Consider the following 52,434-nt stretch of genomic DNA (forward strand, 5'->3'; position numbering starts at 1 on the left):
CCATTCCGAACCCGGAAGCTAAGGCCACCTGCGCCGATGGTACTGCACTCGACAGGGTGTGGGAGAGTAGGACACCGCCGGAACATCCTTCGCGAAGGCCCCCAGCTTATTAGCTGGGGGCCTTCTGCGTATTCTGGTGTTTCCCGGGTATCCCGGGTATGTACCCACAGAGAGTTCCCAGCCGAAAACCAGTCCCGGCTGGATGAGAAAGACAATGATCGACAGCATGGTCCTCGCGCCCGCGTCTCAGCGGCCCGTCACCGCCCGCCGCTTCCGGTGGTCGGCCCTCTGGCTCCCCGCCACCTACAGCTACGTGGGTGTGCTGATGGCGGTGGCTGTCGCCCTGACCATGGTGAGCGCTCCCCGTGAGACGCGAATCCTGCTGCACGCCAGCACCAACCTGCACAACCTCACCAACGGCCGCTTCGGCACGTTGTTCTCCAGCGCCTTCCTGGTCGGTGAGGGTGCGGCCACGGTCTTCTTCATCGTCCCCATGCTGGCCTGCCTGCTGGCGTTGGCGGAGCGCAGGCTGGGGGCTGTGAGGCTTGTGCACACCTTCTTCGTCGGCCATATCGGTGCGACCGTCCTGGTCGCGCTGGGCCTGTGGGTAGCTGTGCAGTCGCAGCTGATCCCCGGCAGCATCGCCATGGCCCAGGACGTGGGCGTCAGTTATGGCTCGATGACCGTCGTGGGCGCCCTGGTGGCCGTGCTGCCGCCGCATCGCCGGTGGGTGTGGGCGGGTACCTGGCTGTCGTTCGCGCTGGGCGGGGTGGTTTTGTGGCACACCTTCACCAATGTCGGTCACTTCCTGGCGCTGTGCCTGGGGCTGGGAATCGGGCGGTTGACGATTCGCCGGCAGGGCGGTGCGGTGCGGCCGTTGAACGTTCCGGAGTACCTGTTGCTGGCGGGCGGGTCGCTGTTCGCCTGCCTGATGCTGCTGGGCTGAATCCGACGCCGCCTGGGTCGAGGCCGCGTCACCGCGGCCGCCGCCCGGTCACTAGACTCGACCGGTGCGCCTTGTGATTGCTCGTTGCCAGGTCGATTACGTTGGCCGTCTGACCGCCCATCTGCCCATGGCTCGTCGTCTGCTGATGATGAAGGCCGACGGTTCGGTGCTGGTCCATTCCGACGGTGGTTCCTACAAGCCGCTCAACTGGATGAGCCCGCCGTGCTGGCTGGAGGAGCGGGAAACCGATTCCGAGACAACCCAACTGTGGGTGGTGGCCAACAAGGCCGGTGAGGAACTCCGGATCACGGTCGAGGACATCGAGCTGGATTCCAAGCACGAGCTGGGAGTGGACCCGGGTCTGGTGAAGGACGGCGTCGAGGCGCACCTGCAGGAGCTGCTGGCCGAGCACATCGAAACCCTCGGCCCCGGTTACACCTTGATCCGCCGCGAGTACATGACGGCCATCGGACCGGTCGACATCCTGTGCCGGGACGCGGACGGCGCCACGGTGGCAGTGGAGATCAAGCGCCGCGGCGAGATCGACGGTGTGGAACAGCTGACCCGCTACCTCGAGCTGCTCAATCGCGACCCCCTGCTGGCCCCCGTGGCGGGCGTGTTCGCGGCCCAGCAGATCAAGCCGCAGGCGAAGACCCTGGCCGCCGATCGCGGCATCCGTTGCCTCACGCTGGATTACGACGCCCTGCGCGGCACCGACTCCAGCGAATTCCGTCTTTTCTGACCCATGCCCCGCCGTAAGCCCCGCCCCCAGGACTCGGCGCGATCCCGCCAGGATCCGCGCCCCCTGGGCGACGTCTTCGGCCGCACCGAATCCGGTCCCGGCACCGACGAGACCTTCATCGTCCGCACCGTCCCCGGTACCCGCGCCACCAAGCCCTACCGCTGCCCCGGCTGCGATCAGGTGATCCCGCCCGGCACCCCGCACATAGTGGCCTGGGCCGCCCACGACGGCGAGGACGACCGCCGGCACTGGCACACGGGCTGCTGGAAGGGCCGCAACACCCGCACCATCACCCGCCGCTGGTCCTGACCACCCCCGAGTCCTGACGCTCTGGAAATCCGGGTTTGAGCCTCCCTCGGCCCCTTGGAGCCGCGACGACTGTCGGCATGCGTCACACCGTTGCGGCACAGCACAACTCGGCGGATCGGTTCCCGATCGCCATGGGGCGCATAAGGAAGGCCGCCTCCCGGTAGGGAGGCGGCCTTGGTACGGAACGGGTTGTCGCCCGGGATGGTGGAATTAGCCGGAGATGTCGGCGTTTTCGCGCTCGTCGACGATTTCGTCGTCGTCCTGCGCCTCGGAGATGGCCTTGCGGCCGCCCTTGGCGAGGGAACGCTGTTCCGGTGCGCCGTCGAGGAGTTCGCTTTCGCGGTTGACGGCGGCGAGCATGGCCGGGACCGAGTCGAGCTGGCCGCGGATGCCGAGCAGCTGGGCCAGGACGCGGCCGCGGAGGACACGCATTTCCTCGGCGAGTTCCTTGGCGTGCGCGATCTTCCGATCGGCGGTGTTGGTCGCCGAGGTGATGAGGCGGTTGGCCTCGTCGGTGGCGTCCTTGATGCGCTGGGCGGCCTCGGCGCGGGAGGTGGCCTCGAGCTCCTCCATGGCGCGGGTCAGCTTGGTGCGCCGCTCCGCCATGGTGACCTCGAAGTCCTGCTGCGTCGCCTTGCGCTTGGCGTCGGACTCCTTGGTGAGGCGATCGGCCTCGGCGTTGGCCGCCTCGACGATCTTGGCGGATTCGGAGCGGGCGTTGGCGAGAGTCTGCTCGAATTCGATTTCGAGAGCTTCGCGCTTCTCCTTGGTCTCGGAGAGGAGCGATTCGTACTTCCCACGCATTTCGGTGGCCTGCTGCTCGGCGATCGAGATCATCTCGGCGGCCTCGGCCTGAGCCTGGGCGCGGACCTCGGAGGCCTCGTCGGAGGCCAGGCGCAGCATGCGGGAGATGCGATCGGACATGCCTTCGGCGGTCGTCGGCGGCACGGACAGCCGGTCGACTTCCTTACGGAGCTCGTCGATCTCGTCCCGGGCATCCTCGAGCTGTGCGGCCAGGTTGCGGGCCTGGGCGGCGGCGGCATCGCGGTCGGTGGCGGTGACCCTCAGCTCGGCATCGAAACGGTCGAAGTAGTTACGCACCTCGTCACGGTCATAACCCTTCCGCACAACGGTAAAGGGCAGCGCGACGAAGCGATTGCGATCGGGCTCAGTGGACGACATGCCCCACAAACTACAGCCTGACCGTCGCGGATGGTGAGCCGACCGCGAATGTTGTTACGCCCTCTTTAGGAGGGCGGAACACGGTACTAGTGAGTAGTTTTCGCGGCCGGTTCGACGAGTTCGACCAGCACACCGCCAGCATCCTTGGGGTGGATGAAATTGATGCGGGAACCAGCGGTTCCCCCGCGCGGCTCTGCGTACAGCAAACGCAAGCCCCGTTCACGCAGTTGCGCGGAAACCGCCTCGACATCGGTGACGCGGTAGGCGAGCTGCTGCAGGCCAGGACCGTTTCGGTCGATGAACTTGGCGATGGTGGACTCCTCGTTGAGCGGAGCCAGCAACTGGAGAGCGACCGAGCCCTCGGGCGTGCCGGGGACCGACAGCATGGCCTCGTGGACGCCCTGCGACTCGTTGATCTCGCGGTGGGTCTCCACCATGCCCAGATTGTCGCGGTACCAGGCGACCGCGGAATCCAGGTCCGGCACGGCGATTCCCACGTGATCGACGGCCACGACATACTCCGACGGGATGAATGCGGTGTTCTCGGTAGTGCTCACAGCAGTGACGGTAGCGCGCACCCGCATACCCCCGCCGAAGTGCCTGGAGTTACCGTGGAGTACGGCTCCGATGGTTGGCGGAGCCGTGACGACACACAGTAAGTGAGGCCCCACGTGACGACTACCTCCGTGATCGTGTCCGGTGCGCGCACCCCGGTGGGTCGCCTGCTCGGGTCGCTGAAGGATTTCAGTGGCTCCGACCTGGGCGGCATCGCCATCAAGGCGGCGCTGGAGAAGGGCGGGGTAGCGCCCGAGCAGGTCGACTACGTGATCATGGGCCAGGTGCTCACCGCCGGCGCGGGCCAGATCCCGGCCCGGCAGGCCGCGGTCGCCGCGGGGATCCCGATGGACGTCCCGGCGCTGACCATCAACAAGGTGTGCCTGTCCGGCATCAACGCAATCGCCATGGCGGATCAGCTGATTCGCGCCGGTGAGTACGAGATCGTGGTGGCCGGCGGCCAGGAGTCCATGACCAACGCCCCGCACCTGCTCGAGAAGAGCCGCGAGGGCTTCAAGTACGGCGATGTGAACCTGCGCGACAGCATGGCCTACGACGGCCTGTACGACATCTTCACCGACCAGGCCATGGGCGCGCTGACCGAGCAGCGCAACGACACCGACAAGATCAGCCGCGAGGAGCAGGACGCCTTCGCCGCCGCCTCGCACCAGAAGGCGGCCGCGGCCTGGAAGAACGGCCTGTTCGCCGACGAGGTCGCGCCGGTCTCCATCCCGCAGCGCAAGGGCGACCCGATCGTGTTCGCCGAGGACGAGGGCATCCGCGCCGACACCACCGCGGAGTCGCTGGGCAAGCTGCGCCCGGCCTTCCGCAAGGACGGCAGCATCACCGCCGGTTCCGCCTCCCAGATCTCCGACGGCGCGGCCGCCGTGATCGTCATGTCGAAGGCCAAGGCCGAGGCGCTGGGCCTGAGCTGGATCGCCGAGATCGGCGCGGCCGGCGTCGTCGCCGGTCCCGACTCCACCCTGCAGGACCAGCCCGCCAACGCCATCGCGAAAGCCTGTGCCAAGGAAGGCATTTCGCCCGCCGAACTGGACCTGGTCGAGATCAACGAGGCCTTCGCCGCGGTCGGCATCGCGTCCACCCGCAAGCTGGGCATCGATCCGGAGAGGGTGAACGTCAATGGCGGCGCCATCTCCATCGGCCACCCGCTGGGCATGTCCGGCGCCCGCATCGTGCTGCACCTGGCCAACGAGCTGAAGCGCCGCGGCGGCGGCGTCGGCGCGGCCGCCCTGTGCGGCGGTGGCGGCCAGGGTGACGCCCTGATCATCCGCGTGAAGTAAGCGCGCTCCGCGCGGACAGCTGCACCGAACATGCCCCGGCTCACGATGAGCCGGGGCATGTTCGTGAACTGGGGTTTGGGGCCTTCAGGAACTGGGGTTCGGGGTCTCGAGGAACTGGGGTTCGGGTCCTGCAAGAACTGGGGGTTCGGGGGCCCAGCCCCCCGAAAATCCTCCCCACACGCTGAAAGCGTGTGACCAGCTCCACTACGGGGCGTCGTAGCCAGTCGGGCAGAATGGGGGCATGGGTGATCTGTTCGACCTGTCCACGGTCGCGAAGCGTGTGCGTTTCTTCGGCCTGCTCGAGGTGCCGTCCTGGGTGCTGCTGTTCATCGGCTCGGCCCTGAAGCGCGCCGACGCGCTGGGCATCGCCGATCAGCCGATCAAGTGGCCGGTGATGGTGTTCGGCATGCTGCACGGCGTCGTGTTCCTGGCGTACGCGATCAACTGCCTGCTGGCCTCGCGTGAGTTCGAATGGCCGGGCAAGACCACGCTTCTCGCGCTGGCGTCCTCGGTGGTGCCGTTCACCTCCGTGCTCTTCGAGCGGTGGGCGATCAAGACGGGTCAGCTGGGTGAACTGAGCGGAGCCCCGGCGCCCGCCGCCGTCGCTTCGTGACAAACTGGATGGCGTGACTCGACCCGCACGCCGTCCTTCCGCCGCCGCAGCCGCCGCCATGTCGGGCGCTGTGGACCTGTCCGCTCTCAAGCAGCCGGCCGCCCCCGCGGGGGAGGTCCCGGGTGACCACGCCGTCACCGAGGCCAATTTCGAGGATCGAGTGCTGCGGCGCTCGACTCAGGTCCCGGTGGTGGTGGCGCTGTACTCGCAGCGCAGCCCGGGCAGCATCGAGCTGGTGAAGCTGCTCGAGCAGCTGGCCGGCCGCAGCGGCGGCGACTGGGATCTGGCCACCGTCGAGGCCGAGGCCAATATGCGCATCGCGCAGGCCTTCGGTGTGCAGGGCATTCCGACCGTGGTCGCGGTGGCCGCGGGCCAGCCGCTCGCCGACTTCACCGGCAATCAGCCCGAGGAGCAGGTGACGCAGTGGCTGGCCGCCGTGGTGGACGCCGTCCGCGGCAAGCTCCCCGGTGTCGGCGAGGGTGACGCCGCCGAGCCCGAAATTCCCGAGGATCCCCGTTTCGTCGCGGCCGAAGAGGCTTTGGAGCGCGGCGAATTCGACAACGCCATCGCCGCCTACCAGGACATCCTGACCGCCGAGCCGAACAATGCCGAGGCCAAGGCCGCGCTGCGGCAGGTCCAGTTCATCTCCCGCGTGCAGGATCTCGACCCGGCCGCGGTGGCCAAGGCCGACGCCGACCCGGCGGATCTGGACGCCGCCATCGCCGCGGCCGACCTCGAGATGTTCAATCAGCAGCCCGACGCCGCGTTCGATCGGCTGATCGCCCAGGTCAAGCGCACCGCCGGGGACGACCGCACCCGGGTCCGCACCCACCTGCTGGAGCTGTTCGAGCTCTTCGACCCGGCCGAGCCGCTGGTCGTGGCCGCCCGCCGCAAGTTGGCCGCTGCCCTGTACTGATTCCGAGATCAGGGAGCTCCCAGCGCGGGGATTCGGACAGAATCCCGCGCTGGGAGCTCCCTGTTCTTTTTCACAGCTTGGGGAGTCCGGCGAGCGCCGCGTCGATCCGGGGCTGGGGCAGTTCGAAATCGGGGATGTCGCCCGCCAGATAGCGTTCGTAGGCGGTCATGTCGAAGTGGCCGTGCCCGCACAGTGCCGTCAGCAGGACCTTCTCCTCCCCGGAGGCGGTGCAGCGGTTGGCTTCCTCGATGACCGCCGCGAGCGCGTGCGAGGGTTCGGGGGCAGGCAGGATGCCCTCGGTCTTGGCGAAAGCGACCGCGGCGGCGAAGCATTCGCGCTGCTGCTTGGACACCGCCTCGAACAGCCCGAGCTCGTACATGTGCGAGAGCAGCGGCGACATGCCGTGGTAGCGCAGGCCGCCTGCGTGTACGGGATCGGGGATGAAGTCGTGGCCCAGGGTATGCATCTTCATCAGCGGCGTGAAGCCGGCGGTGTCGCCGAAGTCGTAGGCGTAGATGCCGCGGGTGAACGACGGGCAGGCGGCCGGTTCGACGGCGCGGATGACGGGATTCCCTCGGCCTGTGAGCTTTTCGCGCAGGAACGGCAGGAACAGCCCCGCGAAGTTGGAGCCGCCGCCGGTGCAGCCGATGATCACGTCGGGGGCGCGCTCGCCCGCCGCGGCGAACTGCTTCAGCGCCTCCTCGCCGATGACGGTCTGATGCAGGAGCACGTGGTTGAGCACGCTGCCCAGCGCGTAGCGGGTGAACGGGTCGCCCGCGGCCACCTCGACCGCCTCGCTGATGGCGATGCCCAGGCTGCCTGGCGAATCCGGGTGGTCAGCAAGGATTTTCGCGCCCGCCGCGGTGACCGGGGAGGGGCTGGCGTGCACGGTGGCGCCCCAGGTCCGCATGAGGGTGCGCCGGTGCGGCTTCTGGTCGTAGGAGGCGCGGACCATCCACACTTCGCAGTCGATGCCGTACTGCGCGCACGCGAACGACAGCGCGCTGCCCCACTGGCCGGCGCCGGTCTCGGTGGTCAGGCGGCGGGTGCCTTCGGCGGCGTTGTAGAAGGCCTGCGGCACAGCGGTGTTCGGCTTGTGTGAGCCCGCGGGGGAGACGCCCTCGTATTTGTAATAGATGCGCGCCGGGGTGCCGAGCGCTTTCTCGAGTCGGCGTGCCCGGAACAGCGGTGTCGGCCGCCAGAGCCGGTACACGTCGATGACCTCGTCCGGGATGTCGAGGTAGCGGTCGCCGCTGACTTCCTGCCGGATCAGTTCCATGGGGAACAGCGGGGCGAGGTCCTCGGGACCGACGGGCTGCCCGGTGCCGGGGTGCAGTGGTGGCGGCGGGGGTTCGGGCAGGTCCGGGATGACGTTGTACCAACGCCGCGGGATCTCGGATTCGTCCAGTGTGATCTTGGTGCGCTCGTCCACGGGGCCCTCCCGGGCTTGATCCGACTGTCCGTCCAGGGTGCGCCCGAAGCGGACCTGCTGGTGTGGAATTCGCCGGATTGTTCCTGGTCTTGATCGACCGAAATTAGTAAGCTTGTGCATATGATAAGCACGTACGAAGAATTGTTGGCCTCGGGAACCGAACTGCTCGCGCTGGACGCCCGCGCGGTGCGGACGAGCATCGACGTGGTGTCGTGGGTGACCTCGGGCGACTTGGACGCGACCACCCCGTGCGAGGGCTGGACACTGCGGGATCTGCTGGAGCACATGATCGTTCAGCACCACGGGTTCGCCGCGGCGGCTCTCGGTGAGAGCGATCTCGGGCTGTGGAAGCCGCAGCCGCTGGGCGCGGACCCGGTCGGCGAATACCGCACGGCGGCCGAGCACGTGCTGGCCACGTTCGCCGAGCCGGGCGTCCTGGAACGGCAGTTCCCCCTGCCGGAGGTCCGCGACGGCATCGTCATCCCGGGGACGCCGGCGGTGAGCTTCCACTTCATCGACTATGTCGTGCACTCGTGGGACGTCGCGCGGGCGCTCGGCCGGACCGTGGAGTTCGACGACGATCTGCTGAGCGCGGCGCTGCCGGTGGCCGAGGCGGTCCCGCGAGGTGCGGAGCGGGAGCGGCCGGGTGCGTCGTTCGCGCCGGAAGTGCCCGGCGAGCAGGCGTCGGGGCTGGATCGGATTCTGGCCGTGCTGGGCCGCTCGCCGAGCTGGCCAGAATAGGGAACCGTCAGTCGCGCGTGGCAGGTGGCGTGGTCGAGAGCCAGATCGCGCTGTGCGGCGGCAGGGTGAGGGCGGCCGACACCGGGCGGCCGTGCCACGACTGCTGTTCGGCCGGGATCGGCCCGCCGGCGCCCGCGCCGCTGCCGCCGTAAGCGACCGCGTCGGTATTGAGCACCTCGTACCACGAAACCTGTTCGCACTCCGGCAATCCGATGCGGTAGCCGCTGAGCTGCCGCCCGGAGAAGTTGTACACGCAGGCGAGGATCGACCCGTCGGTCCCGTACCGCAGGAACGACAGCACATTGTTGTCGCGGTCGTCGGCGTCGATCCAGGCGTACCCGCCCGGCGAGGTGTCCTGACTCCACAGCGCCGGATTCGCGACGTAGAGCCGGTTGAGGTCGCCGACCAGGGCCTGGATGCCGCGGTGCAGCGGGTTCTCCAGCTCCTGCCAGTCCAGTCCGCGGTCGTGGTCCCATTCCCGGAACTGGCCGAAGTCCTGGCCCATGAACAGCAACTGCTTGCCCGGGTGCGCCCACAGGTAGGCGAGCAGCGCCCGCACCCCGCCCGCCTTGGCGTAGTCGTCGCCGGGCATGCGGGTCCACAGCGTGCCCTTGCCGTAGACGACCTCGTCGTGGCTGATCGGCAGCAGGTAGTTCTCGCTCCAGGCGTAGGTGAGGGAGAAGGTGACCTCGTTGTGGTGCCAGCTGCGGTGCACGGGATCGCGGGCCAGGTAGCCGAGGGTGTCGTGCATCCAGCCCATGTTCCATTTCATGGTGAAGCCGAGCCCGCCGACCTCGGTGGGGCGGGTGACGCCGGGCCAGGTGGTGGATTCCTCGGCGATGGTCAGCACGCCCGGATGATGCTTGTGCACGGTGGCGTTCATCTCCTGGAGGAAGGCGACGGCCTCCAGGTTCTCGCGGCCGCCGTGGATGTTCGGTTCCCAGTCCGGGCGCGAATAGTCCAGGTAGAGCATGGCGGCGACGGCGTCCACACGCAGGCCGTCGAGGTGGAATTCCTCGATCCAGTAGAGCGCGTTGGCGACCAGGAAGTTGCGGACCTCGTGGCGGCCGAAGTTGAAAACGTAGGTGCCCCAGTCGAGTTGCTCACCGCGGCGCGGGTCGGCGTGCTCGTAGAGGGCGGTGCCGTCGAAGCGGGCCAGTGCCCACTCGTCGCGCGGGAAATGCGCGGGCACCCAGTCCAGGAGCACGCCGATGCCCTTGCGGTGCAGGTGATCCACGAGGAAACGGAAGTCGTCGGGACAGCCGAAGCGGGCGGTCGGCGCGAAGTAGGACGTGACCTGATAACCCCACGAACCGCCGAAGGGGTGCTCGGCCACGGGTAGCAGTTCCACGTGGGTGAAGCCCTGGGCGAGAACGTATTCGGCGAGCTGCTCGGCGATCTCGCGATAGTCGAGACCCGGCCGCCAGGAGCCGAGGTGCACCTCGTAGATGCTGATCGGCGCACGCAGCGGGTCGGTGCGGGCGCGTTCCCGCAGCCATTCCCCATCGCACCAGGTGAATTCGCTCGCCGTGATCACCGAGGCGGTGGCGGGCGGCACCTCGGTGGCGAAGGCCATGGGGTCGGCGTGATCGACCACGCGCCCATCCGCCCCGTGCACCCGGTACTTGTAGAGCGCCCCGGGCCCGATGCCGGGCAGGAACACCTCCCACACGCCCGAATCGCCGAGTCTGCGCATGGGCGAGGTGTTTCCGCTCCAGCCGTCGAAGTCCCCGATCACGGCGACACCGCGCGCGTTGGGCGCCCACACCGCGAACGCGGTGCCCGTCACCTCGCCGTCGAAGGAGGGATAGGACTGGGGATGCGCGCCGAGCACCTCCCACAGTCGCTCGTGACGGCCCTCCCCGAGCAGGTGCAGGTCGACGTCGCCGAGGGTGGGCAGGAAGCGGTAGCCGTCGGCCTCGACCACGGTGCGCCCGCCCGGATAGGAGGCGACGATGCGGTAGTCCCACAGCTCCGGGAACGGCAGCACGGCCTCGAACACCCCGTGATCCCGGTGTGTCAGTGGATGATCCACCTCGCCGACGCGGGCCGCGACCGCGTCCGCGTGCGGGCGCAGCACCCGGATGACCGTGCCGTCCGGATGCGGGTGGGCCCCCAGCACGGTGTGCGGATCGGGATGCGTGCCCGCCGCCAGCAGCAGGAGGTCACGCCGGTTCATCGGAACGATCTGCGATAGGCGAGTTCGGTGCGCGCGGCGGCTGGGACCGGCGGCAGGGTGAGGATGTGGGCGGCCGCGCGATGCGGGTCCAGACGCACGTAATTGCTCTGGCCCCAGTGGTATTCCTCGCCGGTGATCTCGTCGGTCACCACCGGCCGGTCGTGCCATTCGCGGCCGATGGCGGGCAGGTCCAGCGACACCATGCCGTGTTCGGTCCCGAACGGGTTCAGGTTCACCACGACGAGCACCGCGTCACCGGTGGTCGGATCCATTTTCGAGAACGCCAGGATCGCGTCGTTGTCCACGTGGTGGAAGTGGATGCAGCGCACCTGCCGCAGCGCCGGGTGCGCGCGCCGGATCTCGTTGAGCCGGGTCAGCCACGGTTCCAGGGATTCCCCGCGCGCGGCCGCGGCGGCGAAATGCCGTGGGCGCAGCTGGTATTTCTCGGAGTCGAGATATTCCTCACTGCCGGGCCGCGCCGCCTGGTGCTCGTACAGTTCGAAGCCGGAGTACACGCCCCAGGTCGCGCCGAGGGTGGCGGCCAGCACGGCCCGGATCGCGAACATGCCGGGCCCGCCGTGCTGCAGGCTCTCGTGCAGGATGTCGGGGGTGTTCACGAACAGGTTGGCGCGCGCCTCATCGGCCTTGGCGGCGAGTTCCCGCCCGAACTCCTCGAGCTCGTGTTTGTGGGTGCGCCAGGTGAAATACGTGTAGGACTGGGTGAATCCGCGGCGCGCCAGCCCGTACATGCGGGCAGGTCTGGTGAACGCCTCGGACAGGAAGATGATCTCCGGGTGCTTCTTGTGCACCGCGGCGATCAGCCATTCCCAGAAGTCGGCGGGCTTGGTGTGCGGGTTGTCGACCCGGAAGATGGTGACGCCCAGTCCGATCCAGTGCCGGACCACGCGCAGCACCTCGGCGTAGAGGCCGTCGGGGTCGTCGTCGAAGTTGAGCGGGTAGATGTCCTGGTACTTCTTGGGCGGATTCTCCGCGTAGGCGATGGTGCCGTCGGGCAGGGTGATGAACCATTCCGGATGCGCGGTCACCCACGGGTGATCGGGCGCGCACTGCAACGCCAGGTCGAGCGCCACCTCCAATCCCAGTTCCCGGGCGGCCGTGACGAAGTCGACGAAGTCGGCCTCGGTGCCCAGCCGCGGGTGGATGGCGTCGTGGCCGCCCTCGTCGGAGCCGATGGCCCACGGCGAGCCCACATCCTCGGGGCCCGCGGTCAGGGAATTATTGGGCCCCTTGCGGTTCACCTTGCCGATCGGGTGGATCGGCGGCAGGTACACCACGTCGAACCCCATGGCGGCGATGCGCGGCAGATCCTTGGCGGCGGTGGCGAAGGTGCCGTGCACCGGCGTGCCCGCGGCGTCCCAGCCGCCGGTGGAGCGCGGGAAGAATTCGTACCAGGACCCGTACAGCGCCCGCTGCCGGTCCACCTGCACGGTGTGCAGCGGCCCGTGGGTCACCAACTCCCGCAACGGGGTTGCCCGCAGGATCTCGCCGACCTCGGCGCTGAAGGCGGGCGCCACGCGCGCGGGCAGCTGGGCGTCGCTGCGCAGGGCGGCGGCCGCGGCGCGCAGGATCTGCCACTGCTGCTTCGGCACCGCGAGCGCGGCCCGGTCCAGCAGGCGCGCCCCGAGCTCCAGGTCGTTGGCCAGGTCGACGGCGCTCTGCCCGACGGCCAGCTTGGCCTCGACGCCGGAACGCCAGGTGGCGATGGGATCGCCCCAGCCCTCGACGCGGAAGGTCCAGCGGCCGGGCGTGCTCGGGGTGAACACCGCGTTGAACACGTCCGGCTCGTATTCCGGGCTCATGCGAATGCGTTGCGTGCGTGCCGAACCCGGGCCCTGCACCGCGAGGGTCGCGGCCACGGCCTCGTGTCCCTCGCGCCAGACCACGGCCCGGACCGGGACCACCTCGCCCACCACGGCCTTCGACGGCCGGCCGCCGGGGATCGCGGGGGCGGTGTCATCGATGGCGATGCGGCCGGTCACGCCTTCGAACTTACCGGAGCGACTACTGCTGGCCCGGCTTGAGGAGCAGGAACAGGCCGTGCGCCTCGGCACACAGCCGGTCGCCGTCGTGCAGGGTGGCGCGCACGAACACCTTGCGGCCCTCCTGCCGCTCCACCCAGCCGTGCACCCTCAGCTCGGTGTTCAGCGGCGTGATGGACCGGTAGTCGACGTGCAGGAAAGCGGTGCGGGTGACCGCGCGCGTGTTCAACGCCACGGTCATGCCGAGCAGGTCGTCGAAGCCCAGCGCGATGTGGCCGCCGTGCGCGGCCGCATTGCCGCCCAGGTGGAAGGTGCGGAAGGTGATGCGCGCGTGCACGCCCTCGGCGCTCGCGTCGTCGATCAGGAACGGCGGCAGGGTGATATTGCCGCGCGCCGGCAGGTCGTTGCGGTGCCAGGCGGGCGCGTCCCACTCGTCGCCGACCGCGGAGTCGAGCTTGGCGTTGAGTTCCTTCAGCGTGGCGATGGCCTCGAGGGCGACCTCGTCGGTCGGGGAGGCGAGCCGGACCCGGTCCATCAGCCCGCGCACCTGCTCGATGAACTCCCCGTAGTGCGGCCCACCCCGGCTGGCGTCCCGGCCGAGGGTCTGGATCGGCCGAAACCCGCCCTCATGGTGCTCTTCGGGGGCCAGTTCCTCGACCTGCTGCTCGCTCATTCGAAACACGTTATCGGTTGCTTACCGGATGCCCCCCGCTGGGATGCCGCTGACCAGCATCAGACCCGCCCCTGAGGTTCGCGGCCGTCTCGTTCTGGACTTGCGCTCCGCCTCCCCGCGCTTGGAACGGGGGAGCGAAGCGGAGGAGGGAAGAACGAGACTTCGGGGCCGCGAACCCGCCCGGAGCGAAGCGGAGGGCAGAATAAGCACGGTGAAGGCATTGCGTCGATTCACCGTTCGTGCCCATTTGCCGGAGCGGTTGGCTGCTCTGACGGAGTTGGCGACCAATCTGCGCTGGTCGTGGCATGGGCCCACGCAGGACGTGTTCGCGGAGCTGGATCCCCGGCTGTGGGTCGAGGTCGGGAACGATCCGGTGCGGATGCTGGGGGAGGTGCCCGCCGAACGGCTCGACGATCTGGCCGTGGACGAGGCCTACACGCGGCGTGTGGATGCCGCCGCCGAGGACCTGCGCGACTATCTGGCCCGGCCGCGCTGGTTCCAGAAGCAGCAGAGCGGGCCGCGCGGGATCGCCTACTTCTCGATGGAGTTCGGTGTCACCGAGGTCCTGCCCAACTACTCCGGTGGCCTGGGGATTCTGGCGGGCGATCACCTCAAGGCCGCCTCCGATCTGGGGCTGCCGCTGATCGGTGTCGGATTGCTGTACCGCTCCGGCTATTTCCGGCAGTCGCTGACCGCCGACGGCTGGCAGGCCGAGCACTATCCGGCGCTGGACCCGATGGGCCTGCCGCTGCGGCTGCTCACCGACGGGGACTCCGGCGCGCCCGTGCTCATCCACGTGTCCATGCCGGAGGGCCGGGTGCTGCGTGCCCGGGTGTGGATCGCCCAGGTCGGCCGGATCCCGCTGCTGCTGCTCGACTCCGACATCGCCGAGAACGATCCGGAACTGCGGGCCGTCACCGACCGCCTCTACGGCGGTGACCAGGACCACCGCATCAAACAGGAGATCCTGGCCGGGATCGGCGGCGTGCGCGCGGTGCGCGCCTATACCCGCGCCAACGGCCTGCCCGATCCGGACGTCTTCCACATGAACGAGGGCCACGCCGGTTTCCTCGGCATCGAACGCATCCGCGAATTCATGGTCGCCGGAATGGATTTCGACACCGCGCTGACCGCGGTCCGGGCGGGCACCGTCTTCACCACCCACACCCCGGTGCCCGCGGGCATCGACCGTTTCGCGAGCGCGCTGGTGCGCCGCTACTTCGGCGGCGCGCACGGCGAACGCGAATCCCCGGTGCTGCCGGGTGTTTCGGTGGACCGCATCCTCGCCATGGGCCGCGAGGCCGATCCGTCGGTGTTCAACATGGCCCACCTGGGTCTGCGACTCGCCCAGCGCGCCAACGGCGTGTCGAAGCTGCACGGTGAGGTCAGCCGCGCCATGTTCGCGCCGCTGTGGCCGGGCTTCGATGCCGCCGAGGTGCCGATCGGCTCGATCACCAACGGCGTGCACGCCCCCACCTGGGCCGCGCGCGAGTGGATCGACAAGGCCCGCGAGCTGATCGGCGACGAACTGGTCGAGGAGGCCCGCGGCTGGGAACGGCTCTGCGACGTGGACCTGCGCGAACTGTGGTCCACCCGCAATGCCCTGCGCGGTGTCCTGGTCGACGAGGTGCGCCGCCGGTTGCGCGCCTCCTGGCTCGACCGCGGCGCGGCCCCGGCCGAGCTCGGCTGGGTCGACGAGGTTTTCGACCCGCGCGTGCTGACCGTCGGCTTCGCCCGCCGCGTCCCCACCTACAAGCGGCTCACCCTCATGCTGCGCGACCCGGACCGGCTGCGCGCCCTGCTGCTCGACCCGGAACGCCCGGTGCAGCTGGTGGTGGCGGGCAAGTCCCATCCCGCCGACGAGGGCGGCAAGGCGCTGATCCAGCAGATCGTCCGGTTCGCCGACGATCCGGCGGTGCGGCACCGCATCGTCTTCCTGCCCGACTACGACATCTCCATGGCCCGCTACCTGTACTGGGGCTGCGATGTCTGGCTCAACAATCCGCTGCGCCCGCTCGAGGCGTGCGGCACCTCCGGTATGAAGTCCGCCCTCAACGGCGGCCTCAACCTGTCCATCAAGGACGGCTGGTGGGACGAGATGTGCGACGGCGAGAACGGCTGGTCCATCCCGACCGCCGACGGCGTCCGCGACGAGCACCGCCGCGACGACCTGGAGGCGTCGGCGCTCTACGAACTGCTGGAACGCGCTGTGCTGCCGCGCTTCTACGACCGCGACCACGACGACCTGCCGGTGCGCTGGACGGAGATGGTCCGCCACACCCTGCGAACCCTGGGCCCGAAGGTGCTGGCCTCGCGCATGGTCCGCGACTACGCCGTCGACTACTACGCGCCCGCCGCCGCGGCCTTCGGCGCGGTGTCGGCCGACGACTTCAAGGGCGCGCAGGACCTGTCGGTGTACCGCCGCCGCGTCGAATCCGCCTGGCCCACCGTGAAAGTCCTGCAGGTGGACAGTGCCGGGCTGCCCGACATCCCGGTCATCGGTGCGGAACTGGACCTGCGGGCCCGCATCGACCTCGGCGGCCTGACCCCCGCCGACGTCAGCGTGCAGGCGGTCCTGGGCCGGGTCTCACCCAGCGACGACCTCACCGACGTCCACAGCTTCACCATGCACCACGCCGGAAATGATTCCGGCGCGGACGTTTTCACCATCCGGACGCCGGTGCCGATCTCCGGTGCGGTCGGCTACACCATCCGCATCCTGCCGCACCATCCGCTGCTGGCCTCGGACGCGGAACTGGGCCTGATCGCCTCGCCGAGCCCGTAGTCGCGCTCAGGCGGGCGCGATCAGCGTCCGCTTGAGAATCTTCCCGGTCGTATTGCGCGGCAACGCCTCCAGGAAGGTGACGTCGCGCGGCACCGAGAAGCGGCTCACCCGGTGCCGGATGTAATTGCGCACCATCTCCGAGTCCAGCCCGGAGCCGGGGCGCGGCACCACGAAAGCCGCCAGGCGCTGGCCGAATTCGTGATCCGGCACGCCCACCACCGCCACCTCGCTCACCTGCGGCAGATGCGACAGCGCTTCCTCCACCGCGCGCGGGAAGACGTTCTCGCCGCCGGAGATGATCATCTCGTCGTCGCGGCCGGCCACGAACAGCTTGCCGGAGGCGTCGAGATAGCCGATATCGCCGGTGTCGAGCATGCCGTCGGCCTCGTCGGGCGGGGTGGCGTCGGTGTAGCCGTCGAAGAGCATGTGATTGCCGACGAAGATGCGGCCCGTCGCACCCACCGGCACCGGCCGCCGATCCGGGCCCAGCACGGCCAGTCTCGTGCCCAGCGGCGGACGGCCCGCGGTGGTGGGGGACACCCTCAGATCCGCGGAGTCGGCGATGGACGCCCACGACACCTCGGTGGAGCCGTACACGTTGTAGAGGATCTCGCCGAAGGTGTCGAGGAAGCGCAGCACCGTCGCACCGTCCAGCGGCGCACCGCAACTGGCGACGATGCGCAGGCTCGACAGGTCGTAGCGGGCGCGCACCGCCTCGGGCAGATCCAGGATCCGATTCACCATGATCGGCACCACCACCAGGGCCGTCACCTTGTGCTCGGCCACCCGGCGCAGCGTGTCCTCGGCATCGAAATGATCGCCCAGCAGCACCGTCGCCCGTATCGCCGTCGACATCTGCAGCGCCCCGAGCCCCCAGGTGTGGAACAGCGGGGCCGGGATGAACATGGTCTCGTTGGTGTCGAACGGGATTCGCGACAGCAGCGCGGCCACCGTCCCGAATCCCTTGGGGTGCGGCCGCCGGGCACCCTTGGGCGTCCCGCTGGTGCCGGAGGTGAGCACCACCAGCCGGCCCGGTCGCGGCGCCTTGCGCGGCGGATCCTGACGCATGGCGATCAGGTCCTCGATGCTGGTGCGGCCCGCGTCCGGCGGGGCGTCGTCGGTGGTGAAGCGGGGGACGTCGGCGGGCACGTGGCGCACCAGATCCTCGAACTCGGTGTCGGAGAACAGCGCCGACAGCCGGTGCCGCTGCACGATCTCCTCGATCTGCCGCGCGGGCAGACCGGTATTGAGCAGCACCGCGTCCGCGCCCGACTTGCCCGCCGCGACCATGCACTCGACCATGCCGGTGTGGTTGCGGCACAGCAGCCCGATCGACGTGCCCGGGCCGAAGCCGAGCGAGGTGAACGCGCCCGCGAGTGCGCTACTGCGTGCGTGCAATTGGTCGAAGGTGCTCGAGTACCGGTCGTCGATCACCGCCGCCCGGCGCGGGGAGTGCGCGGCCGCCGCCGCGTATCCGCCGCCCAGGCTGAACCCCCACTTGGCCAGGCCGCCGATCTGCCGCAGGCCCACATCGGGGCGATAGGTGCGCACCACGCCGGAGCTCACCATCTGCCGGACCACCCCGGCCTGCAACTTCATTCGGGAATCCTCGGCATTGACGATGCGGGCCGTCGGCGCGCCCTGGATCAGCTCGGCCACCCGTTTCAGCCCGGCCTGCGTCCAGGCCACCACCGCCGCGTTCGGGAGCTGGGTGAGCAGCGGATGCACGGGCGCGGCCTTGAAATAGGTGACGTAGATCCGGGTGTGCCCGGCGTCGCCGCGCAGCCGGATCGTCGCGAAGCTGCCGTGTTCGGAGTAATGCAGTTCGAAACCCTCGCCCGCGCGGGTGATGTGCATGTGGATGCGCACCACCCGGATCTCGGTGCCCGCGCCGCCTACTCGCAAATTCCACGCGGGGTGTGCATCGACGGTGTCAACGGGCTCGCAGGCGCCGATTCCGGGAAATAGCCGGGGGTAGGTCTGCGGGTCGATCAGGACGTCCCAGAGCGATTGGCGGTCGATCGCGAACTCCGCGACCGCGTCGATGACATCGGTTACCACTGGCGTACAACTTCTGCCTGGCCGGTTCCCCTGATCAACCCCGGCGGATTACGTATTTGTAACGTCCCAGACAATGGCGGTCAAGGATCTCTAATTACCGGCCGGTAATCAGTTTATTTGCGGATCAATTGCGCTGGTCGTCAGTGGAAACCAATGCTCTGGCAGGTGGGATTGCCCACAGTTCGCCTGGGCGGTGAGCGAACCGACCCGTCCGACCAACTAGCGTGGCCACCAGCCTATGTCCTCCGGCCGACTGGAGATCCCCACCTATGACCACCGACGTCCTCACGCGCACCAAGGGGCGCGTCGACCGGTACTTCGGCATCAGCGAACACGGTTCCACCCTCAAGCGCGAGCTGATGGCCGGCACCGTCACCTTCCTGGCCATGTCCTACGTGCTCGCGGTCAACCCGCGCATCCTCGGCGACGGCCCCGGCGGCGATCTCCACGACAAGGGCATGCCGGTCCAGGCCGTGTTCACCGCGACCGCGGTCGCCGCCATCTTCGGCACCCTGGTCATGGGTCTGTGGGCCAAGTACCCGGTCGCGCTCGCGCCGGGCATGGGCCTCAACGCCTTCTTCGCCTACACCGTCGTGCTGCACATGGGCATTCCGTGGCAGGAGGCGCTGTCGGGCACCTTCCTGTCCGGCGTCATCTTCTTCATCCTCGCGGTGACCAAGGTGCGCGAGAAGATCATCGAAGCCATTCCCATGCAGATGAAACTCGCGGTCGGCGCGGGCATCGGCATGTTCGTGGCCTTCCTCGGCCTCAAGAGCGCCGGGATCGTCACCTCCGATCCGAACACCTTCGTGCACCTGGGCAACTTCCACCACGGCACCACGCTGCTGGCGCTGTTCGGCCTGGTCGCGACGGTCGTCTTCCTGGTGCTCGGCTGGCATGGCGCGGTGCTGTACGGCATTCTCGCCACCACCGTGGTCGGCATGGTGACGGGCCTGGTGAAGCTGCCGGATTCGGTGGCGGCGCTGCCCCACGGACTGGATCAGACCTTCGGCCAGGCCATCATCCACCTGCCGGGCGCGTTCACCGGGCAGATGGTGGTGGTCGTGCTGACCATGCTGTTCGTCGACTTCTTCGACGCCTCCGGCACCCTGATCGGCGTCGCCAACCAGGCCGGGCTGCTGGGCAAGGACGGCAAGCTGGAACGCGCCGGGCAGGCGCTGGCCGCCGACTCGGTCGGCACCGCCGCGGGCGCGGTGATCGGCACCTCGAGCACCACCGCCTACGTGGAATCCACCGCGGGCGTCTCGGCGGGCGGGCGCACCGGCCTGACCGCGGTCGCCACCGCGGGCTGGTTCCTGATCGCGCTGTTCTTCTTCCCGATCTTCGCGGTGTTCGCCGACGTCTCGGCGGTGACCGCGCCCGCGCTCATCGTGGTCGGCGTGCTGATGGCCCGGGCCCTGGGTGAGATCGAGTGGAACAAGCTCGAATTCGCGGTGCCCGCCTTCATCACCGTGATCATCATGCCGCTGACCTACTCCATCGCCAACGGCATCGCCATGGGGCTGCTGTTCTATCCGATCGTCATGATCGCGAAACGGCGTGCGCGCGAGGTGCATCCGATCATGTGGGTGCTGATGGCGGTGTTCCTCTACTACTTCTGGTTCCTGGCCGAGTAGGGAAGGCGAGCTCTAGAGCGAGCCGGGTTTCGGGCGCGAGGCGGAATAGCCTCGCGCCCGCTCTCGTTGGGGACCTGCTGTAGCCTCCGAAACGGACCACGGTCCGGATATATGACCGGAGTAATGTAGAGAACCGAAAGACGAGGACCCGTCATGACCGCAACCGTGAACGCCACCACCTCCAAGGCTCCGACCGGTATCGACATCGGCCTCGCCATCGTGCGGGTCAGCGTCGGTGGCCTGCTGGCCGTGCACGGCAGTCAGAAGCTGTTCGGCTGGTTCAACGGCTACGGCCTGGACGCCACCGCGGGCTCGTTCGCGAAAATGGGCTACGACCCGGGCAAGTTCTTCGCCACCCTGGCCGGGCTGAGTGAGATGGTCGGCGGTCTGCTGCTGGCGCTGGGCCTGCTGACACCCCTGGCCGCGGCCATCGTGCTGGGCACCATGATCAATGCGGTGAACGTCACCTGGAGCGGCGGCTTCGCGAGGTGGGAGCTGCCCGCGGTCTACGCCCTCGTGGCGGTCGCCTTCGCGTTCGCGGGCCCGGGCCGGATCTCGCTCGACGCGGGCCGTCCGTGGCAGCGTCAGGGTCTGGCCTGGGGTGCCGGCGCGATCGCGCTCGGCGTGGTGGCCGCGCTCATCACCCTTGCGGTGAAGTAGCGAAACGCGATCGGAGAGTTTCGGGTCCCCGCGCCGCGTGCAGGGCTTGGCGCGGGGACTACGGACACATCCGATGTGGGAATTGGGGGTTCACCGGAGTATCGAAATCCAATTTACTTCTGCCCGGAAGTAGGAGCTACTCCTGTGAGGGTTCTCACAGGTCATTTCAATTGTGCGACACTATTTGTCAGTCGTTCGAGAGCTTTTGTCACAACTTGGGGATCGGATGTTTCCCAATAAGGTGGTAAAGATGCTCGGAGATAACCGCCATAGCGTGCCGTCGCGAGTCGCGAATCGAGAATTGCGATAACACCGCGATCGTCCACACTGCGCAGCAGGCGGCCCGTGCCCTGCGCCAGCAGCAGCGCCGCGTGATTGGCCGCGATCGACAGAAAGCCATTGCCACCTCGGGATTCGACCGCCCGCTGGCGGGCCACCAACAGCGGGTCGTCCGGGCGCGGGAACGGAATGCGGTCCAGGATCACCAGACTCAGCGACGGCCCCGGGACATCCACGCCCTGCCATAGCGAAAGTGTTCCGAACAGTGAGGTTTCCGGGTCGTCGGCGAATTTCCGGACAAGTGCGCCGGTCGCGTCGTCACCTTGGCACAACACGGGCGTATCGAGCCGTTCACGCAGAATCTCGGTGGCCGCCTTGGCCGCTCGCATCGATGAGAAAAGCCCGAGCGTGCGCCCGCCCGCCGCGCGAATGAGACGTTCGATCTCGTCCAGGTAGGACTGCGGCAGCCCGTCCCGGCCCGGCGCGGGCAGATGCTTTGCCACATACAGGATTCCGGACTTGGCATGATCGAACGGCGAACCCACGTCCACCGAATTCCAGCGCAGCGCTTTCTCGTCCGAGGGTGCTTCGGCGCCGTTGGCCAGCGCGGGATCCACCACCGCCGACGACTGCGGCGGCAGGCCCCAGGTCACCGCCAGATTGTCGAAGGAACCACCGATCTGCAGGGTCGCCGAGGCCAGCACCACGGTGGCGGTGCCGAACAGGCGGCTGCGCAGCAGACCGCCCACCGACAGCGGGGCCATCTGCAGCGTCCGGCGCGGCACCCCGCGGATCTCCTCCGAGGACAGCCAGACCACATCGCGGTGCGCGGCCGGATCGGCCTCCTCGAAGGTGATCAACACCCGGACCGCGGCGTCGTGCACCTCCTCCACCGCCGCCAGAGCCTGATTGCGGGCCGCCGCCGACTCCGGATCGGCGGCCTGGCCGCCCTGCGGGGCCAGCGCGGTGCGGGCGTTCCAGGCCGCGTCGCGGATCAGCGCCAGCACCGGGGCCGCGCCGTCGGGCATCCGGTCCCAGCGGCCGGGCTGCAGGTCGTCGAGCAGGCCGTGCCAGGCCTCGGCCGCGCCCTCGAGCCGGTCCACTTCCTGTTCGTCGATGAGCTTGGAACAGCGCTTGGCGGCGGCGCTGATGCCGCCGGTGGACAGTTCGGCGGTGGCCACGCCGGTCACCCGGTCCACCAGTTCGTGCGCCTCGTCCACGACCACCACGTCGTGTTCGGGCAGCACCTGGATGCCGCTGATGGCGTCGATGGCCAGCAGCGCGTGATTGGTCACCACCACATCGGCCTGGGCGGATTCGGCGCGCGCCTTCTCCGCGAAGCAGTCCTGGCCGAACGCGCAGCGGGACTTGCCCACGCATTCGCGGGAGCTGACGCTCACCTGCCGCCACGCGCGATCGGTGACGCCGGGGGTGAGTTCGTCGCGGTCGCCGTTCTCGGTGTCGGAGACCCATTCGTTGAGGCGCTGGACCTCGCGGCCCAGCTTCGAGATGGCGAACGCGTCGAACAGTTCCTGCTCCGGCTCGTCCGGAATCGCGCTGTTGATCTTGTTCAGGCACAGATAGTTGTTGCGTCCCTTGAGAATCGCGAACTGCGGCACGCGACCCAGATCCGACGCCAGCGCGTCGGCCAGGCGCGGGAGGTCGCGATCCACCAGCTGACGCTGCAGCGCGATGGTCGCGGTCGACACCACGACGGTGCGCCCGGTCCGCACCGCATGACGCAGACTCGGCACCAGATAGGCGAGGGACTTTCCGGTACCCGTCCCCGCCTGCACCGCGAGGTGTTCACCGGTGTCGATGGCGTGCGCGACCGCGGCGGCCATCGTCTGCTGCCCCTTGCGTTCCTTACCTCCCAACGCCTGTACAGCGGTGGCCAGGAGCTTGGGAACGGCAGGCAGTTCGGGCACGGCGACGAGATTACTGCGCGCTGCCGACAACCCTCGCGCAAACCTCGGCGGGCCGTCCGGCAGGACCGATTTCCGCCGACGACCGGGCGGGTCACTCCAGCGTTCCGGCCAGTTCCACGCCGGATTCACGCAGCGTCTTCAGCGCGGTGTCCAGGGTGTCGGGGGAGACGGCGGCGGTGAGGCCGAGCAGCACCCGGGTATCGAAGCCCGCCGCGCGGGCGTCCAGGGCCGTCGCGCGGACGCAGTGGTCGGTGGCGATGCCGCAGACGTCGACGGCGTCGATGCCGCGGTCCCGCAGCCAGGCGTCCAGGGCGGTGTCGCCGTCGGTGGCCGTGCCCTCGAAGCCGGAGTAGGCGGCGGTGTAGGCGCCTTTGGAGAAGATCTCCTGGATCGCGGTGGTGTCGAGGGCGGGGTGGAAGTCCGCGCCGGGGGTGCCGACGCGGCAGTGCGGCGGCCAGGTGTCGACGTAGTCGGGTTGCGCGGAGAAGTGGGCGCCCGGGTCGACGTGGAAGTCGCGGGTGGCGACAATCGCGGTGTAGTCGGATACGCCCAGGTATTCGGTGATGCGTTCGGCCACGGCCGCGCCGCCCGCCACGGCCAGCGAGCCGCCCTCGCAGAAGTCGTTCTGGACGTCGACGACGATCAGGGCTCGGCTCATGGACTGCCTCCCGGGGCCAGGGGGAACCACAGCGGTTCGGGTCTCGTATCGCATTGTGCCGCTCGGTCGTCGGCCGGTCCACGCGGCGCGGGCCCGAGTCGGGGGATTCCGGTGAGGCGCGCCGTCGGGTCAGCTCTGGAAGGTCGTCGGGATCGCCGGTTCGCCCGCCGACAGCTTCAGGCCCTCCCACGGAAGACTGATCAGCCCCTTGGCGACCAGTTCGCGGCTCTGGGCCAGGGTCGGCAGGCCGGGGAGCACCTCGCCGTCGCGGACCAGGGAGACCTGGAGGTCGCGGACCTCGAAGCGGTCGGACTCGGGCCGGTCCGAGACGGCCGGGTAGACGATCTCCTCGACCACGGTGCCGGTGTCGCGGGACAGGCGCACGGCGCGCTTGGTGCCGCCGCGAGACTCCTTGTGGGAGCTGCGTTTCGCGACCGGGACGCCCTCCACCTCGACCAGCTTGTAGACCATGCCCGCGGTGGGCGCGCCGGAGCCGGTGACCAGTGAGGTGCCGACGCCGTACACGTCGACCGGTTCGGCGCGCAGCGCGGCGATGGCGTATTCGTCCAGGTCGCCGGACACCACGATGCGGGTGCGGATCGCGCCCAGGGCGTCCAGCTGCTCGCGCACCTGCCGGGCCAGCACGCCCAGATCGCCGGAATCGATACGCACCCCGCCCAATTCGGGTCCGGCCACCTCGATAGCGGTGGCCACGCCGCGGGTGATGTCGAAGGTGTCCACCAGCAGCGTGGTTCCCACGCCCAGGGCCTCGACCTGGCTGCGGAAGGCCGCCGCCTCGTGCGCGCCGTCGCGGCCGCTGTGCAGCAGGGTGAAGGCGTGCGCGCTGGTCCCGGCGCTGGGCACCCCGAAGCTGCGGGCCGCCTCCAGGTTGGAGGTGGCGTCGAAGCCGGCCAGGTAGGCGGCGCGGGCGCTGGCGGGGGCGGCGAGTTCGTGGGTTCGGCGCGAACCCATTTCGATCATGCGGCGGCCCCCGGCCGCGCTGACCATGCGGGCGGCCGCGGCGGCGATGGCGCTGTCGTGGTTGTAGATGGACAGGATCAGGGTTTCCAGCAGTACGCATTCGGCGAAGGTGCCGCGCACGGTGACGATGGGGGAGCCCGGGAAGAACAGCTCGCCCTCGCGATAACCGTCGATCTGTCCGCCGAATCGATAGTCGCGCAACCACTCCAGGGTGCGCTCGTCGAGGAACTTGGCGGCGACCGCGAGTTCGGGCTCCCCGAAACGGAATTCGCCCAGGGCGGCCAGCAAACGCCCGGTCCCCGCGACCACACCGTACCGACGACCATTCGGCAATCGTCTGGCGAACACTTCGAAGGTGCACTGCCGCTGCGCGGAATCGTCGGCCAGCGCCGCCGCCAGCATGGTGAGCTCGTACTGGTCGGTCAGTAGGGCGGTACTGGTCAGTCCGTCAGCGATGATCACGTGGCCAACTCTAAGACGCGGATCGATGGCTGCGACTATCGACAGACCTGCAGTTCGCGGCCCGCCTCGTTCCGGACCGCGGCTCGATCGACCTCCGCCTGGGCGCGGGGGAGCGAAGCGGAGGAGAGAAGAACGAGGTAACAGGGCCGCGAACCGCCCGGAGTGAAGCGAAGGGCATATGGGGCGCTGCTGTGTTTCATTGGGGTCGAGTCGTACCCTGGTTGATATGGGTCTGTGTAGAGAAGACGTTGTCGAGATGACCGCCGGTTCGGTGGGCGTCGGCGCGACACTGTCGTCGGCACAGGCGACACCGGAGGCCATTGAACACTCCGAGATTCTGGAAGCAGAGGATCGGCCCTGGGTCACCGTCGTATGGGACGATCCGGTCAATCTCATGCACTACGTGACCTACATTTTCCAGAAGCTCTTCGGCTACAGCAAAGGTAAGGCAACCGAGCTGATGCTGAAGGTCCACAACGATGGCAAGGCCGTGGTGTCCGCCGGTTCGCGCGACAAGATGGAGCACGACGTCCAACGGCTGCACGCCGCCGGGCTGTGGGCCACCATGCAACGTGACGAGTGAACAAGGCGACTACGGTGAACCCGTGCGGAAGTGGAGCAGAAAGAACTCCCTGGGCGGGCTGAAGCTGCGTTCGGAAATGGACGCCCACGAGGCGGACGTCCTGCGTTCCCTGGTCGGGGCGGTCACCGGACTGCTGATCGACCGGGCCGAATCGGCCCCCGAGGACGATCTCGCGGCGCTGACCGGGCTACAGCTGGGCAACTCGACCCCGCCCGCCGACCCGCGACTGGCCCGGCTGCTGCCGGACTTCCACCGCCCCGAACCCGGTTCCCCCGACGCCGAGCGCGCGGACCTGAACAGCGCTCTGCGCAGCCTGCACGAGCCGGAGATCATCGAATCCAAGGTGGCCGCGGGCCGGATCGTCCTGGACACCCTGCCCCCGGAGGGCGGCCGCATCGTCATCAATCCCGAACAGGCCGACGCCTGGCTCACCGCCCTCAATGACGTCCGCCTGGCCCTGGGTACGGCCCTCGACATCGACGCCGACACGCCCGAGCATTTCCCGGAGGACGACCCGCGCGGCCCGAGCCTCGAGGTCTACCACTGGCTCACCTGGATACAGGACTCGCTGATCCAGGCGCTCGCGCCGTAGCGGGTCCCCGACCTGGCCGGGAGTGGGCAAAGGCAATTGAACACTGCGTGGTTCGGGGCGCGTCTCGTTCTGGACCGAGTGGAGCGGGGGAGCGGAGGGAGGGAAGAACGAGACCTCCAGCGCCCCGAACCCGCCCGGAGCGAAGCGTAGGGCAAATCAGACACAGAGGATGTGCCGTGAACAGTACTGCGGGACCACGTAATTCGATCACCGATGTCGGTGGGGTGCTGGTCGGCCACCACAGCCTGCTGGATCCGGACGCCACCCTGGGTGAGGGCGCGGCCACCGGCTGCACCGTGGTGCGCGTGCCGGGCGGCGCGGTCGCCGCGGTGGACGTGCGGGGCGGCGGCCCCGGCACCCGCGAGACCGACCTGCTGGATCCGGGAAACACTGTGCGGCAGGCGAATGCGATCCTGCTCACCGGCGGCAGCGCCTACGGCCTGGCCGCGGCCGACGGCGTCATGCGCTGGCTGGAGGAGCATCGGGAGGGCATCCCGATGGATCCCGCCGACCCCTCGCGTGTGGTGCCGATCGTGCCCGGAGCGGTCATCTTCGATCTGCCGGTGGGCGCGTGGAACATCCGGCCCGGCGCGGACGCCGGATTCCTCGCCGCCGACGCCGCGGGAGAAGAGTTCGCGCGCGGTTCGGCCGGTGCGGGCGTGGGCGCGCGGGCCGGGTCGATCAAGGGCGGAATCGGCACGGCCAGTGTGCGTTTCGCCGAAGGCCCGGCCGCGGGCATCACGGTGGGTGCGGTGATCGTGGCCAATCCGGTCGGCTCGGTGTTCGATCCGCGCACCGGATTCCCGTGGGGCGCCGGTACCGACGGTCCCGAGTTCTTCGGGCTGCGCGCACCCACCGCCGCGCAGCTGACCGCCGCCAACGCGCTGGCGGTGAAGGGCACCGTGCTCAACACCACGATCGGCGTGGTCGCCACCGACGCGGCGCTGGATCCGGCGGCGTGCCGCCGTCTGGCCACCACCGCGCACGACGGCCTGGCCCGGGCCATCCGGCCGGCGCATTCCCCGCTGGACGGCGACACCCTGTTCGCACTGGCCACCGGGACCGCCGAGCAGCAGCCGAATTTCCCACTGCCCCCGGCCTTTCCCGCGGATCTGCTGATCCTGGACCAGCTGTGCACGGCGGCCGCGGTGTGCGTGGAGCGGGCGATCGTGGACGCGATCCTGTCCGCGACGGCGGTGGCGGGCATCCCGACCTACCGCGACCTGTTCGGCGATTGAGGCGACCCGGGCGCCCCCGGGCGCGAGGGTGACCGGCCGCCTCGGGAATACCCGCATATTCTGACCTGTTGACGGGAGCGTTTCGGCCGTTCGGCCGGGTGCTTCGGGTGCGGACGGAAGGATGCGACGGTGCTGGTGATCAGGGCGGACCTGGTGGAGGCGATGGTCGCGCACGCGCGCGCCGACCACCCCGACGAGGCCTGTGGCATCCTGGCCGGTCCCGAGGGCTCCGATCGCCCCGAGCGGTTCGTGCCGATGATCAATGCCGCCCGCTCGCCCACCTTCTACGAGTTCGATTCCGACGAGCACCTGCGCCTGTGGCGGGAGCTGGACGCGGCCGACGAGGAGCCGGTGGTGATCTACCACTCGCACACCGCGACCGAGGCGTACCCGAGCCGCACCGACGTGTCCTTCGCCTCCGAACCCCATGCCCACTACGTGCTGGTCTCCACCCGGGATCCGCACGAGCACGAGCTGCGCAGCTACCGGATCCTCGACGGTGTCGTCACCGAGGAACCGGTCGAGATCGTCGCCGCCTACCCCGCCTAGCGTCCACCCAGAAACAGAGGAGTCCCCCGATGCCGATCACCGTGTCCATCCCGACCATCATGCGCCCGATCACCAAGGGCGAGAAGCGAGTTCAGGCGCAGGGCGCGACCCTGGCCGCCGTCATCGCGGACCTGGAGGCCAACTACCCGGGCCTGGCGGCGAAGCTGCTCGAAGACGGCAAGCTCAAGCGCTACGTCAATATCTACGTCGACGACGAGGACGTGCGTTTCACCGGCGGCCTGGACGCCGAGGTGCCCGAGGGCGGCTCGATCACCATCCTGCCCGCGGTCGCCGGCGGGGCCCGCTGACCGTGGCCCGCTACGAGTCGCTGATCGCGACCCTCGGCAACACACCGCTGGTGGGTCTGAAGAACCTGTCCCCGCGCTGGGACGGTGACGAGCACGTGCGCCTGTGGGCCAAGCTCGAGGACCGCAATCCGACCGGTTCCATCAAGGACCGTCCGGCGCTGCGCATGATCGAGGCGGCCGAGGCCGACGGGCGGCTCACGCCCGGCTGCACGATCCTCGAGCCGACCAGCGGCAATACCGGTATCTCGCTGGCCATGGCGGCCAAGCTCAAGGGGTACCGGCTGGTGTGCGTGATGCCGGAGAACACCTCGGTGGAGCGGCGGCAGCTGCTCACCATGTTCGGCGCGGAGATCATCGACTCCCCGGCCGCGGGCGGCTCCAATCAGGCCGTGGCGCTGGCCAAGCAGATCGCGGCCGAGAATCCGGACTGGGTGATGCTCTACCAGTACGGCAATCCGGCCAACGCGCTCGCGCACTACGAGGCCACCGGCCCGGAGATCCTGGCCGACCTGCCCGAGATCACGCATTTCGTGGCCGGCCTCGGCACCACCGGCACGCTCATGGGCACCGGGCGCTTCCTGCGCGAGAAGGTGCCGGGCATCGACATCGTCGCCGCCGAGCCTCGCTACGGCGAACTGGTCTACGGCCTGCGCAATCTCGACGAGGGCTTCGTCCCGGAGCTCTACGACGAGTCGGTGCTGACCTCCCGCTTCTCGGTCGGCCCCTACGACGCGGTCCGCCGCACCCGTGAGTTGGTGCTGGAAGAGGGCATTTTCGCGGGCATCTCGACGGGTGCGATCCTGCACGCCGCGCTCGGGGTCGCCAAGAAGGCCGAGAAGGCCGGGCGGCGTGCCGATATCGCGTTCGTGGTCGCCGACGGCGGCTGGAAGTACCTGTCCACCGGCGCCTACGACGGCACGCTGGAGGAGGCGGAGGAGAAGCTCGACGGCCAGCTCTGGGCCTGATCCGGCGGTACGCTCGGGGCAGGGCTAGGAGGTCTTGCCATGAGCGGTGGCGGCGGCATGGGCGCGTCGTTCGATCCGGAGCGGATCGCGCGGCTGCGCAGGGAATTGGCCGAACCGGCGGCGGGGCGCACCCCCGTCCCGACCGGCGACACCGGTTCGTCAGGTCCGGGCGCCCTGAAATCGCTGTGGCAGCGGGCCATTGCGCTGACGCTGGGCTTCACCGCGTTGCTGTATGGCGTGGAAGCGGTCGACAGCCTGTCCGGCGGCCGCCTCGAACAGAACGGGGTGCGGCCGCGTTCCGGCGAGGGTCTGACCGGCATCCTGTTCGCGCCTGTCCTGCATGCCAATTGGGGGCACCTGCTGGCGAACACGCTGCCGGTGCTGGTGCTCGGCCTGCTCACGCTGCTGACCGGGATCGGGCGCGGGCTGGCGGCGACCGCCATCGTCTGGGTGATCGCCGGTGCGGGGGTGTGGCTGACGGCCATGCCGCACACCGTGTCGGTCGGGGCGTCGGGACTGGTGTTCGGCTGGCTCACATATCTGATCTGCTGGGGTTGGTTCTCGCGGAATGTGGTGCAGATCGCGGTCGGATTGGGGGTGCTGGCCGTCTACGGGTCGATTCTGTGGGGCGTGCTGCCGAGCAACCCGGAAATCTCTTGGCAAGGACATCTTTTCGGGGCGGTGGGTGGAGTGGTTGCCGGATGGGTACTCTCTGCTCATGAACGTCGTCATCGTCGCGGGGCTGACGCCGGCCGTCCCGCGTCGTAGGGGTGACGCTGGTCGCGGTCGGCGATTTGGGGGATCCCTCCGTTGAGTGAGAATGCAGCGTGGCAGCATGGGGGAATGCGCCTCACCGTCCTCGGGTGCTCGGGCAGCGTGTCCGGCCCGGATTCCCCGGCGTCGGGTTACCTGCTGACCGGCCCGGATATGACACCGACCGTCATCGATTTCGGACCCGGCGTGCTCGGCGCGCTGCAGCGTCACCTGGATCCGGGCGAGGTCGACATCTTCCTCACCCACCTGCACGCCGATCACTGCCTGGATTTGCCGGGCCTGCTGGTGTGGCGTCGTTACCACCCGAACCCGCCGACCGGTAAGGCCGTCGTCTACGGCCCGGCCGACACCTCGCTGCGGATCGGCAACGCCTCCGCGGAGATCGGCGGCGAGACCGACGACTGGTCCGACGTCATCGACATGCGGCCCTGGCAGGCGAGTGTCCCGGTCCCGTTCGGCACCGGCCACACCGTCGAGGCGCGGCGCATGTTCCACCCGCCGGAGTCCTACGGCCTGCGCGTCACCACCGCGGCCGGCCGCACCCTGGTCTACACCGGCGACACCGCGCTGTGCGACGAGGTCTTCGAGTTGGCCAGCGGCGCAGACGTTCTGCTGTCGGAGGCGTCGTGGACCCACGACCCGGCCAACCGCCCGCCGGGCATCCACCTTTCCGGTCACGAAGCGGGCCTGATCGCGGCTCGTGCGGGCGTCGGCGAGCTGCTGCTCACCCACATCCCGCCGTGGACCTCCCGCGAGGACGTCATCGCCGAGGCGAAGGCCGTGTTCTCGGGCCCGGTCCATGCCGTGTCCCCGGGCGAAGTTTTCGATATCTGACGCGACCACTGATGTCGTGACGGTCGGGGTAACTCCCCTGGTACGCCCAGCAATCGGTTCGGTACCCGGCCGTCGGCACGGGTGCGAGACATGCAACGTCTGTTTGCTGCCCGCTAAAGGCGCGGGGAGGCGGCGGAGCTACGCTGTGCGTCGTGTCGAAACGAGCCGATGGCAGGGCGGATGACCAACTCCGCGACGTAAAGATCACTCGGGGTTTCACTTCGCACCCGGCCGGGTCGGTGCTGGTGGAGTTCGGGCAGACGCGGGTGATGTGCACCGCCAGCGTGAACGACGGCGTCCCGCCGTGGCGGCGTGATTCCGGATTGGGCTGGCTGACGGCCGAATACGCCATGCTGCCCGCCGCCACCCACACCCGCTCGGGCCGAGAGTCGGTGAAGGGCAAGGTCGGTGGCCGCACCCAGGAGATCTCCCGGCTGATCGGCCGTTCGCTGCGCGCGTGCATCGACCTGGCCGCCATCGGCGAGAACACCATCGCCCTGGACTGCGACGTGCTGCAGGCCGACGGCGGCACCCGCACCGCCGCCATCACCGGCGCGTACGTGGCGCTCTCGGACGCCATCACCTACCTGGGCGCGGCCGGGAAACTGGCCGACCCCCAACCGATCTCCTGCGCCATCGCCGCGGTCAGCGTCGGCGTCGTGGACGGCCGGGTGCGCCTGGACCTGCCCTACGAGGAGGACTCGCGCGCCGAGGTCGACATGAACGTGGTCGCCACCGACACCGGCACCCTGGTCGAGATCCAGGGCACCGGCGAGGGCGCCACCTTCCCGCGCTCCACCCTGGACAAGTTGCTCGATTCCGCGCTGGCCGGCTGCGAGCAGCTGTTCGTGGTGCAGAAGGAAGCCCTGGCGCTGCCGTACCCGGGCGTGCTGCCCGAGCCCGAGGAGTCCAAGAAGCGATGACCCGCGTCCTGGTCGCCAGCCGCAATGCCAAGAAGCTCACCGAGCTGCGCCGCATCCTGGACGAGGCCGGTATCGCGGGCATCGAGCTCGTCGGCCTGAACGACGTCGAGCCCTACGACGAGGCCCCCGAAACCGAACCGACCTTCGAGGGCAATGCCCTGCTCAAGGCCCGCGACGGTTTCGCCGCCACCGGAATGCCCTGTGTCGCGGACGATTCCGGTCTCGAGGTGGATGCCCTCAACGGCATGCCCGGGGTGCTCTCGGCCCGCTGGTCGGGCACCCACGGCAAGGACGAGGCCAACAACACCCTGCTGCTGGCCCAGCTCGGCGACGTCCCCGACGAGCGTCGCGGGGCCCGCTTCGTCTCGGCCTGCGCCCTGGTCGGCGCCGGTGTCGAGGAAGTCGTGCGCGGCGAATGGCCGGGCGTCATCGGGCGGAAGCCGGTGGGCGACGGCGGTTTCGGCTACGACCCGTTGTTCTTCCCGGACGGCGGCGAGCTCTCCTCGGCCCAGCTCACCCCGGCCGAGAAGGACGCCGCCTCGCACCGTGGCCGCGCCCTGCGGCAGCTGCTGCCCGCACTGGCCGCCCTCGCCGGTCACTGAATCACGGCAGACGAGAACTGAATCACCGCAGACGCGAAAGGGGTTCGAGGACCTGGTCCTCGAACCCCTTTCGTTCGTCGGTATGTCGGCTGTCAGAGGCCGAAGGCCGCTTTGACCTCGCGGGTCCGGTTGTGCTCGAACACGAAGGACAGGAACGGGATGGTGCCCGCCAGACAGGTCAGGAAGGTGGTCATCGGCTGCCACCGCGCCTTGATGCCCAGGTCGATGGTGAAGACCAGGTACAGCATGTAGAACAACCCGTGGACCTGGCCGATGTAGAACAGCCAGTGCGGGGCGGTGCTGCTGTCGTCGAGGAGCAGGTACTTGTAGACCATCTCGCCGCACAGCACCAGCAGCCAGATGCCGGTGATATAGGCGAGCACGCGGTAGCGGGTCAGCGCGCCGCGGATCTTCTCGGGCGCGGCGGAACCGAGCGGGCGCGCCGGCGCGGTGGTCTCGGTGGCGACGGGGGACGGCGCGGAATTGTCGCTGGCGCTCAACCGGCGCTCCTCTCGGTGTGCTGCAGTCCGGCGTCACGGACCTGGTCGTCCATGTCGCGGGCGTGCAGGTCGGCCAGATACCTGTTGTATTCGGCAAGCTCTGGATCCTCGTCCCGGGCGGCCTGGGGGCGCTCCGGCAGCAGGCCCGCGGGAATCTCCCGCGGTGCGGCCGGTTTCGGGCGACGGGGGCGGGCGGTGGCCTCGGTGCCGGGCTCGACGGGCGGGGTCTCGTCGTCCCCGGCTTCCTTCTCGAGCCGCACGAAGCGGACATAGGCCCAGATCACGAATCCGGCGAAGAGCGGCCACTGCAGCGCGTAGCCGAGATTCTGATAGGTGCCGCCACCCGATTCGAACCGGGTCCACTGCCAGTAGCCCAGACCCAGGCACGCCGAGAACGCCACGACCACGAACACGATCAGGGCCGGGCGGCGTTGGGGAGCGGACACGCACTCCACGGTACCTGCCTACTACGGGTCCCGTAGTAGGCAGGTTGCCGATCAGAACTTGAATGTGACCCCGGTCAAACGCTCGGATTCCGCCCAGAGCCGGCGCAGCAGTTCCGGATCCCGGGAGATCTTGCTGGACGGCGAGGCCTCGACCGGGCCCTGGCTGCCGAAGAAACGGGTCGGACCCCAGTAGGTGGTCGGGTCGGCGTCGGTCTCGGTCGCCGCGAACAGCGACGAGTAGGCCGCGTGGAACGGCGACTGGCCGATGATCCGGATGAACGGCTTGGAGATCTTGTCCAGGGGGGTTTCGGTCCGGGCGAACAGGTCGGTGGCCGAGACGCCGGGGTGCACGGCGTAGGAGCGCTTGGCCGAGCCCGCCGCCGCGAGCCGGTTCTGCAGTTCCCGCGCGAACATCAGGTTGGACAGCTTGGCCTGCGCGTAGGCGAGGTTGCGCTGGTAGCGGCGGTGCTCGTAGTTGAGGTCGTCGATCCACAGCTTGGGGGTCTGCTTGTGGGCGATCGAGGCCAGCGTGACCACCCGGTCGCCGATCTTGTCCAGCAGCAGGCCGGTCAGCGCGAAGTGGCCGAGATGGTTGACGCCCCACTGGGTCTCGAAGCCGTCCTTCGTCCGCGAGAACGGGATGTTCATCAGGCCCGCGTTATTGATCAGGACGTCGATGTCGCCGGTGCTCTCGGCGAACTGCCGGACCGAGTCCAGGCTGGCCAGGTCCAGGCTCGCCACGCGCACGTCGCCGTCGATGCGGTCGGCGACCTGCTGGGCCTTGGCGGCATTGCGGCAGGCCATGATCACGGTCGCGCCCTTGCCCGCGAGTACCTTGGTGGTCTGCTCGCCGAGTCCGCCATTGGCTCCGGTGATGACGACCGTGCGCCCGGTCTGATCGGGGATATCGCTGGGCTTCCATGCCATGGCTGTTGACCTCGCAGGTTCGGCGTTCGCGGTGCGGGTCCGCACTCGGATGACCCGACCTTACTGCAGAGTAAGTTCTAGCGGTAGGCCGAACACGCCGATTGTCTCCGGCAATACCCTGTTTGCCGTGTCGCTGCCGCATCTTGGCTGGTGAGCGCCAGATACTGGGCCGATGACCGGTGCCAGCGCCACCGCCGCCAAGCCTGTCCCACCGCCGCCGCTGAGCCGGGGCCGCAGAAACGTCGTCTTCGGAACCGTCGCGCTCGGCATGCTCATGGCCGCGCTGGACTCCACCATCGTCTCCACCGCGCTGCCCACCATCGTGGCGGATCTCGGCGGGGCCGGGCACATGGCCTGGGTGGTCACCTCCTACCTGGTGGCAGAGGCCATCGCCACCGCCCTGTCCGGCAAGTTCGGGGACCTGTTCGGCCGCAAACTGGTCTTCCAGATCAGCGGGGCCGTGTTCATCCTCGGCTCGATGATCGCCGGGCTCGCGCACGGCATGACGCTGCTGATCGCGGCCCGCGCCATCCAGGGTCTGGGCGCGGGCGGGCTCATGGTCACCTCCATGGCGCTCATCGCCGACGTCATCCCGCTGCGCGAGCGCGGCAAGTTCCAGGGTGCGCTCGGCGCGGTCTTCGGCATCACCACCGTCCTGGGACCCACCCTGGGCGGACTGTTCACCGACCACCTGAGCTGGCGCTGGTGCTTCTACGTGAACGTCCCGCTCGCCGTCGTCATGATCGCGGCCGCGGCCCGCACCATCCCCATGACCCGGGCCGTGGTGAAACCGATCGTGGACTACCTGGGCATCGCGCTGGTCGCCGTCGGCGTCACCTGCCTGATTCTCGGATTGGAGTGGGGCGGACAGGAATACGCGTGGACCTCGCCCACCATCATCGGCCTGTTCGCGGCGGCCGCGGCCCTGCTGGCCACCTTCGTGGCCGCGGAGTTCCGGGCCCGCGAACCCATGCTGCCCATGCACCTGTTCCGCAGCAATGTGTTCACCGTGTGCTCGATCCTGAGCTTCATCGTCGGCTTCGCGCTGCTCGGGGCCATGACCTACCTGCCCGCGTATCTGCAGTACGTGGAAGGCGTTTCGGCCACCGCGTCCGGGCTGCGCACCCTGCCGCTGGTGGTCGGGTTGTTCTTCACCTCCATCCTGTCCGGCAATATCGTCGGGAAGACAGGGCACTACAAGGCCTTTCCGATCATCGGGTGCGCGGTGATGGCGGTCGGCCTGTTCCTCATGTCGTCCATGGGGCCGGGCACCAGCACCTGGTTGATGTCGCTGTACATGCTGATCCTGGGCCTGGGCGTCGGTCTGGCCATGCAGGTGCTGACCATCGCCGTGCAGAACAGCGTCCCGTACTCGGATCTGGGGACCGCCACCTCCGGGGTCACCTTCTTCCGGACCATCGGCAGCGCGTTCGGGACCACCGTGTTCGGCACGCTGTACTCGAATCAGCTGCGGCCGAACCTGGAAGCGGCGCTGATCGAATCGCGGGTGTCGCCGCAGGTCGCGCAGAGTCCGGCGCTGTTGCGGGAGCTGCCGCCGCAGCAGGCCGCGCCGATCATCCACGCCTACGCCGACTCCATCGACTTCGTCTTCCGCTGGGTGGTGCCGGTGGCCGTGCTCGGCTTCGTCGTGGCGTGGTTCCTGAAGCAGGTCACGCTGCGTGACAGCGCTCGCGCCGAGGCCACCGACGTGGGGGAGCAGTTCTCCATGCCGGACTCGGGCGACCGGCTGGTACAGCTGGAGCGTTGTGTGGCGGGAGTGCTGCGCAAGCTCCGTGAGAATACCGTGCCGGATCCGGGAATCCTTGCGGCGGCGGGCAGTTCGCTCGGGCGCGACGAGGCGTGGGCGTTGGGGCAGGTGCGGATGTACAACCGGTTGCGCGGCACCGCCACCCTCGAGGACATCGCCCGAACCCATTGGATCCCGGCGGAATTGATCGATCCGGTGTACGTCAAGGCGGAGCGGGAGGGGTTGTTGCGCCGCGACGGCGGCGAACTCGCCCTCACCGCCAAGGGCGACCAGGAGGTCGATCGGGTCCGGGGTGCGTGGAAGCGCTGGCTCGAAAGTCAGCTCACCGATTGGGATTCCACCGATCCGGCGGATCGGGCGCTGCTGGATCAGGCGATCGACAATATCGCCACCAAACTGCTGGACGAGGCCGACCGGCCCGACGTGCTGCCGGTCGGCCACTGAGCCCTATCAGGCGTTGACGCGTCCGATCAGGCGTTGACGGCGGCGGGCCGCACGGTGGTGTCCCAATCGATCCGGAACCGCTGCTCGCCGCCGAGCATCTTCTCCGGATTCATCCGCTTGAACATGATCGGCATCATCACCTGCATGGCCATCCGGGCGACCGGCCCGGCCGCCTTGGTCTGGTTCATGCGCGCCACCCGCGCCGCGACCCCCTCCACCCGCGGCCGCCGCAGCGCCTCATAGGTGGCGAAAGCCGTTGCCGGGTTGTCGATGTCGCGCAGGCAGCGGGCCAGCTCGATGCCGCTCTCGATGGCCAGCGACGCCCCCTGCCCGGAGGTGTTGCTGGGTGCGTGGATGGCGTCGCCGGTGAGCGCCATGCGTCCCCGGTGCCAGTGCGGCACTCGCGGCATGACGTGCAGCGCGCCGATCACCTGCAGCTGGGCGGCGGTGGTGGCCTCGGCCAGCTGCCGGCCGGGCAGGTCATCGGCGTAGGTCGCGCGCAGGGTGCGCAGCCACTGTTCGGCGGAGACGGCGCGGGCCTCGGTGAGCGAGTAGTACTGCTCGGTAGGAAGATTCGCGCCCCACGCGACCCGGCCGTCGGGCATGGCCCAGTACAGGTAGTAGGCCCGCTTGCCGAAGGCGAAGGTCATGGTCTCCGGCTCCAGGTCGAGGGGTGCGTCGGTGTACGCGCCGAAGCCGAGCATGCGCAGATAGGTGGGTCCGGGCGCGTTCGGGTCGACCAGGGTGCGCACGGTGGAGCGGATGCCGTCCGCGCCGATCAGCACGTCCGCGGTGGCGCTGCTGCCGTCGGCGAAGATGGCGGTGACGCCGCCCGCGTGCTCCTCCACCTCGACCAGCCGCTTGTCGTATTCGAAACGCACCCCGGCCGCGACGGCCGTGTCGTGCAGGATCTCGTGCAGGTCGGAGCGGTCGATCACGCGCAGCGGCTCGATGTCGACCAGCCCGGGCAGCGGGAACTGCTTGCTGTTGACCGACATCGTGGAGTGGCTGACGGGTACGGCCTTGGCGCGCACCGGATCTCCGGCCCCGACCAGGTCGAGGGCGGCGACCCCATTGGGTGCGAGGGCGAGGTTGGCGCCGATCCCGTACGCGGGGCCCGGATACGCCTCGAAGACGGTGGCGTCGATACCGGCCCGGTGCAGGGCGGTCGCGGTGACGGGGCCGGAGATGCCGCCGCCGATGATGATCGCGGAACGAGTGGTTGTGGACATGGGTCTCTCCCGAGAAGTGTTCGAAGGCTTGCCGAAAACCCCGAACCGTCCCGCGCGTGGAGAACCCAGTTATCCTGTAGTTGCCAAACTCGGTGCCGGGTTCGCCTGCACGGACGCGGTTCGAGACGGTGTGTTCCGGGCTCCGGTGGCGGTGTTGCAGCACCCTCGCCGGGGCCCGGTTCCGTTCATGAGTCGTGCTGAGTGTGCGGTGTGTTCGCGCCCCCTTCCAGAGCCGGCTCTGCCAGGTCGGGGGGTGCAACACCGTCGCGATGCCAGGCCCGCCAGCCCTCGGTGTCCGGGAAGCTGCCGTCGGCGAGCGCGTCGCGCAGGCCGCGGGCCCAGTCGGCCTCGGCCGCCAGCATGGTCAGCTCGTAGTCCTCTTCGACCAGGAACAGGCGCGGCACCGCGCCTTCCAGAGCGGCCAGTTGGGCGCGGGTTTCGGCGATGATGGTGTCCAGCTTGGTGATTCGCCGGGTGAGCAGGTCGACGACCTCGTCCGGGGGCAGCACCGAGAGCACGGAGAGCCCGGCCATGAAGCGGCGCTTCTCGGGTTCCGGGTCGGCGATGAGTTCGCGGGTCCAGTCCACCAGTTCGGCGCGGCCCGCGTCGGTGATGCGGTAGATGGTGCGCTCGGGGCGCGCGCCGTCGCGTTCGCTGCCGGTGATCTCCAGGAAGCCGTGCTTGGTGAGGTTGTCCACGACGGTATAGAGCGAGCCCCATTTGATGCCCATGTCGTTGTCCTTGCCCCAGGCCCGCAACCTCGCGGCGATCTCGTACCGGTGCATGGGCTGGAGCACGACGGCGGACAGCACCGCCAGACCCATCAGATTGGCGACCTTGCGCTTGCGGGCCATGGGGCACCCCCTTACTCGTCTACGAATATACGTCTACGAGTAAGGGGTCGCAAGCACTTACTCCCTGGCGAAGCGCGCCCGCAGGAGATCGGAGGTGGCCTGGTCGGCGGGCAGGAACGCCTCCAGGTGCAGTTCCGACAGGGTGATGTCGGTGGCCGTCGCGAACGAGGTGAGGGTGGTGATGAGCCGCAGCTCACCGGCCTCGGAGCGGAGTCGCAGCGGCACCGCGAAACCCAGATGCCCGGGCCCGGGATCCACCGGTGGCAGGTAGCCCTCCAGCTCCGCGATGAGCGCGTCCAGCGCCGGATCGGGGCTGCGGCCCGCCCGATTGCGCAGGCTGTCGGTGATGTGGCGGCCCCACTCCGGCAGGTTCACCACCCGCCGCGCCAGTCCGTCCGGATGCAGGGCCAGGCGCAGCACATTGACCGGCGACGTCAGCAGTTCCGGCGCGCAGCCCTCGGTCAGCAGTTCGAAGGCCGGATTCGCCGCCACCAGCACCCCGAAGGGGCGGGTCACCACCGCCGGATACGGCAGGTGCCCCTGCAGGATGGTGTCGAGCGCGTGCCGGACCGCACCGAGTTCCGGTGCGTCCAAGGAGGATTCGGGAAACACGGGCGCGTACCCGGCGGCCAGCAGCATCGCGTTGCGTTCGCGCAGGGACAGTCCGAGCACCTCGGCCAGCCGCACCACCATGGTCCGCCCGGGATGTGAGCGGCCCTGTTCCAGGAAGCTCAGATACCGCTGGCTGGTCTCGGCCGCGATGGCGAGATCGAGCTGGCTGAGCCGTCGCCGGGTGCGCCAGCCGCGCAGTTCCTGGGCGAAGGGTGTCGTCGTCGCCACGGCCATGGTCGTCATACCTCCACTGTGCGGACGGGGATGCGCGGGCGCGATTCCCTCGAGGGAATGACGTGGGCGGCCACCCGATCATTCCCTCGAGGGAATCGCACGGATTCGCCGGACCGCACAGACTCGCTTCTCGACAACCGGACTCGATCCCACGGAGAAGACCATGAACGGCCCCACGGAGAAGACCATGAACGGCATTGCCTACCAACTGGAATCGCGGCGCGGCCTCGCCGGGCTGACCACCCGGGTGCAGGAGATCCCGGTCCCGGGCCCGCGCCAGGTCGTGGTGCGGGTGCGCGCCACCGCGCTCAACCGGCGCGACATCATGCTGCTGGAGGGCAGCTATGTGCTGCCCGCCCGTCCCGGCGTCGTGCCGTTGGTCGACGGCGTCGGCGACGTGATCGCGCGGGGCGATCAGGTGACCCGCGCCGCGATCGGCGACCGGGTGGCCGGTACCTACTTCGTCTCCTGGACCGACGGCCCGCAGCGGCAAGCGGAGTCCGCTCAGCAGTACGGCGCGAATCACGACGGGTGGCTCGCCACCTACGTACTACTGGAGGAGGATTCGGTGGTCCATGTGCCCGCGCATCTCACCGATGCCGAGGCGGCGTCGCTGACCTGCGCGGGGCTGGTGGCCTGGGCCGCGCTGACCAAGCCGGTCCCGGCGGGGCCGGGGGAGACCGTGCTGACCACCGGCACCGGCACGGTGGCGCTGGCGGCGGTGCAGCACGCCAAAATGCTGGGGGCGCGGGTCATTTCGATCACGTCCTCGGCCGAGAAGGCGGAGCGGTTGCGGAAGCTGGGCGCCGATGAGGTGATCGATCGGGTCCAGGTGCCGGACTGGGAGCGGGCGGTGCTCGAGCTCACCGGCGGCGAGGGCGTTCAGCACGCGGTGGAGGCCGTCGGCATGCCCACGCTGCCGAAATCCGTTGCCGCCGCGGCGTACAACGCGCAGATCACGTTGATCGGGGCGTTCCCGCCGGCGCCGGGGCAGCCGCAGCCGCCCAGCCTGTTCGGGGGCAAGTTCGTGTCGATTCGCCGCATCGCCGTGGGCAGCCGGGCGGATTTCGAGTCGATGAACGCCGCGCTGGCCGAGCATCAGGTCCGGCCGGTCATCGACCGGGTGTACCCGTTCGAGGAAGCCGTCGAGGCGTACCGCTACTTCATGGAAGGTGACCCGTTCGGCAAGGTGGTGATCTCCATGGAGTGACCGCTATCTATTGGCAATCGGTTGGAAAAGAGATCTACCTGGAACGATTTCCTTATCAGTTGGAAGGTTCTGCAATTCCGCAAATCTGTGTAGCGTGCTTGAAGGAGTGGCTTTTCGGATCTACGGCGATCGCTTCGACCGAAGGAGTTCCCGGGTGACGGTGGGTGCGGTGCACGAGAGACCCGAGGTGGCGGACGAAGCGTCCGCCGCGGGCACCCCGGGTCTGAGCGCACCGGGGGCGATGTCGCCGAAGATGCTGGCCTGGCTCGTGGTGCTGTCAGTGGGCATGGTGGTCGCGCTGATCGGCGGCACCCTGCGGGAGGGCTTGAACAGTGGCGGCGGGCCCGAGGCCCCGGCCGGTCCGCCGCCCAGCACCTCGCAGCAGCCCCTCGGCGCCACCACCTCACCGGTCCCGGCCCCCGCTTCGGCCCCGCCGCCCGGCCCCGCCCCGGCCCCTGGTCCCGCCGCGCCGCCGCCTCCGCCCGCCCCGGTGGCGCAGAATCCCTCTCCCGCACCGCAAACCGAGCGCTATGTCCCGCCCCCGCCACCCCCGGTCGAGGTCGCGCCCGAGCCGGCGCCCGCCCCGCTGCCGGCGCCCGCGCCGGAACCCGCGCCCGCCGCGCCGCCTCCGCCACCCTCGCTGCCCGACATCCTGGCCCCGATCCTGCCGTTCCTAGTGCCCCCGCCCCCGCCGCCGCCCGCGCCCTAGCCACGTGACGCGGAATCCGAAGGAGGACAGCCATGCTCGGAACCGCCGACGAAATCCAGCGCGACACCGGCGATCTCGATCCGCGCCGCCTGGGGCAGGTCCTGCTCGCCGCCGTGCTGATGGCGGCGGGTGTCGGGGTGGGCGTGCTGATCACGCACTCGGCCCGGAGTCCGGTCGCCGACACCTCGGTCGTGAATGTGCCGCGGCCGCGCCACGATCCGCACGCTCCCGCGCAGCGTCCGCCGAATATCGCTCCGGCGGGCCAGGTCCCATTCGCGCCCGGCGTGAATCCCGCTGCGCCGAATCCGGTTGCGCCCGCGCCGCCTCCGGCCCCGGCGACGGTGCGGCAGGCTCCGCTGCCGCCCGGGCCGCCGCGGCCGGTGGACGTGCCGGTGGTCATCGCCGGTGAGGCCGGTCCGGTGGAGCTGCCGCCGCCGGCGGCCGCACCCCCGCCGCCCGCCGAGTGACTCGGATCCCCACCCGGCCCACTAGATTCCGGCGACGCCCGCGAGCTGGCCGATTCCGTAGGTGACGGCCATGGCGATCGCGCCGCCGAGCACCACGCGCAGCACCGCGCGGCGCGGGTTGGCGCCGCCCATCCGGGCGCTGACCGATCCGGTCAGGGCCAGCGCCACCAGCACCGCGGCGAAACAGATGGGGATGCGCCACTGGACCGGCGGCACCAGGATGGCGATCAGCGGCAGCAGCGCGCCGATGGTGAAGGAGACGGCCGAGGACAGTGCGGCGTGCCACGGGTTGGTGAGTTCGTGTGGGTTCAAACCCAATTCGGCCTCGGCGTGGGCGGCGAAGGCGTCGTGCGTGGTGAGCTCCTCGGCGACCTGGCGCGCGGTCTCGGCGCTGAGGCCCTTGGCCCGGTAGATGCCGGTGAGTTCGGTCAGTTCGTATTCGGGTTCTTCGGCCAGTTCGCGCTTCTCCTTGGAGAGCAGGGCGCGTTCGGTGTCGCGCTGGGTGCTGACCGAGACGTATTCGCCGACCGCCATGGAGATCGCGCCCGCGGCGAGTCCGGCGACGCCCGCGGTGAGAATGGCGTCGGAGTCGGTGGAGGCGGCCGCGACGCCGACCACCAGACCGGCGGTGGAGACGATGCCGTCATTGGCGCCGAGCACGCCCGCGCGCAGCCAGTTCAATTTGGCCGAGAGGCCGGTGTCGTGCGGCTCGTGCGGGTGCGGCGCAGTTGTGTCGGTGGTGCTGGCTCCGATGTCATCCACCTGATCAGCGTAATTCACCGTTCACGACTCATGCGGCAACGTGATCGGGCGAGGCATGGCTCCCACTTCCGGGGGAAGCGGACCGTTTGCTGGAACTATGGGGGCCATGGTGGGTTTCGGCAAGCGGTATTGGGCGGTCATCCTCCCGTTGGCGGCGGCGCTGGTGTTGACGGTGACGTGGGGCCGGGAGCTGAACTCGACCGTGGCGGTATTGGTCGGGGTCTGGCTGATCGGCGCGGTGCTGTCGTCGGTGCATCACGCGGAGACGGTGGCGCACCGGGTGGGGGAGCCGTTCGGGTCGCTGATCCTGGCGGTGGCGGTGACCATCATCGAGGTCGGCCTGATCGTCACGCTCATGGTGTCCAGCGGTGAGAAGGCCGCCTCGCTGGCCCGCGACACCGTCTTCGCGGCCGTGATGATCACGTGCAATGGCATCTTCGGGCTGTCCCTGCTGGTGGGAGCGTTGCGGCGGCGGGTGGCCGTCTTCAATGCCGAGGGTACGGGCGGGGCGTTGGCCACGGTCGCGACGCTGGCCACGCTGAGTCTGGTGCTGCCGACCTTCACCACCAGTGAGCCGGGTCCGGTCTTCTCGGCCTCGCAGTTGATCTTCGCCGCGGTGGCTTCGCTGGTGCTGTACGGGGTCTTCGTGATGGTGCAGACGGTCCGGCATCCGGACGACTTCCTGCCCGTCGAGGGTTCGTCCGCGTCGGCGGAGGACGAGCACGAGGAGCCGCCGACCCGGCGGGAGTCGCTGCGCAGCCTGGGTTTGCTGCTGGTTGCCCTGATCGGAGTGGTCGGTTTGGCGAAGGTGGAATCGCCCAATATCGAATACGGGATCGCGGCCGTCGGGCTGCCGCCGTCCGCGGTCGGTGTGGTGATCGCGATGCTGGTCCTGTTGCCCGAGACCATCGCGGCCGTGCGGACCGCGCGCCGGGATCGGGTGCAGATCTCGCTGAACCTGGCGCTGGGTTCGGCCATGGCCAGTATCGGCCTGACCATCCCCGCCATCGCGCTGGCCTCGATCTGGATCTCGGGCCCGCTCATGCTCGGCCTGGGCGCGACCCAGATGGTGCTGCTGGCCCTGACCGTGGTGGTCGGCGCGCTGACCGTGGTGCCCGGCCGCGCGACCCTGCTCCAGGGCTGTGTGCACCTGGTGTTGTTCTCCGCCTTCGTCTTTCTCGCGGTCAGCCCGTAGGCGCGGTCACGAGGTCCAACGGTAGATCTGGCCGTCGCGTAGTTCGAAGGACGTCGCCGGTGTGGTGGCGTGGTGCCGGGACAGCAGCGCCATCACCCGGGTGCGCCCGCGGGTGGTGACGCCGTCCTCGGTCCAGTGCACATAGGGGTGCACCAGTTTCGCGAATTCCGCCCAGTCGCCGGCCTCGATAGTGCGCAGGACCGCCGATACCACGTTTTCGGCAGGCACAGTGTCCACACGCGTCAGTGAACACGCAGTGTCCGGGTTATGCGCGGGTTCGCCGGGAGGTCGGGGGTTGCTGAGAGATCACTCGATGCGGCTTCAGGTATGGCCGCGGGCCTCGAAATCGCCTTTCGGGAGGTCTGCTCACAGGGTGCCACGGATCATGGCTATAGCCGTACCGCTCTGATAACACGTTCTAGAATCCCAGGTCACATGGGTCTTCGTCCCGCTGACCGGGACCGACACGGCGGGTACTCATCGGTAACTTAGAGGCTCCGGTCACACTCGAGGCCGATTTGTTGTAACTCCGGGTAACCATTAGCTTTGATGGCAGGCAGTGTTGCCGATCACGGAGAAGAAATTTGAAGCTCGTCACCCCGCGTCGGTTCCGGCGTCTCGAAGAAGTAGTCCCCCGATGACCCGGGCCGTCCAGAGCCGGTCCGCGGTGCGCATCGTGCGGGACAACTTCTCCAGCACCTCGGTGGCGTCGCTGCGCACCTTCGGCCGCGCGGTCGGCATCGCCGAGGAGGCCGTGGCCGGGACCTTCACCGATATCGCGCGTCGCCAGTTCCAGTGGAAAGAGGCGATCCTGCAGGCGTGGCGGCTGATCACGGTCACCGCGATCCCGGCCATCCTCATCGCCATCCCGTTCGGCGTCATCGTCTCGGTCCAGGTGGGCAATCTGATCCACACCCTGGGCGCGGACTCGCTGCTCGGCGCGACCGGCGGCCTGGGCGTCATCAAACAGGGCGCACCGCTGGCCACCGGCTTCCTGCTGGGCGGCGCGGGCGCGGCGGCGCTGGCCGCGGATCTGGGCGCGCGCACCATCCGCGAGGAGATCGACGCCCTGAACACCATGGGCATCAGCCCGATTCACCGTCTGGTGATCCCGCGACTGGTGGCGATGGTCTTCGTGGCGCCGCTGCTCAACGTGCTCATCATCTTCGTCGGCGTGCTCGCCGGATACGGCGTCGCCATCGGCGGGCAGGGCGTCACGCCCGGCTCGTACTGGTCCACCTTCGGGTCCTTCACCACCACCGCCGATGTGTGGGTGTCGCTGTTGAAGGCCGTCATCTTCGGTTTCCTCGTGGTGATCATCGCCTGCCAGCGCGGGCTCGAGGCGAAGGGCGGCCCGCGGGGTGTCGCCGACGCCGTGAACGCCGCGGTGGTGCTGTCGGTGGTGTCGATCGTGACGGTCAATCTGGTCGCCACGCAGATCACCGATCTGTTCCTGCCCACCAGGCTGGCCTGATGTCGGCTACCTACGTGCCCAAGGGATTGGGCTGGGCCGCACGCGCCTATCGCAAGCGTGGCCTGATCCTGCGCCGGGTGGAGAACCTGGGCTTCACGCTGGCCTTCGTCTGGCAGGTGCTGTCGTCGATTCCGTTGACGCTGAAGCGGTATCGCGCGGAGACCATGCGCGCCATCAGCGATATGACCTGGGGCCGCGGCTCGGTCATCGTCGGCGGCGGGACCGTGCCGATGATGATCGTGCTCGGTCTGGTCATGGGCGCTTCGGTGGCGGTGGAGTCCTTCACCACGCTCGACATGCTGGGCATGGGCCCGGTGTCGGGTCTGGTGTCGGCGTACGCCACCACGCGTGAGCTGGCCCCGATCGTGGCGGCCATCGGTTTCGCGGCGCAGGCGGGCTGCCGGATGACCGCGGAGATCGGTTCCATGCGCATCTCCGAGGAGATCGACGCCATCGAATCCCTCGGTCTGCGTTCGGTTCCCTTCGTGGTGACCACTCGCGTGCTGGCGGGCGCGGTGGCGATCGTGCCGACCTTCCTGATCGCGCTGATCCTGTCGTATGCCGCCTGCCGGGGATTGATCACCTTGGTGCACGGGGCCTCGGCCGGTGTGTACGACCACTATTTCTTCCAGTTCGTCTCCGGCTTCGACGTGATCGCGGCGGTGGTGAAGGTGGCCGTGTTCGCGGTGGTGGTGATCCTGATCCACTGCTACTTCGGCTTCTTCGCGACCGGTGGTCCGGAGGGCGTGGGCATCGCCTCGGGTAAGGCGGTCCGCGCGTCGTCGGTGGCCATCGTGGCCATGGACATGGTCATGTCGCTGGCCCTGTGGGGCTTCAACTCGGCGATTACGTTCACGGGGTAGGGGATGCCGAATTACGGAATGCCGGGTGTGGCCGTCGATCGCAAGCGCGCGATGACGGTCGGCACGCTGGCGCTGGCGCTGGTGGTGACGGTGGTCGCCGGATGGGCGCTGTACCGGTCACAGCAGGACGAGCCGGGTATCCCGATCTCGTTGCGCACCGAGCAGATCGGTGACGGCGTGCTCGTCGGCACGGACGTGCGCGCCCATGGCGTGGTGGTCGGCAAGGTCACCGAGATCGCGCCGGACAAGCACGGTACCCAGCAGATCTCGCTGCGCCTGGACGATTCGAAGCTGTTCGGCCTCGACGACAGCCTGCGGGTGGATTACGCGCCCGCCAACCTGTTCGGCATCAGCGAGATCGAATTGCGCCAGGGCGCGGGCGGTTCCCCGCTGCGGTCGGGCACGGTGCTGGATTTCACCGGCCGTCGCGCGAGCGAGGTCTACGACGCCACCATGGGCTCGATCCTGCGCAGCGCCGCGCAGGTGGGCGGTTCGGTGCTGACGCCGCAGATGGCCTCGGTCATCGCGCAGGCCGCGGCCGACACCCAGGCGTTCACGCCGCTGGCCCAGGCGCTGATCACCGCGCAGCGCACCATCACCGACAACCAGAAGATGCCGATGTCGCAGCTGTTCGGCGAGCTCGGCCCGGCCTTCGACGGCGGCGGCCAGTTCGCGGGCGCGACGGTGCAGGTGGTGGATCTGATCCGCAGCATGCAGCGTCTGCAGACCGATCGCGCCACCTATGACAAGGGCGTCGCTACCGTCACCGGTCAGCTGCTGCCCGCGTTGGCGGCCACGTTCTCGCAGGCCGGAACTCAGCTCTCCGGCAGCACCGACATGCTGGTGCTGGTGCTGACCGCGCTCGCGCGGATGGTGCCCCAGCCGCAGCAGTCCTCGGCCGAATTGCGCCTGCTGCTGGAGCGTCTGCGCGCCGCCATGCCCGACAACGGGCAGGGGCCGGTGCTGAACGTGCAGGTCGAATTGAAGGGCATGCCCGGTATCGCGGTGCCGCTGCTGGGAGGTGCGCGATGAACGTGAAGCAGGCGGGCTGGCGGCTGGCCCTGTTCGCGGGCGTGATCGGTGTGGTGCTCCTGTTGGTGCTCACCGCGATTCAGCGTCCGGTGTCCGGGAAGACCGAGACCCACGACGCCGTCTTCACCGACGCCAACGGCCTCAAGGTCGGCGATGACGTGCGCATGTTCGGTGTGCAGGTCGGCAAGGTGAAGCAGATCGGCCTGGAGGGTTCGAAGGCGCGGGTGCGGGTGTCGGTCAAGACCGATTCGCCGGTGTACGACAACTCGAAACTGGCCATCCGCTACCAGAATCTGACCGGGCAGCGGTACATCGACCTGCAGCAGCAGCCGCAGCCGGGCAATCGTATCGCCGCGGGCGCGCGCATCGACGAGGACCACACGGTGCCGTCGTTCGATGTGACGCAGCTGTTCAACGGCCTGAAGCCGGTGTTGCAGACCATCTCTCCGGAGGCGATCAACCAGTTCAGCGCGAGCATGGTGGCATTGATCGAGGGCGACGGCAGCGGGCTGGGCCCGGCCATGGACGCGATCGGGAAACTGGCGTCGTACGTGGACAACCGGCAGCAGGTGATCTCGACGCTGATCCGCAATATGTCGGACCTGTCGGACCGGCTCGGCGGGCGCGTGCACTACCTGGTGCCGCTGCTGAAGCAGCTCTCCGACATCTTCGAGGCGTTGCAGCAGAACATCGGCGGCCTGGCGCAATTCGCGGTCACCGCGCCGTCGGTGCTGCGGCCAATCGACAACCTGCTGCGCACATTGGGCATCGACAGCGGCTCCGACGTGGACGCGCTGATCCGGCAGATCTTCCCCGACGCCAAGGAGGCGGTGGCGGTCCTCGGCCGCCTGCCCGCCGTGCTGAGCGCCGCCGACGCGTCCCTGCCCGTCGGCCCCGGTGGCTGGAAGCCGGTGTGCAGCAAGGGAACCGCGGAACTGCCCTCGGTGGTCAAGGTGCTCGTTTCGGGACAGCAGGTGGCGATATGCAACGGATGAGTCTGCCCCGTGCTCTTCAGGGACTCAGCCTGAAGCGTGACGACCGCGTCGTGGACGACGCGACCAAGCAGAAGCGGCATCTGCGGCAGGGCGTCATCGGCGCGATCGTGGTCGTGCTCGGCCTGACCGCCGCCGGCGCTTTGTACGTGATCCCGTTCGGCAAGCACACCTACACCGCGGAACTGTCCGAGGCGCAGTCGGTGAAGGCGGGTGACGACGTGCGCGTGGCCGGGATCTCGGTCGGTGAGGTCAAGTCCCTGGAACTGAAGCCGGACAAGGTCGTCATGCGCTTCACGGTGAAATCCGATGTGTTCCTGGGGGATCAGACTTCCCTCGACATCCGCATGCTCACCATCGTCGGTGGCCACTACGTGGCGGTGTTCCCGGCGGGCAGCAAGCCACTGGGTTCGGCGGCGATCCCCGCGGACCGGGTACGCCTGCCGTACAGCCTGATCGAGACCTTCCAGGACGCGGCCACCCCGCTGGCCAAGATCGACGGCTCCACGCTGAACCAGAACCTGGCGGCACTGGGCAATTCGATCGACGGTGCGCCCGACACCCTGCGCACCACGCTGCGCACGGTCGGCACCTATGTGGACGCGCTGGAGAAGCAGCGCGGTCAGGTCTCGAACGCGGTGTCGGTGGCCGACGAGTACGTCCGCATGTACGACGGCGCGAAGAAGGACCTGGGCCGGCTGATGGACAATGCCAACCTGCTGGTCACCGTGCTCGACGACAAGCATGCGGAGATGGCGGAGGCGATCCGCCTGCTCAGTGACGTGCTCGGCCGCCTGGGCGGATTACAGCCGACCTGGTCGGATCTGAAGCCGCAGCTGACCGATGCCATCACCCGGCTCGAGCAGCTCGGCCGGAAGTTCGAGCCGACGCTGAACGCCGCGCAGGACTTGCAGAAGAAGCTGTCGGACTTGATGATTCCGGACGGCGGCATCACCGTCGACCACTCGCGGCAGACGGTGACTCTCCCCGCGCAGCCGCAGGTGTGCGTTCCGGTGCCCGGGAAGGACTGCTGATGTTCAAGCGGATGCTCGGCTCGCAGGCGTTCATGTCGGTCGCGGGCGCACTGGCCGTGGTGATGCTGGCAGTGGTCGGCTACTTCGTCTGGTTCGACCCGATGAAGAAGACGGTGGCCTACTGCGCCGTCATGCCCGACGCGGTCGGCCTCTACGCGGGCAACAAGGTGACCATGCGCGGAATCCCGGTCGGCACGGTCGATTCCGTCGACTCCGACGGCACCAAGGTGAAGGTGAAGTTCTCCGTCGACGCGAAGTATCCGGTCTATGCCGACGCCGCGGCCACCACCGTCTCGGATTCCATTGTGGCCGATCGCAATCTGGCGGTTCTCAACGGCGGCAAGAACCTGGCGCATTGGGATTCCTCGAAGTGCATCACCAAATCCCTGACGCCCAAGAGCATTACGGAGACCCTGACCGCGCTGGCCGGCCTGTCCTCGCAGTTGCAGCAGGAGCAGGCCCCGGACGCGCTGGCGCACGGCCTGTCCGGGCTGGACGCGGCCACGCGGGGCGCTGGTCCGCAGATCAACGAGATCGTCAAGAAGCTGGGTTCGGCGCTGGCGCAACCGGATGCCGACATCGGCCACCTGGCGGGTATCTTCGACGCCTTCGCCTCGGTGGGCGAGAAGGTCGAGCAGCACTGGGGCGATCTGCGCTCCATGCTGCTGCGCCTGGGCCCGGCCCTGAACAATGCCAGCACCGAATTGCTCGGTCCCGGTGCGCAACTCATCGATCGGCTGGGTGAGCTGCTGCCCATGCTCAACGATCTGGCCACCATCGCCGGCGACCCGATCATGCGCGCTCTCGACGACACGCTGCCGCTGGTGCGCCTGCTGCGCGCCAATGTCGGCTCGCTCTCGGAGGTGGTGCGCAAGATGCCGGTGCTGACCGATGCCGCCCAGAACGTGATGGGCAACGGCATCACCTACGGTTCGCCGCGGGCGGCGCTCCCGGCCCCGCAGTCCGAGCAGGTCTGCGCCGCGCTCAACGCGGTCACGCCCGGCAGCTGCACCGATGCCGCCAACGGCATGGTGAACGTGCCGCTGGTGCCCCTGGTACTCGGAATGGCAGGTGCGCGATGAGAATCGGACGCTGGAACATCCAGCTCGATACCGCGGCCGCCGGTCGACTCGGGGCCGAGGTGGGGACGGCCCCGGTGCCGCGTCGACTGGTCCGCGCAGGCGCGGCTGTGCTGGCGGCGGGACTGCTCGCCGGGGTCGGTGGCTGTGCCTTCGATCCGGCGGCGGTGCCGGTGCCCGGGACCGGCGTCTCGGGTTCGACCTATCGCATCCACATCGAGTTCGGCAATGTGCTCAACCTGCCCGCCAAGGCGAAGGTCATCGCCAATGGCGCGCAGGTCGGCACGGTCGACGGTGTGCGCGTGGTGGATTCGGCGCACGCGGGCGGACGCGGCGGCTACGTCGTGGTCGACGCCGAGATCTCCGCGAAGGTCCAGTTGCCGACCACCACGGTGGCCGAACTCCGGCAGAACACCGTGCTCGGCGACATCCACCTGGCCCTGAGCACGCCGCCGGACGGTTTCGGCACGCTGCTGAAGGACGGCGGCACCATCACCCAGGACCACACCCGGCCCCCGGTGCAGCTCGAGGACACCATGGCCGCGCTGGCCGCCTTCACCCAGGGCGGGGCGGTGAACCAGTTGCAGGACATCATCGATCACTTCAACGCCGTGCTGCCGCGGGACCCGAACGAGACCAAGCGGATCGCGCAGAACGCCGCCGGGAACGCGGTGGATCTGGCCGCGAACCTGGATCAGGTCGACAAGCTGCTCAACGGTCTGGGCGTGAACGCGCAGGTACTGCACGATCGCGCCGACTTCCTGGACCATCAGCTCAGCCAGGAGTCGGTGGACGCCATGACCGGTGTCACCAATTCCATCAAGGGCGTCACCCAGATCTTCGCGGTGCTCGGGCAACTCGGGCAGTCGCTGGTGTGGCTGGCCCCGCTGGCGACCGCGCTGGATCCGGTGACGCAGTCCTTCGCGCCGCTGGCGCTGTCGGGCAGGCCGCTGGATCTGTCGGTGCCGTCGAACCTGTCGCTGCTGGTCTCGCTGTTGCGCGACAAGCTGATTCCCTTCGTCGAGAACGGCCCGAAGGTGAATGTGACCGGTGTCCAGTCGGATTCGGTGTCCCGCGATGATCAGGTCACCACCGTGCTGGCCGGGCTGCGCATGATCGGAGCGGTGCGATGAAGTGGGGTTCGGTGGCGTCGCTGGGCGGCATCGCGGTGGTCACCGTGGTGGGCGCGAGCTATCTGACCTTCGGGGTGGTGCGGGCGGATCCGTCCGCGCATCACACCGACGCGTCGCTGGTGATGGCGAATTCCGGTGGCCTGAGCGTGGGTTCGCCGATTCTGCTCACCGGCATGCGGGTCGGGAAGATCACCTCGGTGGACTCCACCGCGCGCGGCGTCGAGGTGGGCTTCCGCATCGACGGCGACCGCAAACTCCCGACCGACAGCGACATCACCATCGAGCAGCTCTCCGCGCTGGGCGAGCCGTTCGTGGAGTTCCGGCCCCGCACCGCGGACGGTCCGTACATCAAGGACGGCCAGCGGCTCGACGCGGCGGCGGTGAAGTCACCGTTGTCGATTCCCGAGGTGTCGCGGCTGGTCAACAAGGTCATGAACCAGCTCGATCCCCAGGTGGCCGCCTCGCTGGCGAACACGCTGAGCGCGGCCTTCCATGACACGGATTCGGCCATGCCGAACCTGACGCGCGCGGGCGACCTCCTGGCCGCGGCCATTCTGAGCCGTGAACCCAAGATTGCCCAGCTACTCAACAGCTTCCAGGTCGCGGCCTCGAATATGGAAGGCATGGGTGCGGCGACCGCGGCTGCCGCACCGGCATTCGTGCAGTTCGAGCAGTCGCTCGAGCAGCTCATCACTGCGGTCGGCAGGCTCGTCGAGCGTGCCCCCGGCCCTCAGGCATATGTGGATGGCAACGGTCTGGCACCCTTCCTGGCCGGGCTGACCGAATGGTTGCGGCAAGCCGGGCCCGAATTGAAGACCCTCGCACCCCAATTGCAGCCGCTCGCCGACGTGGCGCGCACGTCGGGGCCGCTCATCAATATCAGCAGCTTGATCTCGCAGGCGCTCGCGTCCACCGGTGACGGTGCCGTGCGTGTGCGGGTCGAGGTGAAGTAGCAGTTCCAGCAAGGAGAATCTCAATGACTAAGTCAAGCCGTTTGCGCGACCGGCGGGGCGGGGGTGAACACTCTGTTGTCGCGCAGCATGGCCCACAAGACATCGA

51 protein-coding genes are annotated in these 52,434 nt (G+C 68.9%); 33 read left to right on the forward strand and 18 right to left on the reverse strand.

The genetic code is table 11. The annotated features are described in order from the left end of the window. The first annotated feature begins 214 nt into the window (after window positions 1–214). The 3 genes from ACFYTS_RS35740 to ACFYTS_RS35750 all read left to right on the forward strand — a co-directional run bounded on the left by ACFYTS_RS35740 (window position 215) and on the right by ACFYTS_RS35750 (window position 1,997). Entirely contained in the window at window positions 215–946 is a 732-nt protein-coding gene (locus ACFYTS_RS35740; protein ID WP_357289351.1) for a rhomboid-like protein, read from the forward strand. A gap of 64 nt (window positions 947–1,010) precedes the next feature. Then, the gene (gene nucS / locus ACFYTS_RS35745; protein ID WP_357289348.1) at window positions 1,011–1,688 is read left to right on the forward strand and encodes an endonuclease NucS; all 678 of its coding nucleotides are present in this window, start codon (window positions 1,011–1,013) and stop codon (window positions 1,686–1,688) included. A 3-nt stretch (window positions 1,689–1,691) separates the two neighbouring features. Next, window positions 1,692–1,997 (forward strand): ATP/GTP-binding protein, encoded by a 306-nt coding sequence (locus ACFYTS_RS35750; protein ID WP_357289346.1) that lies wholly within the window; start codon window positions 1,692–1,694, stop codon window positions 1,995–1,997. A gap of 210 nt (window positions 1,998–2,207) precedes the next feature. Here the strand turns inward: ACFYTS_RS35750 and ACFYTS_RS35755 are convergent, their stop codons facing one another. Together ACFYTS_RS35755 and mce are read right to left on the reverse strand one after the other, a co-directional pair. Continuing rightward, window positions 2,208–3,179: a hypothetical protein gene (locus tag ACFYTS_RS35755; protein WP_357289344.1), complete on the reverse strand. Its 972-nt coding sequence runs from the start codon at window positions 3,177–3,179 to the stop codon at window positions 2,208–2,210. An 86-nt stretch (window positions 3,180–3,265) separates the two neighbouring features. Then, a complete protein-coding gene (gene mce / locus ACFYTS_RS35760) occupies window positions 3,266–3,763 on the reverse strand; it encodes a methylmalonyl-CoA epimerase (protein WP_357289341.1) in 498 nt (165 codons plus the stop codon). An 87-nt stretch (window positions 3,764–3,850) separates the two neighbouring features. On the opposite strand from mce, the gene ACFYTS_RS35765 reads away from it, so the two are divergent. From ACFYTS_RS35765 to ACFYTS_RS35775, 3 genes are all read left to right on the forward strand, one after another. Next, on the forward strand, window positions 3,851–5,035 hold the full coding sequence (locus ACFYTS_RS35765; protein WP_357289339.1) for an acetyl-CoA C-acetyltransferase: 1,185 nt from the start codon (window positions 3,851–3,853) through the stop codon (window positions 5,033–5,035). A 241-nt stretch (window positions 5,036–5,276) separates the two neighbouring features. Then, window positions 5,277–5,648: a DUF3817 domain-containing protein gene (locus tag ACFYTS_RS35770; protein WP_357289336.1), complete on the forward strand. Its 372-nt coding sequence runs from the start codon at window positions 5,277–5,279 to the stop codon at window positions 5,646–5,648. A 58-nt stretch (window positions 5,649–5,706) separates the two neighbouring features. Beyond that, window positions 5,707–6,564, forward strand: a complete 858-nt coding sequence (locus tag ACFYTS_RS35775) for a tetratricopeptide repeat protein (protein WP_357289357.1) — start codon at window positions 5,707–5,709, stop codon at window positions 6,562–6,564. A 70-nt stretch (window positions 6,565–6,634) separates the two neighbouring features. On the opposite strand, the gene ACFYTS_RS35780 is transcribed toward ACFYTS_RS35775, so the two are convergent. Further along, the gene (locus ACFYTS_RS35780; RefSeq protein ID WP_387309656.1) at window positions 6,635–7,996 is read right to left on the reverse strand and encodes a TrpB-like pyridoxal phosphate-dependent enzyme; all 1,362 of its coding nucleotides are present in this window, start codon (window positions 7,994–7,996) and stop codon (window positions 6,635–6,637) included. Window positions 7,997–8,116: 120 nt separating this feature from the next. Between ACFYTS_RS35780 and ACFYTS_RS35785 the strand changes: the two genes are divergently transcribed. Next, window positions 8,117–8,737 (forward strand): TIGR03086 family metal-binding protein, encoded by a 621-nt coding sequence (locus ACFYTS_RS35785; RefSeq protein WP_387309657.1) that lies wholly within the window; start codon window positions 8,117–8,119, stop codon window positions 8,735–8,737. Between the two features lie 7 nt (window positions 8,738–8,744). Here the strand turns inward: ACFYTS_RS35785 and glgB are convergent, their stop codons facing one another. The 3 genes from glgB to ACFYTS_RS35800 are packed head-to-tail and all read right to left on the reverse strand — an operon-like array spanning window position 8,745 to window position 13,589. Further along, window positions 8,745–10,916, reverse strand: a complete 2,172-nt coding sequence (glgB, locus tag ACFYTS_RS35790) for a 1,4-alpha-glucan branching protein GlgB (protein ID WP_387309658.1) — start codon at window positions 10,914–10,916, stop codon at window positions 8,745–8,747. After that, entirely contained in the window at window positions 10,913–12,916 is a 2,004-nt protein-coding gene (locus ACFYTS_RS35795) for an alpha-1,4-glucan--maltose-1-phosphate maltosyltransferase (protein ID WP_387309659.1), read from the reverse strand. The genes glgB and ACFYTS_RS35795 overlap by 4 nt, the downstream gene beginning before the upstream one ends. A 22-nt stretch (window positions 12,917–12,938) precedes the next feature. Next, a complete protein-coding gene (locus ACFYTS_RS35800; RefSeq protein WP_357289321.1) occupies window positions 12,939–13,589 on the reverse strand; it encodes a PaaI family thioesterase in 651 nt (216 codons plus the stop codon). A 211-nt stretch (window positions 13,590–13,800) separates the two neighbouring features. Between ACFYTS_RS35800 and glgP the strand changes: the two genes are divergently transcribed. Then, window positions 13,801–16,374 carry an alpha-glucan family phosphorylase gene (gene glgP, locus ACFYTS_RS35805; protein WP_387309660.1) on the forward strand — a complete coding sequence of 858 codons (2,574 nt, stop codon included), beginning with the start codon at window positions 13,801–13,803 and terminating at the stop codon, window positions 16,372–16,374. 6 nt (window positions 16,375–16,380) lie between these two features. Here glgP and ACFYTS_RS35810 read toward each other — a convergent pair whose 3' ends face one another. Continuing rightward, a complete protein-coding gene (locus ACFYTS_RS35810) occupies window positions 16,381–18,435 on the reverse strand; it encodes an AMP-binding protein (RefSeq protein WP_357289315.1) in 2,055 nt (684 codons plus the stop codon). A 269-nt stretch (window positions 18,436–18,704) separates the two neighbouring features. Here ACFYTS_RS35810 and ACFYTS_RS35815 point away from each other — a divergent pair, with 269 nt between their 5' ends. Both ACFYTS_RS35815 and ACFYTS_RS35820 read left to right on the forward strand, forming a co-directional pair. After that, window positions 18,705–20,072 (forward strand): NCS2 family permease, encoded by a 1,368-nt coding sequence (locus ACFYTS_RS35815; protein ID WP_357289312.1) that lies wholly within the window; start codon window positions 18,705–18,707, stop codon window positions 20,070–20,072. Window positions 20,073–20,225: 153 nt separating this feature from the next. Further along, entirely contained in the window at window positions 20,226–20,732 is a 507-nt protein-coding gene (locus ACFYTS_RS35820; RefSeq protein ID WP_357289309.1) for a DoxX family protein, read from the forward strand. 161 nt (window positions 20,733–20,893) lie between these two features. Here the strand turns inward: ACFYTS_RS35820 and ACFYTS_RS35825 are convergent, their stop codons facing one another. From ACFYTS_RS35825 to ACFYTS_RS35835, 3 genes are all read right to left on the reverse strand, one after another. Further along, on the reverse strand, window positions 20,894–22,939 hold the full coding sequence (locus tag ACFYTS_RS35825; protein WP_387309661.1) for an ATP-dependent DNA helicase: 2,046 nt from the start codon (window positions 22,937–22,939) through the stop codon (window positions 20,894–20,896). 91 nt (window positions 22,940–23,030) lie between these two features. Then, window positions 23,031–23,597, reverse strand: a complete 567-nt coding sequence (locus ACFYTS_RS35830; protein ID WP_357289303.1) for a nicotinamidase — start codon at window positions 23,595–23,597, stop codon at window positions 23,031–23,033. Between the two features lie 129 nt (window positions 23,598–23,726). Beyond that, entirely contained in the window at window positions 23,727–25,040 is a 1,314-nt protein-coding gene (locus ACFYTS_RS35835; RefSeq protein ID WP_387309662.1) for a nicotinate phosphoribosyltransferase, read from the reverse strand. Between the two features lie 256 nt (window positions 25,041–25,296). Between ACFYTS_RS35835 and clpS the strand changes: the two genes are divergently transcribed. The 10 genes from clpS to ACFYTS_RS35885 all read left to right on the forward strand — a co-directional run bounded on the left by clpS (window position 25,297) and on the right by ACFYTS_RS35885 (window position 32,408). Then, window positions 25,297–25,623 carry an ATP-dependent Clp protease adapter ClpS gene (gene clpS / locus ACFYTS_RS35840; protein WP_357098650.1) on the forward strand — a complete coding sequence of 109 codons (327 nt, stop codon included), beginning with the start codon at window positions 25,297–25,299 and terminating at the stop codon, window positions 25,621–25,623. Window positions 25,624–25,645: 22 nt separating this feature from the next. Beyond that, the gene (locus tag ACFYTS_RS35845) at window positions 25,646–26,215 is read left to right on the forward strand and encodes a DUF2017 domain-containing protein (protein WP_387309663.1); all 570 of its coding nucleotides are present in this window, start codon (window positions 25,646–25,648) and stop codon (window positions 26,213–26,215) included. Between the two features lie 176 nt (window positions 26,216–26,391). After that, window positions 26,392–27,453, forward strand: coding sequence for a P1 family peptidase (locus ACFYTS_RS35850; protein WP_387309664.1), 1,062 nt, complete (start codon window positions 26,392–26,394; stop codon window positions 27,451–27,453). Between the two features lie 129 nt (window positions 27,454–27,582). Next, on the forward strand, window positions 27,583–28,002 hold the full coding sequence (locus ACFYTS_RS35855) for a M67 family metallopeptidase (protein ID WP_357098659.1): 420 nt from the start codon (window positions 27,583–27,585) through the stop codon (window positions 28,000–28,002). A 29-nt stretch (window positions 28,003–28,031) separates the two neighbouring features. Beyond that, the gene (locus ACFYTS_RS35860; RefSeq protein ID WP_387309665.1) at window positions 28,032–28,310 is read left to right on the forward strand and encodes a MoaD/ThiS family protein; all 279 of its coding nucleotides are present in this window, start codon (window positions 28,032–28,034) and stop codon (window positions 28,308–28,310) included. 2 nt (window positions 28,311–28,312) lie between these two features. Then, the gene (locus ACFYTS_RS35865; protein WP_357289289.1) at window positions 28,313–29,275 is read left to right on the forward strand and encodes a cysteine synthase; all 963 of its coding nucleotides are present in this window, start codon (window positions 28,313–28,315) and stop codon (window positions 29,273–29,275) included. A gap of 39 nt (window positions 29,276–29,314) precedes the next feature. Then, window positions 29,315–30,043 (forward strand): rhomboid family intramembrane serine protease, encoded by a 729-nt coding sequence (locus tag ACFYTS_RS35870; protein ID WP_357289286.1) that lies wholly within the window; start codon window positions 29,315–29,317, stop codon window positions 30,041–30,043. A gap of 75 nt (window positions 30,044–30,118) precedes the next feature. Next, a complete protein-coding gene (locus ACFYTS_RS35875) occupies window positions 30,119–30,883 on the forward strand; it encodes a cyclic nucleotide-degrading phosphodiesterase (RefSeq protein ID WP_357289283.1) in 765 nt (254 codons plus the stop codon). A gap of 152 nt (window positions 30,884–31,035) precedes the next feature. Then, entirely contained in the window at window positions 31,036–31,806 is a 771-nt protein-coding gene (gene rph / locus ACFYTS_RS35880) for a ribonuclease PH (RefSeq protein ID WP_357098674.1), read from the forward strand. Continuing rightward, window positions 31,803–32,408, forward strand: coding sequence for a non-canonical purine NTP pyrophosphatase (locus ACFYTS_RS35885; RefSeq protein WP_357289281.1), 606 nt, complete (start codon window positions 31,803–31,805; stop codon window positions 32,406–32,408). The genes rph and ACFYTS_RS35885 overlap by 4 nt, the downstream gene beginning before the upstream one ends. A gap of 92 nt (window positions 32,409–32,500) precedes the next feature. Here ACFYTS_RS35885 and ACFYTS_RS35890 read toward each other — a convergent pair whose 3' ends face one another. The 3 genes from ACFYTS_RS35890 to ACFYTS_RS35900 are packed head-to-tail and all read right to left on the reverse strand — an operon-like array spanning window position 32,501 to window position 34,281. Beyond that, entirely contained in the window at window positions 32,501–32,908 is a 408-nt protein-coding gene (locus tag ACFYTS_RS35890) for a DUF3817 domain-containing protein (RefSeq protein WP_379100376.1), read from the reverse strand. Continuing rightward, on the reverse strand, window positions 32,905–33,363 hold the full coding sequence (locus tag ACFYTS_RS35895; RefSeq protein ID WP_357289278.1) for a transcriptional regulator: 459 nt from the start codon (window positions 33,361–33,363) through the stop codon (window positions 32,905–32,907). Before ACFYTS_RS35895 ends, ACFYTS_RS35890 begins: the two co-directional genes overlap by 4 nt. A gap of 42 nt (window positions 33,364–33,405) precedes the next feature. After that, the gene (locus ACFYTS_RS35900; protein ID WP_387309666.1) at window positions 33,406–34,281 is read right to left on the reverse strand and encodes an oxidoreductase; all 876 of its coding nucleotides are present in this window, start codon (window positions 34,279–34,281) and stop codon (window positions 33,406–33,408) included. 172 nt (window positions 34,282–34,453) lie between these two features. Here ACFYTS_RS35900 and ACFYTS_RS35905 point away from each other — a divergent pair, with 172 nt between their 5' ends. Then, window positions 34,454–36,493 (forward strand): MDR family MFS transporter, encoded by a 2,040-nt coding sequence (locus tag ACFYTS_RS35905; RefSeq protein WP_387309667.1) that lies wholly within the window; start codon window positions 34,454–34,456, stop codon window positions 36,491–36,493. A gap of 26 nt (window positions 36,494–36,519) precedes the next feature. On the opposite strand, the gene ACFYTS_RS35910 is transcribed toward ACFYTS_RS35905, so the two are convergent. The 3 genes from ACFYTS_RS35910 to ACFYTS_RS35920 all read right to left on the reverse strand — a co-directional run bounded on the left by ACFYTS_RS35910 (window position 36,520) and on the right by ACFYTS_RS35920 (window position 39,434). Further along, complete coding sequence (locus ACFYTS_RS35910; RefSeq protein ID WP_387309668.1) at window positions 36,520–37,725, reverse strand: FAD-dependent oxidoreductase; 1,206 nt, start codon at window positions 37,723–37,725, stop codon at window positions 36,520–36,522. A 185-nt stretch (window positions 37,726–37,910) separates the two neighbouring features. Continuing rightward, window positions 37,911–38,579: a PadR family transcriptional regulator gene (locus tag ACFYTS_RS35915; RefSeq protein ID WP_387309669.1), complete on the reverse strand. Its 669-nt coding sequence runs from the start codon at window positions 38,577–38,579 to the stop codon at window positions 37,911–37,913. Window positions 38,580–38,636: 57 nt separating this feature from the next. Then, window positions 38,637–39,434: a helix-turn-helix transcriptional regulator gene (locus tag ACFYTS_RS35920; RefSeq protein WP_357289264.1), complete on the reverse strand. Its 798-nt coding sequence runs from the start codon at window positions 39,432–39,434 to the stop codon at window positions 38,637–38,639. 154 nt (window positions 39,435–39,588) lie between these two features. On the opposite strand from ACFYTS_RS35920, the gene ACFYTS_RS35925 reads away from it, so the two are divergent. From ACFYTS_RS35925 to ACFYTS_RS35935, 3 genes are all read left to right on the forward strand, one after another. After that, window positions 39,589–40,635, forward strand: coding sequence for an NAD(P)-dependent alcohol dehydrogenase (locus tag ACFYTS_RS35925; protein ID WP_387309670.1), 1,047 nt, complete (start codon window positions 39,589–39,591; stop codon window positions 40,633–40,635). A 154-nt stretch (window positions 40,636–40,789) separates the two neighbouring features. After that, a complete protein-coding gene (locus ACFYTS_RS35930; RefSeq protein WP_387309671.1) occupies window positions 40,790–41,344 on the forward strand; it encodes a hypothetical protein in 555 nt (184 codons plus the stop codon). 32 nt (window positions 41,345–41,376) lie between these two features. After that, entirely contained in the window at window positions 41,377–41,811 is a 435-nt protein-coding gene (locus ACFYTS_RS35935; RefSeq protein ID WP_387309672.1) for a hypothetical protein, read from the forward strand. A 21-nt stretch (window positions 41,812–41,832) separates the two neighbouring features. On the opposite strand, the gene ACFYTS_RS35940 is transcribed toward ACFYTS_RS35935, so the two are convergent. After that, window positions 41,833–42,564, reverse strand: coding sequence for a VIT family protein (locus tag ACFYTS_RS35940; protein ID WP_387309680.1), 732 nt, complete (start codon window positions 42,562–42,564; stop codon window positions 41,833–41,835). Window positions 42,565–42,670: 106 nt separating this feature from the next. Between ACFYTS_RS35940 and ACFYTS_RS35945 the strand changes: the two genes are divergently transcribed. Further along, window positions 42,671–43,768, forward strand: coding sequence for a calcium:proton antiporter (locus tag ACFYTS_RS35945; RefSeq protein ID WP_387309673.1), 1,098 nt, complete (start codon window positions 42,671–42,673; stop codon window positions 43,766–43,768). A gap of 6 nt (window positions 43,769–43,774) precedes the next feature. Here ACFYTS_RS35945 and ACFYTS_RS35950 read toward each other — a convergent pair whose 3' ends face one another. Further along, window positions 43,775–44,005: a nuclear transport factor 2 family protein gene (locus ACFYTS_RS35950; protein ID WP_387309674.1), complete on the reverse strand. Its 231-nt coding sequence runs from the start codon at window positions 44,003–44,005 to the stop codon at window positions 43,775–43,777. A 400-nt stretch (window positions 44,006–44,405) separates the two neighbouring features. Between ACFYTS_RS35950 and ACFYTS_RS35955 the strand changes: the two genes are divergently transcribed. The 8 genes from ACFYTS_RS35955 to ACFYTS_RS35990 are packed head-to-tail and all read left to right on the forward strand — an operon-like array spanning window position 44,406 to window position 52,328. Further along, window positions 44,406–45,242 (forward strand): ABC transporter permease, encoded by an 837-nt coding sequence (locus ACFYTS_RS35955; RefSeq protein ID WP_357288705.1) that lies wholly within the window; start codon window positions 44,406–44,408, stop codon window positions 45,240–45,242. Then, on the forward strand, window positions 45,242–46,105 hold the full coding sequence (locus ACFYTS_RS35960; protein ID WP_379100403.1) for an ABC transporter permease: 864 nt from the start codon (window positions 45,242–45,244) through the stop codon (window positions 46,103–46,105). Before ACFYTS_RS35955 ends, ACFYTS_RS35960 begins: the two co-directional genes overlap by 1 nt. Window positions 46,106–46,108: 3 nt before the next feature. Next, window positions 46,109–47,137 (forward strand): MlaD family protein, encoded by a 1,029-nt coding sequence (locus tag ACFYTS_RS35965; RefSeq protein ID WP_387309675.1) that lies wholly within the window; start codon window positions 46,109–46,111, stop codon window positions 47,135–47,137. Then, window positions 47,134–48,132 (forward strand): MlaD family protein, encoded by a 999-nt coding sequence (locus ACFYTS_RS35970; RefSeq protein ID WP_387309676.1) that lies wholly within the window; start codon window positions 47,134–47,136, stop codon window positions 48,130–48,132. Before ACFYTS_RS35965 ends, ACFYTS_RS35970 begins: the two co-directional genes overlap by 4 nt. Next, window positions 48,120–49,163 carry an MlaD family protein gene (locus tag ACFYTS_RS35975; RefSeq protein WP_387309677.1) on the forward strand — a complete coding sequence of 348 codons (1,044 nt, stop codon included), beginning with the start codon at window positions 48,120–48,122 and terminating at the stop codon, window positions 49,161–49,163. Before ACFYTS_RS35970 ends, ACFYTS_RS35975 begins: the two co-directional genes overlap by 13 nt. Next, window positions 49,163–50,245: an MlaD family protein gene (locus tag ACFYTS_RS35980; RefSeq protein WP_387309678.1), complete on the forward strand. Its 1,083-nt coding sequence runs from the start codon at window positions 49,163–49,165 to the stop codon at window positions 50,243–50,245. Before ACFYTS_RS35975 ends, ACFYTS_RS35980 begins: the two co-directional genes overlap by 1 nt. Further along, window positions 50,242–51,375 (forward strand): MlaD family protein, encoded by a 1,134-nt coding sequence (locus ACFYTS_RS35985; RefSeq protein ID WP_357288690.1) that lies wholly within the window; start codon window positions 50,242–50,244, stop codon window positions 51,373–51,375. Before ACFYTS_RS35980 ends, ACFYTS_RS35985 begins: the two co-directional genes overlap by 4 nt. Beyond that, the gene (locus ACFYTS_RS35990) at window positions 51,372–52,328 is read left to right on the forward strand and encodes an MlaD family protein (protein WP_387309679.1); all 957 of its coding nucleotides are present in this window, start codon (window positions 51,372–51,374) and stop codon (window positions 52,326–52,328) included. The genes ACFYTS_RS35985 and ACFYTS_RS35990 overlap by 4 nt, the downstream gene beginning before the upstream one ends. Window positions 52,329–52,434: the final 106 nt, after the last annotated feature.

It is taken from the genome of Nocardia sp. NPDC004151 (genome assembly GCF_042874235.1).
GTDB lineage: Bacteria > Actinomycetota > Actinomycetes > Mycobacteriales > Mycobacteriaceae > Nocardia.

What these genes read in the sequence shown, in the direction of transcription:
- ACFYTS_RS35740 (WP_357289351.1), top strand. Translation starts at nt 215, where the DNA reads ATGATCGACAGCATGGTCCTCGCGCCCGCGTCTCAGCGGCCCGTCACC.
- ACFYTS_RS35750 (WP_357289346.1), top strand. Translation starts at nt 1,692, where the DNA reads ATGCCCCGCCGTAAGCCCCGCCCCCAGGACTCGGCGCGATCCCGCCAG.
- ACFYTS_RS35755 (WP_357289344.1), bottom strand. Translation starts at nt 3,179, where the DNA reads ATGTCGTCCACTGAGCCCGATCGCAATCGCTTCGTCGCGCTGCCCTTT.
- mce (WP_357289341.1), bottom strand. Translation starts at nt 3,763, where the DNA reads ATGCGGGTGCGCGCTACCGTCACTGCTGTGAGCACTACCGAGAACACC.
- ACFYTS_RS35770 (WP_357289336.1), top strand. Translation starts at nt 5,277, where the DNA reads ATGGGTGATCTGTTCGACCTGTCCACGGTCGCGAAGCGTGTGCGTTTC.
- ACFYTS_RS35775 (WP_357289357.1), top strand. Translation starts at nt 5,707, where the DNA reads ATGTCGGGCGCTGTGGACCTGTCCGCTCTCAAGCAGCCGGCCGCCCCC.
- ACFYTS_RS35785 (WP_387309657.1), top strand. Translation starts at nt 8,117, where the DNA reads ATGATAAGCACGTACGAAGAATTGTTGGCCTCGGGAACCGAACTGCTC.
- glgB (WP_387309658.1), bottom strand. Translation starts at nt 10,916, where the DNA reads ATGAACCGGCGTGACCTCCTGCTGCTGGCGGCGGGCACGCATCCCGAT.
- ACFYTS_RS35800 (WP_357289321.1), bottom strand. Translation starts at nt 13,589, where the DNA reads ATGAGCGAGCAGCAGGTCGAGGAACTGGCCCCCGAAGAGCACCATGAG.
- ACFYTS_RS35815 (WP_357289312.1), top strand. Translation starts at nt 18,705, where the DNA reads ATGACCACCGACGTCCTCACGCGCACCAAGGGGCGCGTCGACCGGTAC.
- ACFYTS_RS35820 (WP_357289309.1), top strand. Translation starts at nt 20,226, where the DNA reads ATGACCGCAACCGTGAACGCCACCACCTCCAAGGCTCCGACCGGTATC.
- ACFYTS_RS35830 (WP_357289303.1), bottom strand. Translation starts at nt 23,597, where the DNA reads ATGAGCCGAGCCCTGATCGTCGTCGACGTCCAGAACGACTTCTGCGAG.
- clpS (WP_357098650.1), top strand. Translation starts at nt 25,297, where the DNA reads ATGACCGCCGGTTCGGTGGGCGTCGGCGCGACACTGTCGTCGGCACAG.
- ACFYTS_RS35860 (WP_387309665.1), top strand. Translation starts at nt 28,032, where the DNA reads ATGCCGATCACCGTGTCCATCCCGACCATCATGCGCCCGATCACCAAG.
- ACFYTS_RS35870 (WP_357289286.1), top strand. Translation starts at nt 29,315, where the DNA reads ATGAGCGGTGGCGGCGGCATGGGCGCGTCGTTCGATCCGGAGCGGATC.
- ACFYTS_RS35875 (WP_357289283.1), top strand. Translation starts at nt 30,119, where the DNA reads ATGCGCCTCACCGTCCTCGGGTGCTCGGGCAGCGTGTCCGGCCCGGAT.
- ACFYTS_RS35885 (WP_357289281.1), top strand. Translation starts at nt 31,803, where the DNA reads ATGACCCGCGTCCTGGTCGCCAGCCGCAATGCCAAGAAGCTCACCGAG.
- ACFYTS_RS35900 (WP_387309666.1), bottom strand. Translation starts at nt 34,281, where the DNA reads ATGGCATGGAAGCCCAGCGATATCCCCGATCAGACCGGGCGCACGGTC.
- ACFYTS_RS35905 (WP_387309667.1), top strand. Translation starts at nt 34,454, where the DNA reads ATGACCGGTGCCAGCGCCACCGCCGCCAAGCCTGTCCCACCGCCGCCG.
- ACFYTS_RS35910 (WP_387309668.1), bottom strand. Translation starts at nt 37,725, where the DNA reads ATGTCCACAACCACTCGTTCCGCGATCATCATCGGCGGCGGCATCTCC.
- ACFYTS_RS35915 (WP_387309669.1), bottom strand. Translation starts at nt 38,579, where the DNA reads ATGGCCCGCAAGCGCAAGGTCGCCAATCTGATGGGTCTGGCGGTGCTG.
- ACFYTS_RS35920 (WP_357289264.1), bottom strand. Translation starts at nt 39,434, where the DNA reads ATGACGACCATGGCCGTGGCGACGACGACACCCTTCGCCCAGGAACTG.
- ACFYTS_RS35925 (WP_387309670.1), top strand. Translation starts at nt 39,589, where the DNA reads ATGAACGGCCCCACGGAGAAGACCATGAACGGCATTGCCTACCAACTG.
- ACFYTS_RS35935 (WP_387309672.1), top strand. Translation starts at nt 41,377, where the DNA reads ATGCTCGGAACCGCCGACGAAATCCAGCGCGACACCGGCGATCTCGAT.
- ACFYTS_RS35945 (WP_387309673.1), top strand. Translation starts at nt 42,671, where the DNA reads ATGGGGGCCATGGTGGGTTTCGGCAAGCGGTATTGGGCGGTCATCCTC.
- ACFYTS_RS35955 (WP_357288705.1), top strand. Translation starts at nt 44,406, where the DNA reads ATGACCCGGGCCGTCCAGAGCCGGTCCGCGGTGCGCATCGTGCGGGAC.
- ACFYTS_RS35960 (WP_379100403.1), top strand. Translation starts at nt 45,242, where the DNA reads ATGTCGGCTACCTACGTGCCCAAGGGATTGGGCTGGGCCGCACGCGCC.
- ACFYTS_RS35965 (WP_387309675.1), top strand. Translation starts at nt 46,109, where the DNA reads ATGCCGAATTACGGAATGCCGGGTGTGGCCGTCGATCGCAAGCGCGCG.
- ACFYTS_RS35970 (WP_387309676.1), top strand. Translation starts at nt 47,134, where the DNA reads ATGAACGTGAAGCAGGCGGGCTGGCGGCTGGCCCTGTTCGCGGGCGTG.
- ACFYTS_RS35975 (WP_387309677.1), top strand. Translation starts at nt 48,120, where the DNA reads ATGCAACGGATGAGTCTGCCCCGTGCTCTTCAGGGACTCAGCCTGAAG.
- ACFYTS_RS35980 (WP_387309678.1), top strand. Translation starts at nt 49,163, where the DNA reads ATGTTCAAGCGGATGCTCGGCTCGCAGGCGTTCATGTCGGTCGCGGGC.
- ACFYTS_RS35985 (WP_357288690.1), top strand. Translation starts at nt 50,242, where the DNA reads ATGAGAATCGGACGCTGGAACATCCAGCTCGATACCGCGGCCGCCGGT.
- ACFYTS_RS35990 (WP_387309679.1), top strand. Translation starts at nt 51,372, where the DNA reads ATGAAGTGGGGTTCGGTGGCGTCGCTGGGCGGCATCGCGGTGGTCACC.